The sequence below is a fragment of the Rhodococcus sp. FG69 genome (assembly GCF_057808915.1).
Genome location: NZ_JBMDIX010000005.1, coordinates 114,015 through 169,109, shown reverse-complemented (window position 1 = coordinate 169,109; position 55,095 = coordinate 114,015). Strand labels below are relative to the sequence as shown.

Genomic DNA, 55,095 nt, shown 5'->3' with positions numbered 1-55,095 from the left:
GCTCACACCGGTTCCTGGCAGCCGATCAAACCCGCGCGGACTCCAGTGGATGCCGTGCCGTGGCCTCGGTCGAGGTAGGCGGTGCAGTGAAGGTGTTCTCCCGCAACACCAATGACGTTACCGCCTCGTACCCGGAAACGGTAGAGGCCTTGGGCGTCGCGGCGGCGGGTCGGTCGCTGCTCGTCGACGGCGAGCTCGTGGCATTGAACGCGGCGGGGCAACCTGATTTCGGGTTGCTGCAACGCCGTATGCATGTGGCGCGGCCATCCGCTGCGTTGCTGCGCTCGACGCCGGTGGCGTATTTCGTGTTCGACGTCCTCGACGTCGACGGCGAATCGGTACGACATCTCCCCTATTTCGAGCGTCGCCGCATTCTCGACGATCTCGCTCTTGCAGACGGGACGCGTGTGCAGGTGCCGCCGAACATGACCGGTATCGACGGCGCGGCATTGATGGCGATAGCGGCCGAGCACGGTATCGAGGGCATCGTCGCCAAACGCGCCGATTCGATATACCGGCCTGGTGTTCGTTCGAAATCATGGATCAAGACACCGATAAGACATAGTCGAGACGGAATCATCTGCGGCTTCGTTCCCTCCGGCGGCCGCGCCGGTGGACCGCTGGCAGCGCTGCTGCTCGGAGCAAACGACGACCAAGGCGAACTGGTCTATATCGGCAGCGTGGGAACAGGTTTCACCGAACGCGTACGCCGCGAACTACGCCAGAGGTTGACAGCGATTGCTCGTCCGGACAACCCATTCGCGGGAGCAGTTCCGCCTAGCGAGACCGCCGGGGTGACGTGGGTCGACCCGGTAGTGGTGGCAATTGTGGAGTATCGCGAACAATCGGCATCCGGACGGCTACGGCATTCGTCGTTCAAAGGCATCCGAGCCGATATGAACAGTACGCAAGTCCGGACATGAGTCGGTCCGCACTGTCGATATTGCCGCTGGTTACGCTGCACAGAGAACTCATCCGATCCCATTAGGAACGAAAGGCAGCGATTTCAGCCGTGGCGAAACAAACGTATGTGCAATTGGTCGACGATATCGACGGGTCGGTCATCGACGACGACTCCGGCGAAGCGATCGAATTCTCGGTCTCCGGTGTCGACTACGTCATCGACCTGAAAGCGAAGAACGCGACCGAGTTTCACCGCAAACTCGACTACTACATCGAGCACGCCACCCGCGTCGGTGGCCGCAAACGCAAAGCAGCGATCGCCGCACCGAAACCAGCTGCGCCGACATCGGAAGCGACCCAGACAAAGCGTGATCCGGAGCAGACCCGCGCTATCCGCCAGTGGGCCGCCGACGAGGGATACGAGGTCAACGATCGCGGCCGTATCCCCGCCAGCATCGTCGAAGCATTCGAGGCAGCGCACTAGCTCCTGAAGGTGAGACGCCGGCGCTCCCTGACGGGACAGCGGATCGTCGCGTTCGGCGGGGGAGCTCGAGGCGGGCGGCAGCCCCCTCGACCGGTGCCGGGAACGACACAAGGGGCGAGGGAACCTGTGATGGTCTCCCCCGCCCCTTGTCGTGCGGTTACTCGGTCTCGCTTGCCGTCTGTGGCTCGCTGGGTTGTGCGCTGTCCCCGGTGCGTGTGGTGAGGGCGTCGTAGCCCTGCTGCGGGGTCAGCTCGCCGGTGGCGACGTTCTCCACCGGGGCCAGGGAGTGCCCGTGCTGATCGAGGAATCCCAGGTAGTTGTCCTGGTTGCCGAAGCCTGAGCGCTTCCACCAGTCCTTGCCGGTCCCGCTCATACGTGCTTCGTAGGCGGCCAACACCTGCGCGAGCGCGATGACTTGGGCTCGCGCTTCGGATGCTTTGTCGATGATCGGGGCGATCGCGGCGCGTGCGGCGCGGTCCTCGGTTCCGGGGTAACCGACGGTCGGGCCGGTCACCGCAGGAACACTCACGCCGAGCAGCTTCGCGAAGTACTGCGGTGCCTTGTTCTGGGTGAGCAGACCGGGCTCGTCGACGAGGGTGTCGGTGATCCACTTTCCCGCGCCCTTGGGCAAGGTCTTGCGGGTCAGGAACTTCGTCAGCCATTCGATGCGGACTTCGGTGGCGATCACCGATGCCTTGTTCAGCTCCTTGGTGCGGCGCAGCGCGGCCCGCTGCGCCTCCTTGTGGGCGGCTTCTGCGGCGAGACGCTTCTGCTCCCGCGCTCGGGCGACGGCTTCGGCGTCGTCCGGATCGACCTCGGCTGCCTCGTCGTCGGCTTCGGCCAGCGCTGCGGCGAGGATCGGGCCGGGTGCCACACCGGCTGCGGCGGGGTCGGTGGTGAAGTACTCCGCCTCCCACACCTGTTCGGTCGTGATGTCCTTGTGGTGGTGGTAGCCCTCGGCGGCGACCACATCGGGCTCGTCCTCGGTGCCCCAATCGATGCTGTTCTCGCTGATGACCTCCTCGGTTGCGGTGAGGGTGAACTTCTCGCCCTTGCTCAGCCACACCGACCATGCGGTGGGGTTGGCCTCGATCACCTCGGCAGTGACCTCGGCGCGCCCGGTGTCGTCGGTGGCGGGGACGATGAGGTCGTCGGCGCGCAGCTGTCCGTCGCCGTATTCGGGTTCGGTGTCCAAGATGGTGAAGCCTCGTTCGGCGTAGGGCTGCGCGGCGGTGGCGCGTTCCTTGCGTTCGGCGCGGTCCGCGAGCAGCCGCTTGGCGGTGCGCTCGAAGGCGTAGCGGTGCACCTCGAGCAGTTCGCAGACTGCGTCGTGGTCGCCGTCGGCGTCGAAGGTTGCGAGCACTGCCGCCTGTTCGAGGTCGAGCTGGCCGCCGTCGAGGGCGTCGAGGGCGGTCTGCGACCGTCCTGCTGCGGCGGCGGTTTTCACCTGATCGCGGGGCATCTGCACCGCTTTGCTGATCTTGGTTGCCGATACTCCGAGTTCGAGCATGCCGGTCACGGCTTTGACGCGCTGACCTCGAGTGAGGTCGATCCGGCGATCGTTGGCGACGACCTGCTGCGACAGGCGGGCGATTTCACGTGCCTTCGCGTTACCGGTGACGCTCCGGATCACCACCGGCACCGACTCCGCCTGCGCTTCGATGCTCGCAAGGACCCGTTGCTGGCCATCGATGACGACGACACGATCACCGTCGCGGATCGCGGAGATTGCTTGTAGCACTCCGTGTTCGGTGATGCTGTCGACCAGTGCACGAAACTCGGGCGTCTCGGTGTCGACCTCGTCGCGGACGTTCGGGCCGACCTCGAGCGTGCTGGGTGCGAGGCGGGCGAACTCCTCGCCCGCCCCCGCCGTCGACGTGGTGTCGGCGGCGGGGGCATCAGTGGCGGCGACGGTCGTTTCGGTGTTCTGAGCGGTCATGATGTGGTGTCTCTTTCCTGGTAGATTCTTAGATCGGAGACACCGGGCAGGTTCGAGCTGTCCGGTGTTTTCTTGTTTCTGCGGGTGTTGCGGCGAGCGGTGGTCAGGCTGCGGTCGGGGCGGGGTGTTGTCCTTCCTGGTAGGCGGTGGTGATCTGTGCCCATTTCTCGGCCTGCTCCCGGTGCACTGCTTCGGTGCTGGTGTTCGGGTCGACGGCGGCGCGGTCGGCCTGTGCGGTGTAGGCGGTGACCTGGCCGAGTGCGTGGACGCACGTGGGTGGGGACGGTTGCGATCGCGGCCATGATCGCCTTCTCCCCCGGTGTCGCCTTCCTGCTGGTGGTGTCGTGCATGGTGAGCTTCCCTTCTCTGCTGGTGACCTGGCCCTTGTGCCCTGCCACGTTTTTTCGCCGGTTGTTGGCGTGAGAAGAGGCAGCAGCGCACGCGGGCGACGGTGCAGACCACCGAGCCGAGAAGTTTTCGAGCGAGCGCAGCGAGTACGGGATCGAAAAGTTTTCGGACCCCGCAGGGGCCGGAGCGCAGCGGAGGTCGTGTGGTTGCGGCGGCGAACGTGGGTGATGCAGACTCGCCGGCGCCAGCACCCGCCGAAAAAACGATGATCTTTTGGCTCCTTTGAGTGCGGAGCGCAGCGGAGCTCCATTCGGGTGGACACCGCAGGTGGCCCGGTCCGCCCCACCCCACCGCTCGGGCGGAGCCGGACGAAGCAGGCCGGTCCCCTACGCGGCGCTGCCGCTCTCTTCGGCCGTGTCGGCTTCCTGGTCCGCATCGTGCGCGTCGAGGGCGTCTGCGAGCTCGTGAACGGCTTTCAGGACCGTGTGCGCGGTGTCGGTGATCGTCTCGGTGTCACCGTCTGACCATCCGGCGATGTAGCCGACGGAGTAGGCGCTGGTATCGAGTCCCTGTAGTCCTGCGAGGACGTAGGCGACGGCTTCGGCTTCTACTTCCATTCGGCCGCGGTGCAGGTCTTTGCGGGCGTCGGGGTCGGTGATCTGCGGGGCGTGAATGTGGGCGTGACCGGCTTCGTGCAGCATCGTTTTAGCGGCCGCGGCGGGTTCGAGATCGGCGTCGACGACGATGCGGCGGCTCCCGTCGGTGGTGGTGTAGCCGTTCGCGGATCCTGCGACCGGCTCGCGGGTGACGGCCCAGCCGCGTGCGGTCATCACGGCGGCGGTGCGGTCGTAGATGTTGCCCGGGTCAGCGCCGGTGAGCAACTGTGCGATCTCCTCGGGCTGCGGGTGTCCCTCGATCGGGTCGGTTTGCGAGATGTCGAATACCGACAGGATCGGGAAGGTGGGGACTTTGCGGTCCTGTTCGTCGCCGGTGGCGGGGTCGGTTTCGGTGACGGTGCGGGAGCTGTAGCCGTAGATCCGGATCGCTTTCTCACCTTTGCGGACCTGCCGCCCACGTCCTTGCCAGGACCGGAAACCCGCGACGCGTGTCGCTTCGGGCCTCTGAGCCAGGATCAGCAGAATATTGCGGAAACTGTACTCGTGGAACGACATTGCCGCATCGAGGTAGGCGCGCCAGGCGTCGGAGTCGGTGAGTGCGTCGACTTTCTCGGTGATCGTAGCGTGCAACGTCTCGGCGAGCTGGCGCCGCGCTTCGGCTTTGTCCGTCGCGCTGGTGGTGGTGCGTGCTCCCATGATGGTTCCTCCCGTGCCCGGCCGGTCCCCCGGCCTCTCGCTCTGACAATTTCTTGTCGCCGTCATCTGGCGTAGGGAGAGGGAGCGGCGCACGGGGACGACGAAGCAACCCCTGAGCCGAGACAGTTTTCACCTGGGAGCGCAGCGAGCACGGGTAGGTGAAAAGTGTTCGGCGCCGGCGGCCGGAGCGAATGCGGAGTCAGGGGTTGCTGCGGCGGTCACGGGTGACGCACACTCGCCAGGAGCCAGATGCACGACAAGAAAAATGCTTTTTCGGCGCGTAGCGCAGCGGAGCTCGATATGGGTGGACACCGAAGGTGGCCCGGCGGCCTTGTGGGGTCCGTCTGGCGTCGATGCAGCAAGTCCCGCCCTTCCTGTGAAGGTGGGGCGGGACTTAGCGGGTGTTCGGTTCGTTGCCGCGTGTCGCGGCAGGTGCTTACTGGTACTGGTCTTTCGGGACGGGCACGTCTTTACCTGCGGCAATGTCGCGTAGCCACTGCGGGACGGGCTTGTCGTCGTACTCGCGGAGCGCGATCGAGGCACGGGCCGCTGCGGAGCGGACTTTCATCGACCGCCCGCGTCGGGGTGTGCGGTTCTCGGTGGTGGTCATCGCGGGCCCTCCGTCTCTGTCTTGGATTCATTGTCGCCGGTGTTGTCGGTTTCCGCCAGGTCGCCGTCGGATTCTGTGACGATGTGATCGGCGATGGCTTGCAGCGTGTCGCGATCGGTGCGTGCGATGAACGGTGTCGTGGCCACTGTGCGGAACACAGTCCAACCGAGAGCCGCTTCGTCGTCGTTGTCGCTGACGGTGCGTTCCAGAGACCAGGTGATGCGCTGCCAACTCTGAGCCCTGTTGTCTGCGCGGGTGCGTTGGCTGACGGTAGCCATGACCCCGGCGACGGCCAGAACGCCGACAATCAGGGTGATCCATGCTTGTGCGGGCATGACGGTGGGTGCGCTCCTTCTTCGGTGGCGTGGGTGCGGGGTGAGGCGGTAGGGGCTCACTTGATCCCCCACCGGCCTCGGTTAGAGCTGGTCAGTGTGCGCCGGTGTCGGCGGTCTCGGACAGGATCGGGGTGTCGCGGCCGATCGCCCACGCTGCATCCTCCCACCCGGGGAGCTTGGCGATGGTGTCGCTTTCCAATGCGGCGCAGAAGTGGAAGGCTTCGCAGTCTTCCCAGTTCTTGGTTTCGTTCGCTTGGTAGCGGTAGCAGCTGATTGCTTTCAGGATCTCGACGGGGCGGCGGTGGATGCTGCGGGGCCGCTGATGGGTGTAGATCGCGAGGTCGTCGTCGGCGGCGGTGTTGACGCTGGCGATGTTCTGATCGAGGAGCATCTGCCCGACCGCATCAACGCTGACGGTGGTGAGCTGACGTGCTTGGGAGTTCGGTCTCCAGCTCCCTGTGATGCCGTTGGTGGCAGTCCAGGGGATCGGTAGCTGTCCGGTCGGGGTGGGGACGTCCCAGGTGAGCGGCCGGGCAGTGTGTGGGTTGTACAGCCCTGCGTGGACGAGTACGGCGATGTGTTCGCTCGAGACGGTGAATGCGCTCATGGTGGGTTCCTCTCCCCTGCTGGCCGACCCGATAAGCCCGGTCTCTGCCACGTTGTTTTCGCCGGAAGGTGTTCTGGCGTGAGGAGAGCCAGCAGCGCACGGGCACGCTGTCCTGCCCCGTCAGACGGAAAGTTTTCAGCCGGAGGCGCTGTGAAAAGTTTTCGGAGCCCGAAGGGCCGGAGCGAACGCGTAGTGCGGGGTGGGTAAGGCGGGTACGGGTGATGCAGGATCACCGGGAGCCAGAACACGGGCCGAAAACAACTGCTCTTCAATAGGTTCAGTGCGCCGCGGAGCGGCGTTCGGTTCGGGGGACGCCCGGAGGGTGGCCGGCCCGCCGGCAGGCGGATGCATCACCGTGCGGGTCTGTCGTCGACGTGCCACCTCGGCGCCGTGGACTGCTGTCGGTGATTGTGCGGGAGCTGCGCAGATCAGCCACGTTGGTGTCGCGGTAGCTCTATGAAACGTCTCCGTTGTGCGGGAGAGTGCAGTTCAATGGGGCTTGTCGTTTGGTTCGTTGTTGTCGTTGTAAAGGGGTTGTCTGGTTGTGAAGGCTTTCGCGGAGAAGTTGGTGGTTCCGTTCGAGGAGGATGCTTGGCCGAGTATCGAATGTCCAGTGTGCGGGAATGGGCATCTGACGATTGCGCCTAAGGCCGATGGGTCGAGGAAAGCAGATTGGCGCATCACGAAGGTGACAAGTTCGTGGTCGGATTGGGGGGATCCGACCGATATCAAAGGGACGTTTAGCGCGGATCTGTTGTGTAGCAATACATCTGATTGTGGTGATTCAATCCATGTTTCGGGTGATGTGGCGGTCGACTACTCGGATCGGTACCGGCACACCAGCGACGAGGAACCGTTCGAAACGCTGTTGACGGTCGAGTGGTTTCACCCGTCGTTGCGAATCGTTGATGTTCCAGATGATGTACCGGGTTCGGTTTCGGTCGAGCTCGACAACGTGGGGGCATTGATCTGGTCGAATCCTGACGCGGCTCTGTGGTCCTTGAGGAAGGCCGTCGAGATGTTGCTGAGCGAACAGGGTATCGACAGGTTGAAGCCTGACGGTTACCCGTTCTCACTCAACAAGCGGCTGGAAATGTTCGGTGCCGCGCATCCTCAGTTCTCTGATGTCGTGGAGATGTTGCAGGCTGTGCGGTGGGTGGGCAACGAAGGAACTCATGCGAGCGGTCATAGCGGCAAGGGCGTTCTACACGTCATCAAGTTCGTTGAGTTGGCCTTGGAGAGTTTGTATTCGGAGTCTGGCCGTGATGCTGCGCTCGCTCACGCTCGGAAGATCAACGCGGCCGAAGGGTATGTCGCGCCCGATTAACCGATGCCGAGGGGGCGACATGGCCGTAGGGAATGGCCACCGTGGGTGGCGCTGCGTTGCCGTCGTGAGCTATCGGCTACTTCACTTGGCTGCTGAGATGACGATAGAGAGTAGCTCGGCCAATGCCGAGGACTGAGGCGATTTCGGTTTTGGGTGTGCCGTCCTCGAGCATTCGTCGGATGTGACGGGCTTTGTCGGCGTCGATTTTGGGTGGTTGTCCGCCGACGCGGCCGCGAGCTCGTGCGGCGGCGAGGCCGGCCATGGTGCGCTCTTTGACGAGGTCTCGTTCGAATTCGGCCAGGGAGCCGAAGATGTTGTATGTCAGTCGTCCTCCGATGGTGGAGGTGTCGATTCCTTCGGTGATGCTGCGCAGTGTTGCCCCTTTGGTTTCGATGAGGTTGACGGTTTCGATGAGGTGGCTCAGTGAGCGGCCGAGTCGATCGAGTCGCCACACGGCGACGACGTCACCTGCGCGCACGCTCTCAAGGAGCAGCTGCAACTGAGGTCGATCCTTGTCCGCTCCGGACGCGACCTCTTCCCAGACCCGGAAACAGCCGGCGGCCGTCAGTGCGTCTCTCTGTAGATCCAGCGATTGATCGGTGGTCGAAACCCGCATGTATCCCAAAGTGGCGCTCACGAGGATGACTGTCTCAGAAACGTCCGACGAGGCACAGGCAACGCGTCAGAGTATGAGACAGGTTTCTGAGACACATCACGTTTCGGTCTCAAATGTCTCTGTCAGTTTCAGAAGACGAGTGCAGTCCCAGTTCGGACCGGTGGCAGCGGGCGCCGATCGCAGAGCTCGTTCGGACCGCTTCGGTGTCTCACGGATCGGTGCCCCAGAAACGTTCGTTTCTGAGGCATAAGCAGCTGGAACCTTCGCTCACACTGTGGGCAGCTCGGCAAGCGCACTCTCAACCTCGTGGGCGTTTCACACAGAACGCTAATTCGGTTGTGAACGTCAGCATCCGATCGGAGAGACTAATGTATGCAGTCCGCACCTAATTACGACATCTACACGCTGGCCGTGGGACCTTGTGCGAGCGTCGACGAGCTCTTGAGCGAGCTGTCGAACCACGTAGGTACGTTCGTTGTGGAGGCTACGGTTTCCGGTGGACGCGTGTCTTCGGTATCGCACTCCGTGTTTGAGCTGTCGGGAGAGTTGCACGCGTCCGCTCTGATCACGATCGAGACGGACCTCTGACAGCACTCACCCAAACGTCGGTTCAGAAAGACGGACTGCACGACTTCAGAAGTGGACAACTGCTTCCGGCGATCTATCCGCCAGCAGAGACCGACGAGAGCCATCAGTGCCGTCTGATCTGTCTCACCGGGAACTTGTCTCATCAACGGTCGTATCTGGGACGCTGTTTCGTCGATGCGTGTGCGGGGTTTCCGGCCCAGTCTGCACCGACCCGGCCGAGGCTGCGGTGGTAGCCGCCGCAGCCGTCAACTTGGGTGCGCGCGATAGAAGTCATCGAGTGTGCGTCGATCCGAGTCGATCGTGACTTTGAAATTTTTGATCACCCTGCCGCGACGGTTCATAGCGCTCGCGGTCATCGTCACTTCGAGCTCGTCCGACGCATTGACTGTCGGCACGATTGTCACAGCTCTCGTCGGAGCAATTTCCCTTGGGCGGAGGTCCCCTACGTTCCACGTGTGTTTGTAGACGTTGCCGTCGTTCTCGGCAATTCCGTCCTGGTCGAGATGCAGAGGCCTTCTAGCGAAGCTACCGGGGTCTATCGCGTATCTACCGATACTGTCCCTGATGCGATCGGGCCATTTCGGTAGCGGCGGCAGATCGGAAAGGTACGGCGCTGAGTCGTAGACGACGAGGTTTGCGTCGGGCGAGCCTTGGCCACGTCGCTGAGGTCTGCTGCAAACAGATGGCAACAAGTGGGGGGGCTATAGATAGCGCGACGAAGCTACTCGCCGCCATTCCAACCGGGCGTCCGTCTACTTCTGCTGCGATTGCGACTACACCAGTCGGGAAGTGGCTATACGCCTCGCGAAGCGTGGATTGATCGAGGTTGGTGTTGGCGAGCGTCATGGCCAAAGTTCTCTCTTCCACTGTGATGGTCCTTACGGCGCGGGAACATCCCGGATACGGCCAGGGTCGAAACCTTCGCCATTCCGCGTTCGATGGCGGCGACGAGTTGCGGGCGCAGTTCGGCGGCGGGGACGATGTGGTGCACCGATCCGACGTTCTGCGCACGCTGGATGTTGTGGATGGCCTCGAATTCGGCGGCCACTTCACCCAGTTTGGCGTTGCGGGCGTTCGCTCGCACGGTGGCCAGCTCGACACGCAGGGCCGAGCGGGTGGCGTCGTCCTCGGCGGTGTTGAGTCGTGTCTCGAGTTCCTTGACGGTCGGGTCCGCTGCGGTGCGGGCGTTGACGTCGCGGGTGAACACCACTGCTGCGGCGGGGGCACCGCCGAGCACGGAGGCGAAGGAGCCCTCCACAGCGAGGACCTCCATGTTGTCGTTGAGCGCTCCGGAGAACACCACGAACGCGCCGCCGTGGTAGCGCGATACGACACAGAACACGACCGGTCCGTCGAAGTTGACGATGGCTCGGCCGATCTCGGCACCGTATTCGAGCTGGATGTTGCGCAGCGATTCGGGTGATCCGTCGAAGCCGGAGAGGTTGGCCAGCACCACGATCGGCCGGCTTCCGCTGGCTGCGTTGATGGCGCGAGCGGTCTTCTTCGACGAGTTCGGGAACAGGGTGCCCGAGGTCCACTGATCGGGGCCGTCGGACGGGAACCAGCCCTTGCGGGGGATGGCTCGCGATTCGATACCGATGACCGACACCGGGATTCCGGCGAGGTGGGCGTCGAACACCACGGAGGTGTCGGCGTCGGCCATGTCGGCCCAACGCTCGAGTACCGAGTGGTCCTGGTCCACCACGGCGCGCATCACGGTGCGAATGTCGAACGGCTTCTTGCGGTCGGGGTTGGTGACCGAGGAGAAGATGTCGCCGACGGTGGTGAAGTCGCTCGACGGGTGCACGTGCGGGTAGGTGCGCACGTCGCGCTCGGTCGGGTCCGCGGTGGCTGCCCGGCGTGGGAAGCGTTCTCCCGGTGCGGCGTACGCGTGATCGTAGTGAGCGAACAGGATGTCGCATGCGGCCCGCAGGTTCGGTGCCCAGTACTGCGCCTGGCCGTTGGGGCCCATGACGCGGTCGTAACCGCCGATGCCGAAGTTGTCCTCGGCCGAGACGCCGCCGGAGTAGTCCAGGGACTGCTTTCCGGTGAGCACCATCGCACTGTCGGGGGTCATCACCAGGATGCCCTTGGTGTGGAGGAGCATGGTGGCTTCGGCGTTCCAGTACGGCTGTGCGCCGACGTTGATGCCTGCGACCACGATGTTGATCTCACCGCCGGCCTGGGTGAAGGTGATGATGCGACGCAGTCCGCGCGAGACCCAGTCCATGTTCTCGGTGCCCGATTCCATGGAAATCGTTGCACCGGAGGACAATGCGAACCATTCGACGGGCGCGCCGAGTTGTTCGGCGAGGTCGATGGCCGCGACGATTCGCGAGCACTCGGCCTCGGCGACGGTGCCCAGTGCCTTGGTCGGGTCACCGAACAGCGCGACGCGGGTGATGCCCTCGGGGTACTTGGCGGTCGGGGTGGTCGCGACACCGACGATGACGCCTGCGGAGTTGCGACCGTAGGGGCGATCGACGGGAGCGAGCACGCCGTCGGCGTCGAAGTCGTACTCGGTGAACGTGCCGCCGTTGCTGCTGAGCAACGGAATCAGCTCGTACGGGTACACGGTGCCGCGGGCCTGCGACCGCTGAACCTTCTGGGTGTACTCGTCGAGGGGACGCATCGGCTCGGTCGGCGGCGGGGTTACCTTGGCGACGATTCCCGCGCCGGAACGGTACGACAGGCGCAACGCGACCTCGCGTGGCGTCGCTCCCGGTGTTTCGGCCAGTCGGGCGATGAGGGTGATCTCCTCGAGCCCTGCACCAATGGTCAGTGGCGCGATGTGCCTGGCGATGGTGGCGATGCGGTCGGCGGGAACGTTGAGTACCGGCCAGACGTAGAGCACGACGCGGTTGGCGTCGAGGCGCTTCTTGCCGCGTCCGGCCTGAGCGCGGCGGATGCCGTCGAGGCAGGCCGCCACGGTCCGCTCGATCTCCGGTACCGCGACGATGTTGCCTGCATCGTCCAACTGTGTGGTGACGCCGCGGATCTCGGCCAGGGCGACCAGTCGCTCGTCGGAGGGGTTGGCCTTCGACGTCAGGTGGAACAGGTACGTTCCGGCGCTGGCGGGCAACCGAACTCCGTCGAAGTTCTTCAGTCGCCACAGGTCCAGTCGTTGACCGGTCAGCGGGTGCATGTCCCGGATGATCGTGTCCTCGGAAAGATTTCCGTCCCGATCCGGTCTCAGGGTGATCTGGCGCGGCGATCCGGAACCGAACACTGTGACGGTGATTCGACGCCATGGTCCCGCATGCGCTTTTTGTCCTACGAGTTGCCGAATTTCGGCGCTGAGTTCGTCCCCGCTCAGCGGTGCATCGGGCCATGAGAGGTAGACATCGACGACCCGATGTTCCGGTGTGAGCTCCGCGACGGCCTTGATAGATGACAGAGCAGAAGGCAACGTGGATCGGTCGGTGCGTGTTGCAATGACATGCACCTCGATTGCATTGAGCACGAACGTCCCGGTGACGAACCTACAATTGCCGCGATCGAAAGTATTGACGTGTCGGAAGTGATGGATCCCATAGGTTTGACGAGTGATGGCTTCGAGCAGTGCATCGAGATCCACGTCGTCGAGAAGGTCGATGAGAGGTTCATCCACATCGACGATTTGCTTCATGCGGGCGGAGTAGTCGGCGGCGTCGGGGTTCTCGGCCAGGTACTGCAGGCTGCCACGGACGCCGTCGTAGATCTTCTCGCGTGCACTGCGGATCTGTGGCTCGTCGAACAGTCGGAAGCGCAGGTTGCGGGCGACGTCGCCGATGACGGGGTAGCGGGCCTGGGTGGCACCGATGAGGCGCTCGAGTACCTCGGCCATGGCCGGGGTGGCCTCGGGCTGCGTCGAGCAGTCGCTGAGCCAGTGGCCGAGCAGGGCCGCGATGACCGGAACCTGGTTCTCCATGCGCTGCAGGGCCAGGAAGACGCGGTAGACGGCCTCTTCGAGTTCGGGGGTGCGTCCCTCGTCGATGGCGGCGTCGTAGTGCGCGAGGGCGCGAGTGAGCTTGGCGCGGAACGAATCCGGAAGCCCCTGAACGTCCGCGTCCAGCGAGTGCAGGAACGAGTGGAAGTGCTCACGGGGGGAGTGGACGCGTTCGTCGGTGCTCTCCTCGTCCATCGTCGGCCGGTTCCGGGAGAGCTCGCAGATATCGGCGAACGTGCCCAGCAGAGCCAGCTCGGCGAAGACCAGCCCTGCGTCGTTGCGCGGCACATCCGCACGCAGAGTCTCATAGGTGGACAACAGGTTTCGAGCGCGTGCTCCGCTGACGTCGAAGCCGGTGATGAGGGCGGCCAGTTCGTCGAGCCGGTCCAGAGCGCGACGCTGCGGCGAGCGCTGCTCGGCGTCGTCGACACCGCGGAACTGCACGCGCGGTGCCTGCTCGGAGACCTTCTGCTCACCGGCCTGATCCACGCGAAGCAGTGCCGCTCCGGCGTCGACCTGTCCGTTGACCGAGGCCAGTACCTCACGCACGGTGCCCGCGTAGGGAGACCGGACGGCGGTTTCCATTTTCATCGATTCGAGGACGACCAGGGTCTGTCCCGCTTCGACCTCGTCGCCGACGGCGACCGGGACGGCAACGACCACGGCGGGAGCCGATGCGCGGACCAACCCGGCCTCGTCCTGCGAGATCTGGTGACTGATGCCGTCGACCTCGACGAGGAAGTGTGCGGCTCCGGCGACGGTGACCACCTGGTAACGGCGGTCGCCGATGACCAGACGACTCTCGTACTTGCCGAGGCGTTCGACGTCGACCTGAAGCTCGCCGATGCCGTCACCGTCGATGCTGTAGCGGTGCGTCCCGGTCTGGCCTACCTCAAGCTTGTAGGCCTGCCCCTGATAGTTCAATTCGACGGTGCGGCCGATGGCGTGGGTGGCGCGCGGGCGACCACCGCGTGCGGAGTTCAGGAACGCGGTGCGTTCGCGGCCTTCCTCGGCGTCGTAGGCGTCGATGGCGGCGGCGACAATGGCGATGTCGGCAACGGCCGTCGGGCCCACCTGGGAGCCGGCTTCGGTGCGGTCGAGCCAGCCGGTGTCGGCGGAGGCGGAGATGACTTCCTCGCGGTCGAGCAGGCTCAGCAGGAAGGACTTGGTGGTCGTTCCGCCGTCGATGACGACGGTGGTCTCACGCAGTGCATTGCGCAACCTCGCCAAGGCTTCGCTGCGGTCGCGGCCCCAGGCGATGACCTTGGCGACCATCGAGTCGTAATCGGGCGGGATGACGTCGCCCTGGGCGATGCCGGTGTCGACGCGGATGCCGGTGCCGAGGGGGAACTTGAGCAGCTCGACCGTGCCGGGAGCCGGTGCGAAGCCGTTGTCGGCGTCCTCGGCGTTCAGGCGAGCCTCGACGGCGTGGCCGAATTCGGGCGGGCATTCGCCGGGCAGTGCCTGGCCGTCGGCGACGAGGATCTGCAGCTTCACCAGGTCGATGCCGGTGGTGTATTCGGTGATGGGGTGCTCGACCTGCAGGCGGGTGTTGACCTCGAGGAAGGTGAAGATCTTCTGCTCGGGCTGGTACAGGTATTCGACGGTGCCTGCGCCCTGGTAGCCGGCGGCCTTGACGAGCTCGGCCGAGGCGGTGCGCAGCTGGTCGGCCTGCTCCTTGGTGAGCAGCGGTGAGCTCGATTCCTCGATGACCTTCTGGTTGCGGCGCTGGATGGAGCAGTCGCGCACGCCCGGGGCCCAGACGTTGCCGTGGCTGTCGGCGATGACCTGAACCTCGACGTGCCGGGCGTCGGTGACGAGCCGTTCGAGGAAGACGACGGGGTCGCCGAACGAGCGCTCGGCCTCACCCTGGGTACGTTCGAGAGAGAGTTCGAGTTCGTCCTCGTGGAAGACCTTGCGGATACCGCGGCCACCGCCGCCCGAGCGGGCCTTGATGATCAGCGGGTAGCCGATCGCCGCTGCGTGACGCCTGGCGTCGGCGCGAGTCTCGACGGGGCCGCCGGACCACGGTGCGACGGGGACGCCGACCTTCTCGGCGAGGATCTTCGCCTCGACCTTGTCGCCGAGCAGACGCATCGCGTCGGCCGACGGGCCGATGAAGGTGATGTTCAGACGGGCGACGAGGTCCGCGAACGTCGGGTCCTCGGCGACAAAGCCCCAGCCGACCCACACCGCGTCGGCACCGGACTCGACCAGCGCGGCCTCGAGGACGCCGTAGTCGAGGTAGGCCGATCCTGTCGCGGGCTTGCGCAGCGTGACCGCTTCGTCGGCCTGGCGGACGAACATCGCGCGCTTCTCCGCCTCGGTGTGCAGCGCTACGGTGCGGATGCCGTAATCGTGTTCGGCGTTGAGCTCTCGGACGGCTCGGATCAGGCGTACTGCTGCCTCGCCTCGGTTGACTACTGCAATCCGCTTGAACAAAACAACTCCAATCGATCTTTCAACGAGATGAAGGAGTGAAATCGAACTAGCCGACTACTCCGACATGAAATAGAAGAATATTTGGATCGAATCACACAAAGACCCGAACGCGTAGCCGCCACTGAACGCTACAAAATATTCAGCAGCCGTACATGATCGAAAGCGCACTCTCTTGAGAATCACCTTCTCACCAAACTTGTCACCAGAGTCAAGGACGAGGCGGCTTTAACGCCGTTATGTCTAGAGTGAAACAGTGTTGCGAGCTAAATCGGTAAATACCTGTCCACCCTCGGTAACCGACGGCACTTGATCCAGTTGAGGCCAGAATTATCGCGAAGTGAGCGCGCGTAGAACGAAGAGAGATCTAACCGTCGATAACATGGGCTACGCCTCGCACATCCGGGCGAGACGCCAGTCCGAACAGGCCAGGTGACGACGAACGTAGCAAGCACGGGCCAGGCTTCGGCGAACTGGGCGGTACTGAGGGATCGCCGCAACGTTCGGAAAGAAGCGAGAACGTCAAGCTCCAGCGCGACGCCCAAAGCATGAGCATTGCCTGACGTACACAAATGAACGCCGTCTCGGAATTCGACAACACCAGGCCGCAGAAGAATTCCTGTACATGCAGGGTAACCACGGACCATAAGGAGACAGAATGACTTCTCAGAACACGGACATTGATGATCTCAGCAACCTCATACTCACCGACGATCCGGAAGTGCAGAATGCGGTTTTCTTAACGGCCTTCAATTCTGGTGTAGGCGCAATTTTCGACAGCCTCTACCGCGAGGACGCCATCTCGAATTTGACCGGTGCGCCCCTCACCGGTAGTGCCCGGACTGCGGGTATCACCGAACTATTGGCCACCAATCCCAAGCTCGACTCGGTGGTCAAATATTCACACACCACGGGTGACACTTCTCTGATCGTAGTTGAGTTCAAACTTCAACTGACTGATGAGCACGGCCAGACTACCCAGCACAATGGCATCTGCACCGACGTCCTGGTACGAGAATCAGACGGCACCTGGTCGATGGCAATCGATCGGCCAATCATCTTGGAGTCGGTGGCAGTCAGCTAAAGGAAAGCGGAACCGTGCGACGGTCCGCGCCGCTCCCCCAAGGTAACGGAGTCGACTCCTACTGCGCAGAGTCGACTCCGTTACCTTGTGGCATCAGACAGTCGAGTGACGCAGTATGGAGTACTCGCACCTGAAGAAGATGAATTTCATTTAGCACGCTGCTGTCTGACCTGTGGTCAACGCCAGGTCAACATGCAACATCCTCTTGAGTCGAAGGGACTGACGACAGGTCGTTGCCCGCGACCACAGCTGACTCACTCGGTGCGGAATCTGGTTGCTGTTCGCTGTCCCAATCTGGCGCAGCTGTCATCAAGTCACGCATCAGACGGCGCGTGTCCTTATTCTGCTCAGGTTCTGCCAGCAGGGCTGTAGCTACTGACCTCATCGCGCGAGTCAACGAGCGATTACGTCTGGACCGCGGAACCTGCAGCATGCGCTCGACACCGGCGTCGGACAGGGGGGAGAGCGTAATCGTGGTTCCCCCCGTTTGATGTCCACCCCGGTCTCGCTGCACGAACAGCGCCGGTTGCGCTGCGGTGACGATCAGAATTGGCACTGCGCGAGCAGAGGCTTCGAGTTCTGCCAAGGCCTGCTGCACCGCCCCATGAGCCAGATGCAGGTCATCTACAACCAGGACGACCGGCTCACGGGCCGCCGCATCTGCCAGCAGGAGTCGCCACGCGAGCATGATCTCAGCCGTGAAAGGCAGGTGTCGGCTATCGCAAGGAGGGTCAACGAAAGGCCGGAGCCAGTGTCCTAGCCATTTCCGCTCGTCCCGTTGCGCAACAATCGAAACGAGGAGACTGTTGAGCTTGTTCAGTGCTTCAGTACGGCTGTCCGACTCGATGATTCCGCACAGAGAGGCAACTACACGGCGAGGGAGGTCCAGTGGCCCCTCCGCCGCGCGCGCAGCCGTCTGTAATACTCTGACGGGCTTACGTAACAACCCATCGGTAAACTCTGCGAGAAGCCTTGTCTTGCCTATGGATTGGCCGCCACGAACAGTCACAGAGTGAAGGCAAGATCGGTGTCGAACAAGTTCGAGCAAACCGTTCAGCACACTCATTTCGTGTTCGCGGTCGATGAAGGGTAGTTCGTCACTCTCGCTTGCCGAAACATCTACAATGTCACCGTGGCTCGGCGACAGTTTTATCTCTCCGTCCGGCACTGAGTCCAACAACCGATGAGCGTCCTCTATCAAACCCGCGGATACCACAGGCGCGTCTCCGTCTCCGGGGTCGTGTACGTACGATTCTCTCGTGATCACTGCGATTGCCACCCGCATTTCGGCGGTCGGATCTGCTGTAGCACCGAGCGTCGCATGCAGCTCCCTAGCCGCCTGAACAGCCAACTCAGTGCTTGACTGAAGGTCGAACAGGACGGCGGTAGTTGATCCGAGTGTCGCAAGGTTGACACCACCGTTCACACTCACCAGTTGTTGAACCCTGGCGGCGACAGTGTCGGAGCGAACATCGATCGAAGGCGACCCGGTCGCGAAGGCAGGAACAGCGCGAATGAGCAATACCGACACCATGCGGGGGCTTGAGGACGGGACCGTTGTTACGCACGTGAGCGAATCACGTGCGGCCGGCCTCGGCGCTTCCATCGATCCTGCAGTCGCCACACCAGTCGTTTCTACTGATAGTCGGGCAGCGACTTCGCCGTCGCGGCCTACGCTATCCAGCATGGTGGCGGGAAGATCGCTTGCGCGCCCAGCCACTGACTCGGCCATCGTGTGCGACCTTGCGTTCACCGACAAATCGGAGCAAGCCTGATCGACAACTTCGATTCGATTGGGTGAGTTCAAGGCGGGCGAGTGGTTCAAGATTGCTTGCTGCAGGTCGCGCAGCCGCAGGCCAGGTTCAAGACCGAGGTCATTCAGAGTTTCTCTGATCGTTGTGTACGTATTCAGTGCGTCAGCTTGTCGTCCGCAGCGGTACATCGCCAGCATCAGCTGTTCACAAGCACGCTCACTAAACGTCTCCGTCTCAACAAGTGCTTGGAGTTCGCCGAGTATCGATTCATGTCGACCACAGGCCAGCTCGGCCTCGAACAATGATTCCAATGTACCCAACCGGGAACGCTGTAGGGCTGATAACTCCGGCCACATTATTCCGGTTTCACTTAGGTCGGCCAAAGCGGGGCCTTTCCACAATGAAAGCGCTTCGCGCAGCAGCAACACTGCCTCAGCTGGTGCACTGGCGACTTTGCTACGGCCAAGCTCCGCCTGCTGGAGGAACCTGGCGTTGTCGATCTGCTCGGGGTCAACCCGAATCATGTAGCCAGGCGGGCAGGTGATCAGCGCGGGCGGATTCGAGCACCGAAATTGCGAATTGAACAGTGTTCGAAGACTCCACACGGAGTTTTGCAGAATCTTGCGAGACGACGCCGGCACGTCATCCGTCGGCCACAGGGCCCGCAACAATTTGCTTGTAGGCACAACTAGATTTGGTTGCAGCAGCAGTACACCCAGCGTTGCCCGCTGGCGAGTGCCACCCAACGGAATTTGATGCTCTCCGTCAAGCACGGTCAGTGGGCCCAAAACTTTGAACATCATGACTGCGTAGATCCCCCAGTCGTCGAATTGCAGCGACCCGCCCAGGGCACCAATGCCCCGGAATCCTCCAGAAGCGGCGGACTGTCAGGCCTGCGGCACGGGTTTACAACCGGCGGAAGCACTCGGCACCCGCCGTCTCGTGAGCAGTTGGGCGTCCAATCGCAACTCAAGAAGAGACTGGGTAGTACATTACGCGAGCTATTTTTGAGAACAAGAGCTTACTTTTTGGTAAGTAACGTCTCGTGAGCATCGCCAACTCATAGGCCGCACTCCGCCGTATAACGAGACGCTGCACTCCCGAGGGTGCAGGTGTCCTCCAGATTGCGCGGGAACTCGGTGTTTTATAGATGACTAAGTGCAGCCTAAGGGGCCAGGACATCGCTAGGGATCGAAGCTCTGCCTGGCCATCACTCGCTCGATGAACAAAGCGGCCGCGTGAACTGCAGGTGGCCCAAGGTGCCGATTTGCTGGTAGACGCAAGGGTCAGTTCGGCAGGAGTTCGGCCCCCTTCTCCTCTCTGACCAGTGCGCACAGTCCTCGCAAGGCTCGACCGGCTTCGGCCACCGCACTATCACTCAGGCCAATTGACGGCTCTGCTCTCAGCGTGTGTGGCGCACTCGCGGTGGGAAAGACCCGAATTGAGTACCTCCGTAGCAGGTGACCTGCGAAAACGTACCCGATCAACCCCTGGCGGGCATTCTCGGCTAGCACAGGGTCGGCTGAGTGACTCAGGTCAGCAAATTCGATACCCAACATCAGTCCAAGCCCTCGAACGTCCGAGATGACGTCGGGATAGTCCTCTTGCACGGACTTCAACTCCACCCGCAACGCCGCGCCGCGTTCTGTGGCTTGGCTGTATGCCGCACCATCGTCAGCCTCCAGCATTTGCAGCACCGTAATCCCCAGCCCGATGGAGAAGGCGTCTTTTGCGAACGTCGAACTGTGCACGAGTTCGAAATCACCGCGATATCTAGATGTGCGAATCATCGCAACCGACGATTTTGCAATTCCGCCACCGATACCTTTGGCCAACAGAATGTAGTCACCCACCAACCCAATATGTGCGGCCGCAAAGAATTTTCCGGTGCGCCCCATACCGCTTTGGATCTCATCGACGATAACGGGGAAGCCGTCCGCGTCCGCAGCATCGCGAATCTCGGTTGCCAACGCTTCGTCGATCACCCTTATGCCACCCTCCCCCTGCACCGGTTCCACAAAGAACCCTGCAATTACCGGCACTTTCTCCCGTCTCAATTGCAAGACTCCGTCCTCGATCATCGGCAGCAGAATTTCCGCCTGTTCCGAGAAGACAGCGTCATCAACAGCACCTGGCCGGGTAGCGACGAATCGTGCCTGAGCAGCCAACCCCTTGAACGGCGTTCGGTAACCAGGGTTGTGCGTCAGCTGGACGCTGCCAGTCAGCTTACCGTGGAAGCCGCCTTCGAGGGCGAGGAAGACAGGCCCTCGGGTGAACGCAGCCTCGTTCAACCGCTCCGCCGCTCGAGCTACCTGAACGATGTCCGCAGAGATGGGAGTTCCCAAGTGGTTGCTGGCCGCGGTCGAGACTTTCGGCGAACTCTCTGTAGCAGCGGTCCACAGTGCTGTTGCCATCGATCTCAGCTCGCTGACGCGGAGCACGCGATCAAGCTCGGCGTGCTTCATCGCGATCTCAACTGCCTCGGCTCCGCTGTTCCCGAAGAGAGCCGTATACGGCTCTTGGACGTTCAGTTCACGCTTGAGTACGGCATTCAGCGTATTTGCCAAATCATTGGCGTACGGGTGGTAGGAGAATTGAGCGTGAACAGGAACATTCGCGGCGAGCATTTCTTGCGCTTTTCCGACAAGTGTTGGATGGTTGTGCCCAAACACCAAGGACCCGTATCCACCGACCAGGTCCAGTACCGGGACTTCCTCTCCGTCTGCATTTCGGTAGAAGAGGGTATCTCCGGTGCCGCGCAGGTACTCGACATCCAGGCCGATGCTCTTTAGCATGCCACGCATGTGTGGCTCTGAGAGTTCGAGTCCTACATCAGATGCTGTCACTTCGACTCCATTTCGTCGGCGATTAGTTCTGTGGACGTTTACGCTTCACCGAACGGGTTGTCCACGACGTAGCGCCAGCGACCGTCGTCGCTTTTTCTGAGTACATCCAGGCCCAGCCCGGTGTGGTGTTCCGCTGGTAGTCCGCCGCCTTCGGGGATATCAATCTGCCAGTCCACGACAAGCAACGCGACGTCGTTGGTCACGTGTGATTCGCGTACCTTCGCCTGCATCACAGGTCCGCGCTCGAGATGCGCTCGAACCACTGCTTCGTGGTCGGTCCCAGTGACAGGGTTTCCTGGTTCCCACACCGAGACAGCGTCGTCGGCGTAGAGACTCATTACGCCGTCGATATCGCCGGCGTTGCTGCCTCGCACGTACGTGTCGGTCATTGTCAAAGGGTCGGTGACAGGTCCGACGGGACGGTCAGTCGTGTCCGTGTCTGTAGTCGTCATTTCCTCATCCGCTCGCCGTGTAGTGCGGCTGTCCCGCTCCACTGCGCTCAACGTAAACCCGCAGATTCTGGATGGGTTCATCCAGCGGTAACGGAGTCAGCGGTGGACAGCTTAGAACTGTCCAGAACCCAAAAGTGACCACACGGTCGGTACAAAAAGGAGGCCCAATAGTTCGATTTCGTTCGCCGCAAGAAAGCAGTCGAGTGCCATGACGAAGAGCCAGGCTGACACTACTTCGACCTACCCGACCGAACCGGTCGCAGTAGTCGGTATCGCATGCAGATTACCGAGCGCTCCGAATCCTGCTGCGTTCTGGAGACTGCTGCGCGATGGAGTGGATGCCGTCGGGCACACCCCTGCCGACCGGTGGGTCAGCGTCTCAGGTTTGTCGGACCCTTCGGGTCCAACAGAACACGGAGCGTATCTGGACTCGGTTGCGGACTTCGATGCCGCGTTCTTCGGCATATCACCACGCGAAGCGGGCGCGATCGATCCGCAGCAGCGGCTGACGCTCGAGCTCGTGTGGGAGGCACTCGAAGACTCAAAAATCGTGCCGGCTGATCTGTACGAAACAGAGGCATCCGTGTATGTCGGGGCGATGCGGGACGATTACGCCGAACTGGTCCACGCCGCTGGTAAATGGGCAATCGGTCAACACAGCAACGCTGGTCTGCACCGCGGCGTCATAGCCAATCGCGTCTCTTATGTATTAGGTCTTCGCGGTGCCAGTGTCGTAATCGACACCGCCCAGTCTTCATCATTGGTAGCGGTCCATATGGCCGCCGAAGCCGTATCCGCCGGTCAGACACCTCTGGCGATCGTTGCTGGTGTCAATCTCAATTTGCTTGCCGAAAGTGCCCTTGCCGCAGAGAACTTCGGGGGACTCTCCCCAGACGGTCGATGCCGCACCTTCGATGCTCATGCGAACGGGTTCGTTCGCGGAGAAGGTGGCGCGGTCGTTGTACTCAAACCGCTCTCGGCAGCTTTGGCCGATGGCCAAGACATCTACGCCGTTATCCGTGGCAGTGCGATCAACAACGACGGTGCAACTGACGCACTTACTGTGCCGAGCAGAGTTGCCCAAGAACTTGTCATCCGCGCAGCACACGGGCGGGCGGGTGTACGGCCGAACGACGTGCAATACGTCGAACTCCACGGAACTGGCACACCGGTGGGCGACCCCATTGAAGCTGCCGCACTCGGCTCAGCTATCGGCTCGGCGCGGACCGACACTTTGCCGGTCGGTTCGGTCAAGACCAACATCGGCCATCTGGAATCCGCTGCCGGCATTGCAAGCTTGCTCAAGGTCGTTTTGGCTATCCACCATCGAGCGCTCCCCCGAACCTTGCACTTCGAGACGCCGAGTCCAAACATTCCTCTGACGGAATTGAACCTGACCGTTCAGGCTGAATACACCGATTGGCCGGATCCAACTGCCCCACTCATCGCCGGAATCAGTTCATTCGGGATGGGTGGAACCAACTGTCATCTCGTTGTCTCAGAACCACCGTCAATTGCACATGTCGATCGCCACCCCGTCGAACGCAGCTCGGATCTGGTCGCCATTCCAGTATCTGCTCGCACCGTCAGTGCCTTACGTGAGCAGGCCGCGTCACTTCACGACTACACATCCGACTTCCTGAAGTTGGGGTATGCAGCAGCCGTCACCCGTACCCACTTCGAGCATAGAGCCGTGATCGTTGCATCAGAACAGTCCACCGTTCTCGACGGGCTCTCAGCGCTGGCCAGAGGAGTTCCACACCCTGCCGTAGTCGTCGACACAGTTCAACCGGCGGGGGTAGGTCTGCTCTTCACCGGGCAGGGAGCGCAACGGGTCGGCATGGGATCGGAGCTCAGCGAGCACTATCCCGTATTTGCCGACACATTTCGGCGCTTAGTCGCAAGTTTTGCGGGTTTGGAAGAAGCGATTTCCACCGGTACGCACCTGAATCAGACCGAATTCGCTCAACCGGCCTTGTTTGCATTCGAGGTCGCTGCCTTTGCACTTGTATCTTCCTGGGGCATAAACGCTGAAGTCTTGGTAGGGCATTCGGTCGGAGAGATTGCCGCTGCCCACGTCTCAGGTGTTCTTTCTGAGGAAGATGCCTGTGCTCTGGTGGCCGCTCGCGGCAGATTGATGGGGATGTTGCCGCACGGTGGCGCGATGGTGGCTGTCGCTGCGTCCGAGGACGATGTTATCGATGTACTTGGAGACGGCGTCGTCGTCGCAGCAGTCAACGGACCCAACTCGGTCGTACTTTCTGGACCCGAAGATGCGACTCTGGCGGCCGCCCAGACAATGCGCGATCGAGGTGCGCTCGTGAAACGTCTGAGCGTGAGTCACGCCTTCCATTCGTCGATGATGGATCCGATGCTGAGCGCGTTCGCTGAAGTCGTCGATGGTTTGACTTTGAATCCGCCTAGGATACCAATCGTTTCGACGGTCACCGGCGACGCGGTGACGCACGAAATGAGCTCCCCGGAGTACTGGGTGCGGCAGGTACGCGAGCCCGTTCGCTTTTTGGACGCCATCTCGGGGCTGACTGTCGCCACCTTGATAGAAGTTGGCCCTGATGCGGCGCTTGCGGGCTTGGTTGCTGATTGCCTGCCGGAAAACGTGGATATCCACGCACTTGCCCTCCAACGCACTGACCGGTCCGAATCTAAAACCGCAGTGACTGCTCTAGCCCGAGCCCACGCGAGAGGGGCTGACATCGACTGGAATGCATTCTACGGGGATGTCGATTCACGGCCGATTGCACTGCCCACCTACAGTTTTCAGCGGAATCACTATTGGATCACCCAAGCGCCGGCCTCTCAAGCGAACGCATCATCTGCGAAGGATATTCCACGCGGCGCCAAGTCCGAACTCGCTGCCGATATCAGCGCTTCGGTGGTTGACGCAGCCATTGTGGGTGCCCACGTCGCAGCCGTACTCGGTGTCACCGATCCGACTTCGGTTCCGCCAAACACCCCGCTCAGGGACCTTGGCTTCAGTTCGCTGATGCTGACGGAGTTGCGAGATGCATTGTCCGACGCAGTCGGCCGTCGATTGCCGGCCACCGTTCTGTTCGACTATCCAAGCATTGCAGCTCTGACCGAACATCTTGCTGGAATCCAGGAGAGCAGCGATTCCGACGGCCACCGTCGGATGCCATCGAACGACCCGATTGCCATTGTCGGCATGGCATGCCGCTACCCAGGCGGGGTGGCCTCACCCAATGATCTTTGGAAACTGGTTTTCGACGGAGTCGACGCTGTCGGACCGTTCCCCACTGACCGCGGATGGCCAACTGACCTATACGACCCCGACGCAGAGGCATCCGGTAAGAGCACCGTGAACGAGGGCGGCTTCCTCGACGACGTCGCCAATTTCGATGCTGCCTTCTTCGGCATTTCTCCGCGCGAAGCTACAGCAATGGACCCCCAGCAACGCTTGTTGCTGGAAGTCTCCTGGGAGTCCCTCGAACGATCCGGTATCGAGCCTGAAAGCCTTCGTGGTTCGCGTACAGGAGTGTTCGTGGGCGCAACAGTCAGCGACTACGGGTCGCGAATGCACGAAGCGCAACCTGAATCCGAAGGCCACATTTTGACGGGGCTCGCACCGAGTGTGCTCTCCGGCCGTATCGCTTACCAGCTCGGCCTCTCTGGACCTGCACTGACAGTCGACACTGCTTGTTCTTCATCGTTGGTTGCGCTACACCTGGCTGTGCAGTCACTCCGCTCCGGCGAAGTGGACGCCGCGCTGGCCGGCGGTGTGGCGGTCATGGCTGCACCGGGTATGTTCTTGGAGTTTTCTAGGCAACACGGTCTCTCAGCAGATGCACGATGCAAGTCTTTTGCGGACGGGGCCGACGGCACCGTGTGGGCAGAGGGTGCCGGAATGTTGACATTGATGCGGGAGTCCGATGCGCGCCGCGAAGGTAGAACGGTTCTCGCCGTCATACGCGGTTCGGCAATTAACAACGACGGTGCCACCAACGGTCTCACAGCTCCCAGTGGGGCAGCTCAACAGCGGGTCATTCGTCGCGCGTTGGCAGACGCCGGACTAACCTCGGCTGACATCGACGCTGTCGAAGCACACGGTACCGGCACTCCGCTTGGCGATCCGATCGAAGCAGAAGCGTTGGCTGCCGCTTACGGACGAGAGCGTAACGCTCCCTTGCTATTAGGCTCACTGAAGTCCAATACAGGCCATACCCAAGCCGCCGCTGGAGTGGGCGGCGTGATCAAGATGGTCGAATCCTTGCGCCGGGGAATAGTACCGGCAACACTTCATGCGGAGACCCCCAGTTCTCAAATCGATTGGGCATCAGGTGCGCTGGAGTTGGTGACGGACAATCGTCCGTGGCCTCAGACCGAACGCACACGTCGCGTTGCTGTCTCGTCGTTCGGGATCAGCGGAACGAATGCTCACCTGATTCTCGAGCAGGCGAGCACCGTTACGGTTGAGTACACGTCGGAGACCCACCCCGCTCCTTGGGTGTTGAGCGCCAAAACCCCGACCGCACTCCAGGCAATGGCGCACATCTTGGCTATCGACACCGACCCCGAAGCAGACCCGAATTCAATCGCCGCAGCACTTGCAGTGCGTCCACGCTTCGTCCATCGCGCCGCGATCGTTGGTAGCTCCCAAGAAGAACGGCTGGCGGGACTAACGGCACTGGCACAGGGCGAGAAGTCCGCAGCGGTGGTTCGTGGATCAGCGAATCCGTCACCTCGACTCGCCTTCCTCTTTACCGGTCAGGGCGCGCAGCGCGTGGGTATGGGCGTTGAGCTCGCCGAGGCTTTCCCGGTTTTCGCTACGGTGTTCGCCGATGCTATCGCCGCCCTCGACCCACATCTCGACCGACCATTACGCGATGTGATAGCCAACGGCCCCCCTGAAATGCTGGCGCGCACGGAGTACGCGCAACCAGCGCTGTTCGCATACGAAGTAGCCCAGGCGCGGCTGCTCGCAGCGTACGGGCTCGTTCCAGACTTCGTGGTTGGCCACTCTGTGGGCGAATACGCCGCTGCGTACACAGCCGGCCTGTTCGACCTTGAAGACGCTGCCAAACTTGTCGCAACCCGCGGGCGATTGATGCAGTCCGCGCGGGCCGACGGTTCGATGATTGCTGTCACCGCATCCGAGGACGAGATCACCCCTACCCTCGCGTCATTCAACGGACGCGTATCGATTGCGGCAGTGAACGGCCCGAATGCTGTGGTGCTCGCGGGGGACACAGCAGCAGTGCGATCTGCGGCCGAACAGTGGGCAGCAAGAGGTCGGCGAGTCCACGAACTGCGCGTGAGCCACGCTTTTCATTCACCGCACATGGACGGTGTGCTCGACGAGTTTCGTTCAGCGGTGGCCGACGTGAGGTTCTCGACGCCGACTGTGCCCATCATCTCCACCGTTACCGGAACGGTTACCGACCTCACGACGGCGGACTACTGGGCGGGCCAGATCCGCGCGGGTGTGCGCTTTCACGACGCTCTTCTCACGCTTGCGGAATCTGGTGCAACCGTTCACGTCGAAGTCGGTCCAGACGCGATTCTCACGCCTCTCGCCACAGCTTCGCTTCCCGACGGTGCCGCAGTTTTCGCAACAGGACGCAAAGGGCGTTCAGAATCTGAAGTCACCATGCGCGGCATCGCTGACGCATACACCAGGGGCGCTTCGTTCGCGCTGCCCGCTGGCCCGGCCGTCAGCTTGCCGACCTACCCCTTCCAACGAGAACGCTTCTGGCTCCCTCCGCGCAGACGGGACATCACCGGACAGGGGATCGACACGGTACAAAACCCCTTGCTGACAAGCGTTACCGAATTGGCTGAGAGCAAGGCCATGGTCTTCTCTGCCAGCCTCTCCGTCGCCGAGCACCCCTGGCTGGCAGATCACACCATCGGGGAGAACCTCGTTGTACCTGGTACGGCGTTGCTCGAGTTGGCGGCCGGTGCGGGACGACATATCGGTACGACCGCCATCGAGGAACTCACACTGGAAGTGCCCCTTGTACTGAGTATGGACTCGTCCGTTCGCATGCAAGTCACAGTTTCCGACGAACTCGCAATCGCGATTTACTCGCGACAGGAAGATAGTTGGGTACGACACGCCTCCGGAGTGTTGGGCGCGGGTTCGGCGAGTACGGGAACGTTGACAGAGTGGCCGCCGCCTGGAGACCAACAGTCAGTCGAGGCGATCTACGAACGATTGGCTGATCTGGGCTACAACTACGGTCCCGCGTTCCGCGGCTTGACAGCACTGTGGCGCGATGGAAACGACTCTTACGCGGAAGTTCGCCTCCCTGAAACCCTGAACGGCGGCGAATTCGAAGCGCACCCGGCCATCCTCGATTCCGTCCTACACCCGTTGGTCCATGCCGCTGCCGACCATCCGGGCCGAATCAAACTGCCATTCGCATGGTCGGGCGTGAGGTTCGACCGATCCGGCTTGTCGGCGTATCGAGTAAAGATAAGCACCACCGGTACCGACAAGGCCACGATAGTTATAGCTGACGACGCAGGTGCCCCTGCCGGTGCCGTCGAGACTGTGGTGATACGTGCGGTCGAAAAATCGGCGATGGTGGGGTTCCGGGATAGTTTGTTCGAGCTGACGTGGATACCGGTTCCTGCGACCGCGCGCTCGAACGCGCCATTACATCTGCTCGACGTAGACGGACACACCCCACTAGCTACGGCGGCCTCGACCTTGGCCGGGGCGACAGCCTGGCTGGCAGCAGACCACTCGCCGGAAGAGCGTCTGATAGTGCGGACACGAAGGGCTGCTGCGGATAGCACCGCCGTCGACCTGGCTGGTGCCGCGGTGTGGGGCCTGATCCGGTCGCTACAAAGCGAGCACCCTGATCGGTTTGTCATTCTCGACACGGACAGCGATGGTGACAACCTTCGCGAAGCCGTAGCCACCGGAGAACCGCAATTGGTCTCACGAAACGGTGTTTTGCACGTACCTCGTCTCACGAAAGCGCCCCCCGCCGGCGAATCACCCGACTTCAGTTCCGGCACTATTCTCATAACGGGTGGCACAGGCGGACTGGGTGCACTCCTAGCACGACATTTGGTCACCGCGCATGGTGCGACAGACCTAGTACTCGTCAGCAGGCGGGGAATTGACGCTCCGGGAGCATCCAAACTCGTCGCGGAGTTGACCGTACTCGGAGCAGCCGTCCGCGCCGTGGCGATTGACGTGACCGACAGAGTATCCCTGACTGGACTCGTTCACGGCATTGACGATCTTGTTGCAGTCATCCACACAGCGGGCGTTCTCGCCGATGGTGCTGCCACCTCGCTCACAGATAAGCAGCTTGCGGACGTGCTCGCGCCGAAGGCCGATGCCGCACTCCTGCTTCACGAACTGACACTCGACCGCCAATTGGTGGCGTTCGTTCTTTACTCGTCGGTGTCTGGGCTAGTGGGTACTCCAGGTCAAGCCAACTATGCTGCAGCCAACACGGTTCTTGACTCGCTGGCGGCACACCGCCGCGCCGCCGGACAGCCGGGAACTTCCTTGGCATGGGGTCTGTGGGACAACACAGCCGGAATGGGGTCTGCGCTCAAGCCCTCAGACCTGGCTCGCTGGGGGCGATCTGGGTTCGCCCCGTTGACTGCCGCGCGAGGACTTGAATTGTTCGACGCTGCGCTATGCATCGACGCTGCCGTAATCGCACCAGTCGAGTGGTCGCCCGCCGGAGTCGGCCGTTCCGACGTTCCGGCTGTCTTGCGGGATCTCGTTTCACCCCCCCGCAAGAAGGACCAGTTGCACGAACAACCCTCGTGGGTGACCGACGTTGCAGCACTAAACGAATCGGCGCGGGTAGAGGCGGTACGTAGTCTCATACGTGAACAGACCGCGACAGCACTTGGATTTCAGACGGCGTCAGCAGTTGATCTGTCGACTGCGTTCAGAGAACAGGGATTTGATTCACTCGCTGCTGTGGACCTGCGTAATCGACTGTCTACGATCACCGGACTACGGCTGAATGCCACGACTGTTTTCGACTATCCCTCGCCGGAGAAGCTTGCTGACCACCTCGTTTCGCTTCTCACCCCTGCTACGCCCACAGTTCGAGAGTCGGTTCAACGCGCGAGCTCGCCAGCCGACCCGATAGTCGTCGTGGGGATGGCATGTCGCTACCCAGGCGGAGTCCGCTCTCCAGAAGAGTTGTGGCAGCTGGTTTCGGATGGTGTCGACGCGACCTCCGAATTTCCCGACAACAGGGGGTGGAATGTCGATGCGCTCTACGACCCGGACCCGGATCACGCCGGGACCAGCTATACGCGACATGGTGGGTTCTTACATGATGCCGACTTGTTCGATGCCGAATTCTTCGGGTTGTCCCCGCGTGAGGCGACTGCGACCGACCCTCAGCAGAGACTGTTGTTGGAAACCGCCTGGGAGACTTTCGAGGATGCGGGTATTGATCCGAACGCCCTACGCGGCACCCGCACCGGCGTGTACACCGGCGTCATGTACGACGACTACGCATCGCGCTTGCATTCTGCGCCAGCGGAGTACGAAGGTTTTCTGCTGGCCGGCAACACATCCAGTGTTATTTCGGGTCGCCTGGCCTACAACTATGGGTTGGAAGGGCCGGCGATCACGGTCGATACCGCGTGCTCTTCATCCCTGGTCGCACTCCATCTCGCGGCGCAAGCTCTGCGGAACGGGGAATGCGACCTAGCGTTGGCTGGTGGGGTAACGGTGATGTCCGGACCGACTACCTTCGTCGAGTTCTCGCGCCAGCGAGGACTTTCGGCCGACGGCAGGTGCAAGTCATTTTCCGATTCAGCCGATGGAACAGGGTGGTCTGAGGGTGTCGGTCTGCTGCTAGTCGAGCGGTTGTCGGATGCAGTCGCGCGCGGACATCGGATCCACGGCATTGTGCGCGGTTCAGCGGTCAATTCTGACGGTGCATCGAATGGTCTGACTGCCCCGAACGGACCGTCACAGGAACGGGTTATTCGCGATGCACTGGCGGCGGCGGGGCTCGACACCGAGGACGTCGATGCAGTTGAAGCGCACGGCACTGGCACCAAGCTCGGGGATCCGATAGAAGCCCAGGCCATCATGGCAACCTATGGCGCTGACCGTGATGCCATGCGTCCTCTCCTGCTGGGTTCGCTGAAGTCGAACATCGGACACACTCAGGCGGCAGCGGGGGTCGGCGGAGTGATCAAGATGCTGATGGCCATGCGGCACGGAGAGCTACCGCGCACGTTGCATGTCGATACTCCATCGAAGCAAATCGACTGGGACGCCGGCGCAGTCGAACTTCTGACCGCTGCTCGACCATGGACTGCCGACCGTCCGCTTCGCGCGGGGGTGTCGTCGTTCGGTATCAGCGGAACGAACGCTCACGTTATTTTGGAAGCTCCGGATCGGCCCGCGTTACGAGAGCCTCGATTGCGTCAACCGACGCGAGACATCATTCCATGGGTTCTCACCGCACGCGACGCCGATGGACTGGCGGAGCAAGCAAGCAAACTACGAGCATTCGTAGAGGATCGTCCTCATCTGGATCCGGTCGACGTCAGCTTTTCGTTGGCGACTACCCGAGCGAAGCTGGATCACTCGGCAGTGATCCTCGGTGCGGATCGGAATCAGCTGATTGATGGGCTCGAAACAGTTGCTGCCGGCGGTGTTTCGGCATCGGTATTCATCGGTAGGCGTGCGGGCTTAGGTAAAGTAGCTTTTCTGTTCACCGGGCAGGGCGCTCAGCGACTGGGCATGGGACGCGAATTATACAATTTGTCAACAGTATTCGCGGACTCGCTGGACGAAACGATGGATCACCTGGACCGCCGGTCCGGGATCGCTCTACGGTCCGTCCTGTTTGCAGCGGACGGTGACGGTGGAGATTCCGCTCAGCTGGATCAGACGATGTTCACTCAATTGGCCACTTTCGCAATAGAGATCGCGCTGTACCGATTCATCGAACACTACGGTGTGCGGCCAGATGCACTTATGGGCCATTCGGTCGGCGAAATCGCGGCGGCACATGTGGCTGGCGTCCTCGACCTCGCAGACGCGTGCACCCTCATCGCCGCACGCGCCCGCGCGATGCAGAGTGCACGCAACGACGGTGCGATGGCGTCTCTGGAAGCCGACGAAGACCAAGTCCGTGCAGCCCTGCATGACGTGACCGGTGTCGACATCGCTGCTTTCAACACACCGACGTCCACCGTCATCTCGGGTGACGCAGCATCGGTCGATGCCGTCGCTGACGGCTTCCGGGAACGGGGCAAGCGGGCTACATCCCTTCGCGTCAGCCATGCTTTTCACTCCTTGCATATGGATGAGATTCTCGAAGATTTCCGCGCGGACATCAACGACATCACATTCCATGAACAAACAATTCCTGTTGTCTCTAATGTGACCGGTCGCGTGGCCGAACCGGGCCTACTGCAGGACGTGAACTATTGGATAGGACATGTGCGGAGACCGGTCAGGTTTGTCGATGGTGTGAGAGCACTAGAGAGCGAAGGCGTCACCGAGTTCGTCGAGCTCGGCCCCGATGCAGTTTTGACAGCACTTGTCCAGAAATCCAGTACGAGAACTCCGGGTTCTGCAGTGTCTTTGCTTCGGGCAAACAGGTCAGAGGCAACTTCCGCGCTCGCTGCGTTGGCGACTGTCCACGCAAATGGCGTGCATGTCGATTGGACAGTCAACCTCCCGCAAGCAGACTCGATATCACTGCCCACTTACGCATTTCGCTCGAAGAGGTACTGGCTACCCGAAGCAGGTGTGTCTTACGGTGACGCGTCACTTGGCCTAGGCGGCAGTACCCATCCTTTGGTCGGTGCTGTAGTCCAGCTGGCAGAGGGTGGCTCGGTCGTTCTGATAGGTCGCATGTCGATTAAGCAACTTCCGTGGCTCGCTGACCATCGGATTCAGGGCAACACTGTTGTGCCGGGCTCGATGCTGATCGAGCTGGTGCTACAGGCTGGGGAAGAAATCGGACTTCTCAGCGTGGGGGATCTGACGATAGCAACGCCGATCGTGCTGTCCCTGGACGATTCGATCGAAGTTCAAGTTGCCGCGTCTCCGGACGACGGAAGAGTGACAGTCCGTTCACGTAGCGAAGACGGCACCTGGACGCTTCATGCAGAGGGCACGCTCGTTAACGAGTTGCAGCCGACTCTCTCTTCGGCGGTTGCCGGCCAAGAAGTCGAGGTCGATTACGCACACCTGGCTGAACACGGCTACGAGTACGGCCCGGCTTTCAGGGGTCTTCGGTCACTCCATCGTAAGGGGTCCGAGGTGTTGGCTGAAGTAGTCCTCCCCGAGTCATTGCGCGTGGATGCCGCCTCGTATGCCCTACACCCGGCGTTGTTGGACGCAGCCCTACATCCGCTGCTGCTTCTCGACGACAACCCAGCAGCACTCCCATTCTCGTTCTCTGGCGTCACTGTGCATGTCTCGGGAGCCACGGCTGTCACGGCCATAATCTCGACTTCGGGCGATGTCAATAGTTCACTCTCAGCATCGATTTCCTTCCTAGGACCAGACGGCGTCTCGGTCGCAACGATCGAGGAACTAGTGCTTCGACCGACTTCCGGGATCGGCATCCCCGCGCGCGGTCTACATCGGTTGACATGGCGAGAGCTAACGACATCTTCATCCACGTCGCTACCGTCACCAGTCGTGGTTGAGCCGGGTGCTCTATCGGACGTCGCGGGCTCGCCCGTATACGTCGCCTTGAGCGTTACCGGTGATGCGCATGCGTCAGTGCACAGCACGTTGGGTTCGATTCGAGAGTGGCTATCCAGTAGCCGTTTTGAGAAGTCCACCCTGGCCGTCGTCACACAGGGAGCCCAGGTCGAGTCAGCTGATCCGGCCACAGCAGGTGTGTGGGGCTTGGTACGCACTGCGATGTCGGAAAACCCCGAGCGGTTCGTGCTGGTGGATCTGGATCGGGCTGACAATATTGCTGGATTGCAGATTGCACTGGCGTCCGGGGAGCCGGAGGTTGCCGTGCGCAGCAATCGTCTGCTGGTCCCCAGACTCTCCGCTGTCGTCCCTCAGCCTGTGAAAGTAGGTTGGCTACAGGACCCTGTGCTTGTCACCGGCGCCACAGGTGCTCTAGGTTCCGTCGTAGCTCGTCATCTTGTAGCACGCCACGGTGTCAAGGAATTGATCCTGTTGTCCCGGCGTGGAATTGAAGCTCCGGGGGCCGCTGGTCTTGTCGCCGAGCTGACCGAATTGGGCGCGTCAGTGACATTACTTGCGTGCGACGCCTCCGACCGCGACGCGCTCGCCGGTGCGCTCCACGGACATGCCATCGGCTCGGTTGTTCACACCGCTGGGGTATTGACTGATGGTCTGGTCACGACTCTGACCGCCGAGCAGGTCGATCGCGTATTGGCTCCGAAGATCGCCGCAGCCTGGAACCTGCACGAGTTGACCTTGGATCGGAAGTTATCCGCGTTCGTTCTCTATTCCTCGATTGCGGGCCTATTCGGGACGCCCGGACAGGGCAACTACGCCGCTGGCAACTCATATCTTGACGCGCTAGCCGAGTATCGCCGCGGGCTTGGCTTACCTGGAATTTCACTTGCCTGGGGCCTGTGGGCGGATGCGTCGGGTATGGCTGGGGACTTGACGGAGACCGACCTACGGCGCCTCGCCAGGGCCGGTCTACCACCGTTGTCGAACGACGAAGCGTTGTCGCTGTTCGATTTGGCCGTCAGTGGCGAAGACGCGATCGTCTCGATCACCAATTTCAACCTTCCGGTGCTGCGCGCCCAGAGCGGACCGAGTCCCGCTGTCATGAGAGATCTCGTCCACGGTCGCGCTGTGCGACCTAGGGCAACAACAGGATTCGCAGTACCGAATACGGCGCAAAGCGGGAAATCCTTACTGGCCGAGCTGTCCGGTGCTGATCGCACATCGGCTCTGATTGATCTGGTGGTTGCTGAAACTGCCGGCGTCCTCGGCTATGAGACCAGCGCCAAGGTCGACTCGAGCCGAGGATTCTCCGAACTGGGTTTCGACTCGTTGACTTCAGTGGAGCTGCGCAACAGATTGATGTCGGCCACAGGCCTAAAACTCCCGTCGACGATGGTATTCGACCATCCCAGCCCGGAAGCGATCGCATCGTATCTGGACAAGCTCATAGGTCAGCCCAGCGGACCATCGCTGACAGACGAGCTCGATCGCCTTGCCGCTCTGATCACAGCGAGCGGCGAAATCGACGAGCCGGCAGTAATCCGCCTCCGCGAGTTGGCGGTACTGGCCGAAGCAGCGTCAACGGCGGCGCAGAAGGTCTCCCGCGCATCGCTAGAAGCGGCTTCCGACGATGATCTCGATTCGGCCAGCGATGAGGAGCTCTTCGCGATGCTCGGCGACCTTGACTGACCAACGTCCGCGTTCGATTCTTCCCTCCGATCACCCCCATTAACAGGAGAACACAGTGGCCGATGATCAAGAGCTCCGCACATATTTGAAACGTGCCATTGCGGACGCGCGAGATGCAAAACGAAAGTTACGCGAAGCCGAAGAACGCGTACACGAACCTATTGCAATTGTCGGGATGGCATGTCGTTACCCAGGGGGTGTCGCTTCCCCGGAACAGTTGTGGGACTTGGTATCAGGCGGGGGTGACGCAATCGGCCCATTCCCGAACGACCGTGGCTGGCCGTCGGATCTACACGATCCGGATCCCGACCGGGTCGGCAAGGTCTACGCGATGGGTGGCGGATTTCTGTCCGATGCAGCAGGCTTCGACGCGAACTTCTTCGGCATGTCGCCGCGAGAAGCCGTCGCCGTCGATCCGCAGCAGCGCCTTCTTCTCGAAACCACTTGGGAAGCTGCTGAGCGGGCAGGTATTGATCCGACCGAACTGCGCGGCAGTCGCACCGGTGTGTTCATGGGCGTCATGTACAACGATTATGGATCTCGTTCGGGGCTGCCACCTGAGGAGCAAGGCTACTTGTTCAGTGGGAGCGCGGGCAGCATAGCTTCGGGTCGGCTGTCGTACACTTTCGGATTCGAGGGACCCACAGTCACCGTCGACACGGCATGCTCTTCGTCACTGGTTTCGTTGCATTTGGCTGCTGCATCGTTGCGAAACAACGAATGCACGTTGGCCATGGCCGGCGGAGTAACAGTCATGTCGACTCCAACGGCATTCGTTGAATTCTCACGATTGCGGGGTTTGTCCGCCGATGGTCGATGCAAGTCTTTCTCTGATACCGCTGACGGGACAGGCTGGTCCGAAGGAGTAGGCGTACTTGTCCTCGAGAAACTCTCGGACGCGACCGCAAATGGACACCGCGTCCTGGCCGTCGTTCGTGGGTCTGCAGTCAACTCGGATGGTGCGTCCAACGGACTCACGGCACCGAGCGCTCCCGCCCAGGAGCGGGTGATACTGCAAGCGCTCGCCGCAGCCCGCCTGCAACCAAAAGACGTCGACGTGATCGAAGCTCACGGCACCGGAACAACTCTCGGCGACCCAATTGAGGCTCGCGCGGTGCTCGCTACCTACGGCCAGAATCGCGCCGACGCAGCCCCCATCCTGCTCGGCTCTCTCAAGTCCAACATCGGTCATACGCAAGCTGCAGCCGGGGTCGGTGGCATCATCAAACTAGTCCAAGCCATGCACCACGGCATAGTGCCGAAGACTCTGCATATCGACACTCCCTCCACGCACGTCGACTGGGAGTCAGGGAAGCTCGAGCTAGTCACCGAAACACGTGCCTGGCCAGCTGTCGATCGGCCAAGACGAGCTGCTGTGTCTTCGTTCGGTTTTGGCGGCACCAATGCTCACGTGATCATCGAGGCACCTCATTCGACTACGGACCGGTCAGAACCCGACAAACCTCGCGAAGGCGAGATATGGGGTTCCCCCGCGGCGGCCGCACAGCAATCAAACATCCCTGTGCCATGGGTCTTATCCGCCCGCACCACCACTGCCCTAGAGGAGAACGTACAGAAATTGGCGAACTGGGCTGAGACCTCCTCAGCATCCGACGTCGATATCGCCGCAGCCCTGACCCAGCACAGAGCGGCGTTGCCGTTCCGAACAGCCGTGACAGGAACCGATCGAAAATCGTTGGTCGCCGCCCTGCGGAGCGGGCAAACCAGCGTCGAAGCGGCCCCAAAGGGAAAGACCGCCTTCGTGTTCAGTGGACAAGGCAGCCAGCGGGCTCTGATGGGTCAAGAGCTAGCTTTGAGGTTCCCAGTGTTCGCTCAGTCGTTCGATGCTTCGTGCAACGCACTCGATCCGCTCCTGGATCGCCCTCTTCGTGAATTGATTTCCGAGACTGATCTCGAACGAACGGCATATGCCCAACCAGCTCTCTTTGCCTTTGAAGTTGCGTTGTTCCGATTGTTCGAGTCCTGGGGGTTGCAACCCGACGTGCTGGTGGGCCATTCGATTGGCGAGTTGGCCGCAGCGCATGTAGCCGGGGCCCTCTCGTTGCACGATGCTGCGATGATCGTGTCCTTACGCAGTCGACTGATGGGTGCGCTTCCAACCGGCGGAGCCATGCTCGCAGTTGGGGCGTCGGAGGCAGAAATAGGTCCACTTCTGACCGCAGGAATTGGACTTGCCGCGGTCAATGGATCCAACTCGGTTGTGGTGTCAGGTCTCGAAAGCGAAGTGCTCGCTCTGGAGAGGGCACTCGTCGGTATACAGACATCCAGACTCGCAGTCAGTCACGCGTTTCACTCCCACTTGATGGAGCCTATGCTTGCCGAATTTCGCAGCGCTTTGATTCGATCCGGAGTCACGAGCACATCACCGACGATCCCTGTAGTCGCCACCGCCAAGGTGAACGCGGAATGGGGATCACTGGAGTACTGGGTGCAGCAGGTTCGCGAACCGGTTCGCTTTCATGCCGCGGTGGGCGTTCTGATCGAACGAGGCGTTAGCACTGTCTTGGAGCTTGGACCCAAACCAGCGCTGTCCGGGTTGATCGACGCCGGCACAATCGGGGCCATTCCCGCGCTCCGAAACGGCCGGGGCGAAGTCGAGTCCGTTGTAGATGCCCTCGGCCGGCTCCACTGCAGGGGCGTCAGCGTCGACTGGACGAGTCTTTTCGGACGTGGCCCTCTGGTGGACCTCCCCACCTACTCGTTCCAACGCAGAAGGTACTGGCTCGATCGGACAAACTCACGAGCAAACGATGGCCCCGTTGGATTCGAGCACGGCCAACACCCTCTGGTCGGCCGAGAAGTTCCCCTGGCAGACGAGTCTGCGAGCGTCTTTCTTTGTCATGTCAGTATCGACGACTACCCGTGGATGGCTGATCACCGTATACACGGCACACTCTTGTTGCCGGCAACTGCACTGCTGGAAATAGCTGCACACATTGGGTCGGTGACCGACACTCCGTTCATTGCAGATCTGACGATGGCGGATCCAATCGAGCTGCCCGAGAATGGATTTCTCGATATCCAGATAATGGTCGACGGGCCGACCGCCGACGGCTCCCGGCTCTTCAAGGTTTACACGCGACGCGACGACGAAGCCTGGACTGCTCGCGCTTCCGGTTTGCTGACAGTGACCGGCGTCACTCCATCCGCAACGATCGATGTCTGGCCCCCGAGTGAGTCGGTCGAGGTGAGTGTCGAGCATCTTTACGATCGGGTAGCGGACCAAGGTTACGAATACGGTTCGTCGTTCCGTGGTCTGACGCGCGCTTGGACCAAAGCAGACGAGATCTTCGTCGAAATCGCCCTTCCCGACGAGCTAACCGCCGAAGCACTTACATACGGGATGCACCCGGCTTTACTCGACGCAGCCCTTCATATCTTGCTTCCGGGTGCCATCGATGAACGGACCCATGTACTTCCATTCCGCTGGACGGGCGTCTCCGCCGGTGCGCGCTTAGGATCCTCCGCCCGAGTCCGGCTGGTACGAAACGAACAGGACACAGTTGCAATCACCGTCATGGACGGAGCCGGAACACCGGTAGCCGAAGTAGACACGCTGGTCCTACGTCCAGCAAACATGGCGGCATCCGCAGCACCGATCTTGGCCCTCCGCTGGGAGCAGGTGGTCCGCGCTGACGCACTTCCAGATGGCATGGCGGTACTGGGTGAGATCCCAGAACTACCGGGGTACCCGACTTTGGAGTCGGTAGCCGAAGCTGCACCGCCGGTCGTCGTGATTCCCTTCTACCCAGACGGTGTGCGACCCGATACAGCGCGGACTGCAGTTCTGGATGCGCTGACCCTCGTCCGATCGTTCCTCGCCGAGCCCCGTCTATCCAATTCCAAGATCCTGGCTCTCACCCATGGGGCCGACGGTCCGGACGCGCCCACCGACCTAGCGGGAGCCGCCGTACTCGGCCTTCTACGCTCCGCCGCAGCGGAGAACCCAGGCCGGTTGATCATGGTGGACGGCCCCGCAACGGCGAACGACCTGGCCGCAGCGGTTGGCCTGGGGACCAGCCGAATCGCACTTCGTGATGGCGAACTGCTGATTCCACGCTTCGTGAAGGTCTCCTCTCCTACCGAACCGAAGAGGTGGGATCGAGGTACTGTGCTCGTCACCGGAGCGGGAGGAGCTCTAGGTGGCCTAGTTGCTCGCTGGCTCGTCGCAGAACACGGTGCCAAGCGGCTGCTCCTCGTAGGACGATCCGGCATCGTTCCGCCCGACCTCCTGACTGACCTGAACAACATCGACGTTGTCGTCGCGGCTTGTGATGTCGCCGATCGCGATTCTTTGTCAGCTCTTCTCGCCGACATACCCTCCGATTTGCCGTTGACTGCTGTCGTACACGCGGCAGGCGTCGTCGACGACGGGATTTTCGCAAGCCTGACGGCCGATCAAGTGGATTCGGTACTTCGGCCGAAGGTAGACGCCGCTTGGAATTTGCATGAGATGACACAAGGGTTGGATCTCGATGCTTTCGTTCTTTTTTCCTCCATCGCCGGCGTACTGGGGACTGTCGGTCAGAGTAACTACAGCGCCGCCAACGCATACCTTGACGCGCTCGCACACTATCGGCTCGCGCAAGGGCTTCCCGCGACCTCGTTGGGCTGGGGACTCTGGTCAACATCGAGTGCAATGTCCGAGAGCTTGGGGCAAACCGACCACCGCCGAGTGGCTGATATGGGCCTTCGCCCCTTGGAGACAAGCGCAGCCCTGACGGCTTTCGACCGAGCCGACGGCGTCGTGTCCATAACCGGCTTGAGCAATGCAGTGCTACGTTCGGGTGGTCCTCGGATACCAGAGCTTCTGCGCCACTTGGTTCATACGCCCAAATCGACCGAAACTGGCCCGCAAGAACTGACCGCAACAAGCTCGCTGGAGCTCGTTCGCCGTCAGGCCGCCGATGTACTCGGACACACGGATCTGAGCGAGATCCCCGCCGATCGAGTGTTCTCCGAACTTGGTTTCGACTCTCTGACATCGGTCGAACTGCGAAATCGACTCAGTGCGGCAACGGGATTGGCTTTGTCATCTGGGCTTGTATTCGATTACCCGAGCCCCGTTGCTCTTGCGGCACATCTGTTGAAACGCCAGACCGAGACAACGCCCGGTCCTGAACCGCTCGAAGCCACCTCGCGAAGCACCGACCCCGACGACCCGATCGTAATCGTGGGCATGGCGTGTCGTTTTCCTGGTGGTGTCAGGACACCAGAAGACCTGTGGGAGCTTGTCATCGATGGACGCGACGCGATAACCGACTTCCCCGAAAACCGGGGCTGGAAGACCGACACACTCTACGATGCCGATCCAGACAGGACAGGGAAGACATACAGCACAAAAGGCGGATTTCTCCACGACGCCGATGAGTTCGATGCCCCATTCTTTGGGCTTTCACCACGCGAAGCACTGGCAACCGATCCACAGCAGCGGCTCCTGTTGGAGACCGCATGGGAGGCAATCGAGGACGCAGGCGTCGATCCATCATCGCTGCGTGGAACCCGCACGGGAGTATTCGCAGGAGTGATGTATCACGACTACGGGCAGAACGCAGCTGCGGAAGTAGAAGGTCACCTCGCGGTAGGAACTCTCGGAAGTGTCGCGTCCGGCCGCATCTCCTACACACTGGGGCTCGAAGGGCCGGCCTTGACTGTCGACACTGCATGCTCGTCGTCGCTGGTTGCCCTTCACCTCGCAGCCCAGTCACTGCGGAGCCGGGAATGCGACCTCGCCCTGGCAGGTGGAGTAGCTGTAATGTCCACCCCCACTGCATTTATCGAGTTTTCTCGGCAACGTGGTCTGTCACCCGACGGTCGCTGCAAGTCATTCTCCGCGGATGCCGACGGCACCGGCTGGTCCGAAGGTGCCGGCCTATTACTGATGGAGCGCCAATCCGACGCCAAGGCAAAAGGTCACCACATTTTGGCAGTCGTTCGCGGCACTGCCGTCAACCAGGACGGTGCTTCCAACGGCTTGACAGCCCCGAACGGGGCATCGCAGCAACGCGTTCTACGGGCAGCTCTCAACGATGCGGGTCTCGAACCTTCGGACATCGATGTGATCGAAGCGCACGGTACTGGCACGAAGCTCGGAGACCCCATTGAGGCCGATGCACTCATCTCTGTCTACGGCACACCGCGTAAGTACCCGTTGGCCCTCGGATCGCTGAAATCGAATATCGGTCACACTCAAGCCGCAGCCGGAGTCGGCGGCGTGATCAAAATGATCAAGGCAATACAACACGGCGTCCTCCCCCGCACTCTGCACGTAGACACTCCTTCACCGCATGTCGACTGGAGCATGGGAGCGGTCGAATTGCTGACTGAGTCCAGGAGTTGGCCTAAAGGCCAGTTGCGACGCGCCGGAGTGTCGTCCTTCGGTATCAGCGGAACGAACGCACATGTAGTTCTCGAGCAGCCGGACGCACCCGACCAGCTTTTCGAAAGTAAGGCAACCGTGGTTCCGCTCATCGTGTCCGCTAGAACCGACAAGTCTTTGAGGGATCAGCTTGTACGGCTTGGCAATTGCATGTCCGGGGGTGACATCGATGTTGCTTCTGCCGCGAGAGACCTGGCGACGCGTTCTCGGTTCGACCATGCTGCTGTCGTCGCTGTGGCCGAGGGAGCCGATATCGCAATCAAGTTGCGCGATGCGACTCCGCTCCCCCAAGCGGAGCCTGGCAAACTTGCGTTTGCGTTCACCGGCCAGGGAAGCCAGCGAACCGGAATGGGCCGCAGCCTGTATCTGAGTTACCCCATCTACGCAGCAGCGTTCGACGACGTTTGTACGGCATTCGACGCGCACCTCGACCGATCGCTACACGATGTTGTGTTCGGCGACGAGCCGGGTCTAGACCGCACGGAGTATACGCAACCCGCCTTGTTTGCCGTAGAAGTAGCGATAGTCCAGCTATTGGGGTCTTGGGGAATCACTGCCGACGTCCTGCTGGGACACTCGATCGGCGAGATAGTGGCTGCCTACGTTGCAGGCGTTATGACACTGACCGACGCCGTCACGTTGGTCGCGGCACGCGGCCGGCTGATGCAGGCTCTCCCCGAAGGCGGCCTGATGGTTGCTGTTGCCGCCGGCGAAGACGAAGTGCTCCCATTGCTCGCCGAGCACGTCGACCGTTGTGCGCTCGCAGCAGTCAACTCACCTCGCTCGGTTGTGGTGTCGGGTGCCTCGGATGCTGTACGTGCGGTCACGGAACAGCTTGACGGTCGAGGCAGGCGCACGACCATACTTGCCACCAGTCATGCATTCCACTCCCCTCTCATGGAACCAATTCTGAGCGAATTCGGTTCAGTAGCAGAATCTCTCAGCTACTCCGAGCCGACCATTGACGTACTGTCCACCGTGCCGGGGGGATACGCTCTGACCGAGCCCCAACATTGGGTCGATCACGCTCGGGAGGCAGTCCGGTTCGCAGATGCGGCGTCCGAACTGGTCACTCTCGGAGCTACCACCGTTCTGGAAATCGGTCCCTCCGCAGTTCTGAGTGGACTTCTTTCAGATCAGCTTCCTGTGGGAAGCATGGCTCTGGCCTCCATGCGCAAGGACCAAGACGAATCAACGACCTTGGCAACGACCGTCGGCATCTTGCACGCTCGCGGAATTAAAGTGAACTGGGACGCCCTTCTTGGACATCGTCGGCGAATGGCACTGCCGCCATACGCTTTTCAACGTGAGAGCTTCTGGCTTGAGCCGACCACAGTGTATCCACTTGGAGCGGCAGCCACCGGACTGACCGTACTCGAGCACCCCGTACTCGGTGCCATAGTGCCGTTGGCAGACAGTGGCGAGACGCTGCTCTACGGTGCGATTTCCGAGCGGTCACTACCCTGGTTGAAGGGACACATCGTGGTGAACAAACCGATCGTCCCGCCGGCAGTCCTCGTCGAGATGGCCGTCAGCGCTGGTACACATGTCGGCTGCAAGGGCCTACGTTCGCTGAGCATCGAAAAACCGATCATCGTCCACGGAGAGGTTCGACTGCAGGTTCGCTTGGGGACTCCAAACTCTGAAGGGACCCGCGAGGTTACGATCTACGGTTCCACAGATGACAATTACGCGGCGTGGGTAAGACACGCTCACGGTCACGCCGTAGTCGATGTCGGAGTACCCGCGACGGGTGCAGTTCAAGTCGAGGCTGCTCCGAGACTTGACAACCGCAGCTGTGTTTTCGACCCACAAGCGCTCGACGCCGCGATCCCTGCAAGCATCGAAGACACACATTGGCGAGGTCCGGTCGAATGGCGCAACGTGCAAGTAAGAGGCGGTCTAGTTCACGTCGACGAGATTGTTTATGCCGAGGTTTCTCTGCGTGAGTTCGCCACGGAACCTTCGCCCTACTCGTGTGTGAACTGGACAAGGATTGAGCCAAATGTAACTACAAACAATGTTTCACTGCCGTTCGCGGTATTGGGAGAGCACCAGCGTGGCGCGACATATGCGTTTGGAAATGTGTCTGACGTTGTGGATGCAAAGACCAGTGGCGCGGAATTTGCCATGGTCGCGTTGTTCTCGCAAGAGACCGTTACTGATGCCCAGATAGTAGATGAATGGCTCGCTGAGAAGAAACTTGCCGATGTCCCACTCCTACTCGTGTCTGTTCGTGGTGTACGGGTCGATAGTGACGACCTGGCTGACCCAGGACAAGCTTCTGCGTGGGGGTTTGCCGCAGCGACGTGCTCAGCAAATCCAAGTCGTGTGTCTTCTATCGACATCGATGGTGACCTCGTAATCACAGAAACAATTGCTTCGAGATCCAACCCACTGATTGCGATTCGCAAAGGGGTCGTGCTGGTTCCACGTCGGGTCGAAGCCGAGGCCGGAGCACCTACGATCACTCTTGAGGACGGTCCTGTGGCCTTATCATCCGAGTTTGAGCTGCCATCCGACCTGGCCAACCGGGAGATCGTCGCCGTGGGAGAACCCGCCGCTCTCACCATCGTGGTCGCGCATGACGTGACGGAAGTGTTGACCGCTAACGAGGTTGTGCCCGCAGAAGGAATGCTGATCTTCGCCGTTCCGTTGGCCGGCAGTCAAGACCGTGCAGGTGCCAGTGTCGCAGCTTGTGCAGAAGCAGTGGCGGCCATGCGACGCGCCCAGGGTCGGCGGGCTGTCGCGGTCACAGTCCTCCCCGGAGAGGACCTCGCTATCGCGGTCGCCACTGCCCAGGGACCCACCACGTCTGCACTTGCCGAGCTGGTCCCGTCACCGCACGTGGACATGGACGGGTCGATGTCAGGACCTACCAAACTCGATCTCAACGGTCTCACTGAAATGCAAGCGGAGAGAGCCGTCTTGGATCGCGTCCGTACCGAAATCGCGCTTGTACTCGGCCATCACGACGTGGGTATCGTCACCACCGATCCGGCCTTCAGCGATCTCGGGTTTGACTCGATGATGGCGGTCGAGTTGCGCAACCGACTGGTTTTGGCGACCGGGATAGATCTACCTGCAACTCTTGTCTTCGACTATCCAAGTCCGACGTCTCTGGCGAGGGCACTCACCGACGACCTGACTCGAATTTCCGAGCAGCCCGATCCACTCTATGCCGAGATCGATCGCTTGGAGAAGGCGTTGACGGCCGCCGGCGACTCGACCAATCGAACCGCGGTAGCCCGACGTCTCCAAGCTCTGCTCAGCCATTGGTCAGGTTCATCACCCGACACCTCGACTGACGTCGAGGGCGACTCGTTCAGTGACGCGACTTCAGAGGAATTGTTTGCCTTCATCGACACGCAACTGGGCCGTACCTCAGATTAACCAATCCGGTAGCCATAACTAGCGCCATCCACGACTGAATTTTGACCGCAAAGGTGAATTCGAATGACAGATGAAAAGAAGCTCTTAGAGTACCTGAAGCGGGTCACCGCAGACTTGCAGAAGGCGAACCGACGCGTGGCTGAACTCGAGTCCACCGAACCGGAGCCGGTCGCTGTCGTCTCGATGGCGTGCCGCTACCCCGGTGGGATAACGAGTCCTGAGGACCTGTGGCGCACGGTCGAACAGGGCATCGATGGCACTGGGGAATGGCCTACCGATCGCGGTTGGGACGCCGAACGCTTGTACGATCCGGAACCTGGCATGGCTGGGAAGTCCTATACGAACAGAGGCGGCTTCTTAGAACACGCAACGCAGTTCGATGCAGGGTTCTTCAGCATCTCTCCGCGTGAAGCCGCAGCTATGGACCCCCAGCAACGGATGTTGTTGGAGGTCTCCTGGGAGTTATTCGAGCGGGCGGGCATAGTGCCCGCCGATCTGCGCGGCACCCGAACAGCCGTCTTCGCGGGGGTCGGCGAGCAGTCTTACATCGGCCTGACCGGACCCCAGGAGCTAGAGGGCTTCCTGATGACAGGCAAGCTGTCCAGTGTTGCTTCTGGACGTATCTCGTATACATACGGACTCGAAGGTCCTGCGATTACGGTAGACACCGCATGCTCGTCTTCATTGGTCGCGCTGCATCTGGCAATCCGGTCGCTGCGAAGCGGTGAATCGACACTTGCATTGGCCGGCGGAGCAACTGTGTACGGTTCGCCGAGCGGGTTCGTTGAATTTTCGCAACAGCGCGGATTGTCCGCTGACGGCCGCGCGAAATCATTTGCGGCATCCGCCGACGGAACTGCCTGGGCCGAGGGTGCAGGCTTGCTACTTCTCGAACGCCTGTCGGACGCCCGGCGCAACGGCCATCCCGTCTTGGCGATCCTGCGCGGTTCAGCGGTCAACTCCGACGGTGCTTCCAACGGGCTCACCGCACCAAGCGGTCGAGCACAGGAGAAGGTCATCCGGGATGCACTCGCAGATGCGAGGCTCACCCCCGCCGATGTTGACATAGTTGAGGCGCACGGCACTGGAACGCGGCTCGGCGATCCCATCGAGGCCAATGCTCTGATATCCACTTACGGTAAAGATCGTAACGAACCACTGTGGTTGGGTTCCTTCAAATCAAACATCGGGCACAGTGTCGCTGCTGCGGGAGTGGGCGGCGTAATTAAAGTAATACAGGCAATTCGACACGGTGTTTTGCCGAAGACTCTCCACGTAGATTCACCGAGTACCGTTGTGGACTGGTCAGCGGGTTCAGTTCGGCTGCTGACGGAAGCACGTCCATGGCACGCCAACGGGAGACCCAGGCGTGGTGCTGTTTCGGCTTTCGGGGTAAGTGGTACCAATGCGCACTTGATCGTGGAGCAAGCGGGTTCTTCTTCCGCAATTGAACAAATAGGAAATGGCCACGACGGCAATCCGTGGCCTTTCATTTTGTCAGGAAAAGGAATTCGGGGGTTTCGCGCCCAGGTTGCTGCATTTACTGAGCACGTGAAGGAACATCCCGAAATATCGATACCCGACCTCGCCTACTCTCTCGCGACCCAACGCACAAGGTTTGATCAACGGGGCGCGGTGGTAGCAGCTGACCACAACCAATTACTTGATGCTTTACAGAAGGTCGGGGACGGAAGCACTGCCTCCGCAGGGCGTGCTGCATTCCTGTTCAGCGGGCAAGGGTCTCAGAGGCCGGGAATGGGTGCAGAACTGTATTCCCGTTTCCCTGTTTTCGCTGAGGCTTACCGTGAGGTCTCTGACATCATCGACCCCATTCTGGGTCGTAAGCTGAGCGAAGTCGTAGATTCCGATTTGGTGCACCGCACCGAATTCACCCAACCTTCCCTTTTTGCTTATCAAGTTGCTTTGCATCGACTGTTGGAGTCGTGGAACGTACGACCTGAGTTCGTAGCGGGTCACTCTCTGGGCGAGTTAACCGCTGCGTACGTGGCTGGAGTATTCTCGCTACCGGACGCAGCCCTGCTGGTAACAGCACGTGGCCGTTTGCTCGGTGGTCTACCCAGCGGTGGAATTATGATTGCCGCCGCAATTGCGGAAAATGAGCTGCACCCCTTGCCTGCCGGTGTCGAAATCGCCGCAATCAATGGTCCAGACTCTGTAGTCCTTTCCGGGCCACAACAGGCACTGCACGACTTCGTGGAGACGCTCAGAGCCGGCGGCGTTCGAACGAAGACGCTGGAAGTAAGCCATGCCTTTCATTCTTCTTTGGTCGAACCGATGCTCGAAGACTTCCGAAGAATTGCAGAAGGTGTTTCCTACCACCAGCCGAAGATTCAGATTGTGTCAAACGTAGATGGAAGACTAGGAAGTTCTGCAGACTTCGGTTCCGACCATTGGGTTCGACACGTACGCGCGGCAGTACGGTTCGCGGACTGCATCGACACTCTGGTCGCCGAAGGGATCGACACGTTCATCGAGATTGGGCCATCCGCTGCACTCACGCCGATGATCCTCGCAGACCGGGAAGGAGCTATCGGTCTTCAGAAGGGCGACCGCGAAGTCGTCGACTTGCTCGATGGTCTCGCCACGGCAGACAACCGAGGGGTGCATGTCTCGTGGGATGCATTCTTCAGAGGCCATGACGGCAAACCGACGAACCTACATACATACCCGTTCCAGCGCGAACGTCACTGGGTTGTCGACAGTCCGAGCGGGAGCCGGTCAAGCTCCGACGCTCACCCGATCCTCGATGCGCCACTTACGGTTGCAGGACGGGACGAGCTTCTTCTTACCGGGACAATCACTGCTCACAGTCATCCGTGGGCCTCTCAAGCAGCGGCCATGGCCGCTGCTTTGGTCGACATCGCGATCAGCGCAGGAGACCGTACAGGCACACCGCGGATTGAACATTTAGCAGTACGTACGCCACTCGTGCTGCCTACGAAGGGAGGTCTCCAGCTTCAGGTCCGCGTTGACGCACCATCCCAAGGCCGGCGAGCCTTCGCAATTCACTCTCGGGTTCAAACCCAGCAATCGTGGACTCTGCACGCAGACGGCTTCTTGACACCATCGAATCACCCTTCTACAGAAATCGGGCATTGGCCCGAGCAATCTGCAGGGACCGCGGGCATCAACAATAGGCAAACCCGTGTCGTCGCGGAGATCCAAGATCCCATCGACGGATTCTCTCTGCATCCAGAACTTTTGGCGGGAGTTCTGGGATTGGCACGGCCTGGATGGACACCTACACTTTGGCGCGGTGTGGAGGTCGCAGCCCAGGGTGCCACCCATGTCCGTGCGCTGATCAATGCCACGGATACCGACAGAGTTTCACTTGTGCTCGCGGCCCCCTCCGGGGCGACCGTTGCCGTTGCCGACGAAGTCCAACTGACCCAGTACACGGACGAAGCCATGTCCTCTGCTCGACTACGTCCGTCAGACACGCTCCTACGACCGAGCTGGATGCCCTTGTCCGCCCCAACCAATATTTCTGGGAGCGAAGTCGAGATCGTAAGTCACTCATCAGAGTTGGATCTCCATGAACGCGTCCTGGCCACGCTCGAATCCGTTCAACGTTGGATTCTTCAAGGTAGACAAGCCAAATTGGTCGTAGTGACCCACGGCGCATTCTCTGTATCCGGTGAGCCTGTCCGCGACCTATGCGGTTCTGGTGTTTGGGGACTGGTTCGATCAGCTCAATCCGAGCATCCAGATAAATTCGTACTGGTAGACGCCGACACAAGCCCCTCCAACGATGCCATCGCCCGTGCTGTTGCCTCGAACGAGCCACAAGTCGCCATGCGCAACGGTCAGCTCTGGGTTCCACGACTCACACGGGGCCTGCCCACCACCACGGCCCCTTCCGGGCGTTGGCATGGAACCGTGTTGATTACTGGGGGTACAGGCACCCTAGGAAGAATTCTCGCACGCCACTTGGTCACCGAACACGGGATACAGAAGCTCGTACTGAGCAGCCGCAGCGGTATATCTGCGGACGGCGCACAAGCACTGGTCGACGAGCTCCAGGGACTCGGAGCGGCGGCATCTGTAGTCGCCTGCGACATATCCGACCGAGACGATGTGGCGCAGTTATTGGCGACACAGCCGATCAACGGCGTCATACACGCCGCGGGCGTCACAAACGACGCACTCATCGAAAACCTCACCTCAGCCGACCTTCACTCTGTCCTTGCGGCAAAGGCAGATGGTGCACGTCACCTGAATGATCTTGTCGGAGAGGTTGATGCCTTCGTTATGTTTTCTTCCCTCGCCGCGACGATCGGCGGTGCGGGCCAGGCCAACTACGCAGCTGCGAACGCATATCTCGATGGAATCGCTGCGGTGCGAGCCGCCCAAGGCAAGCCGGCCACGTCTATAGCGTGGGGCCTGTGGGACTTGAACAGCAGCGTTACCCGACACCTCAAGCCTAGTGACCGCCGCCGGATAGAACGTGCTGGTTATCTTTCGATCGGTCCTGCCCTCGGCATGGCAGCCCTAGACGCCTCGGTTCGAGACGGAGCAGCGGTAATCGTATCTACTCCGCTCGACGAGGCGGCCATGAGCAGCCGCCCAGATCAGATCCCAGCAGTTTTCCGAGAGATAGTTCGTACACCGCTGCGGCCCAGCTTGACCGAAATGACCGATTCGGAGCCTTGGGGCGAGCGTATAAGCCTGCTCGACGATCAGGAACGCACAACAGTAGTGCTCGCCGAAGTGCTCGCGGCAGTGAGCGACGTGCTGGGCCAGTCAGACAGTGACTCGATCCCCGTGAGATCCGCTTTCCCAGAACTTGGCTTCGACTCACTTCTGTCGGTCGAGCTTCGCAACCGCCTCGCCGCTGCATCCGGGCTGGCCTTGCCTCTCACCACACTCTTCGACCATCCCACTCCCGTTGCATTGGCCGATTACCTCGCAAGCCAGTTCACGTCGGGCGGCAATTCTGATCAGGACAATGTGCACTGGAACCTAGAAATAACACTTCCTGAAGACGTGGTGCCCGCTGACGTACGCCTTTCTGAAAACGAACACCTTGAGAAGGTGTTGCTCACCGGTGCAACAGGTTTCCTTGGTGCCTTTCTCCTGCGCGAGCTGCTGCAATCGACGCAAGCCCGAATATTCTGTCTCATACGCGCCACGAACTCAGAGGACGCCTGGCGTAAATTGCGGGAAAACTTGGCCTGGTATCGAATCGAAGCAGACCTGTCCCGCGTCGAGGTCATCGTGGGCGACCTCGGCTCTGTTTTGCTCGGTCTGACACCCGAAACCTTCGATCGGCTTGCATCGACGATAGACGTCGTCTACCACGCAGGAGCCCAGGTCAACTGGCTACAACCCTATGGAGCTCTCAAGCCTGTCAATGTCAATGGAACAGTCGAGTTGTTGCGTCTTGCTGCTCTGTACCGAACAGTTCCGCTGCATCATGTATCGACTACGGGCGTGTACGCGGGACCCGTAAAACCGGGTGTCCCTCTCCGTGTCAGTGACCCGGCTGGCCCCGGCGACGCACTGCCCAGCGGCTACACCCAAAGCAAGTGGGTGGCGGAAGAGATCATTGGGCTGGCACGAAAGAGAGGGCTTCCGGTAACGATATATCGCGTGGACCTGATTTCGGGCGATCGCGTGACCGGAGCATGCCAAAAAAGAGATTATGTGTGGATGTCGCTCAAAGGGCTGATTCAGGCAGGTTCTTATCCACAAGCGCTGCATGCCCCCTTGCACATGGTTCCAGTGGACTATGCAGCCAACGCAATTCGACGTCTATCGGGGATGGCAACAAGCGAGGGCCGCGTTTTCCATATCGACACCCCCAATTCGATCGACTTCGCGGACATGATCGCCCACCTAACGGACTTCGGATACACACTCACCGAACTGCCATACGAGCTGTGGAGAGCCGATATCACAGCCCAACGCGACAACGCGATCCTCCCTCTTCTGGACGCATTCGACATGATGCTGGCAGACAGCGCCACGTTCTACCCCGATATTGATACCTTCGATACAGACGTCGCTCTCGGCGGGCAATGCCCACCCTTGACGGGAGAAATAGTACGAAATTATGTGGACTTCTTCACTACTTCAGGCTGGCTTCCCGAACCGGGGGTCCCGCACACCGCGGACTACATGGTTTCTCAACACCCGTGACACCCCGGCGAACCCGATTCGCTTTCATTACCGATAAGGTCAACCGCACCGAAAACCTAGAAGGCAGTACAACTGCATATAAATCCAGTGCAGCTAGTTCGAGAAGACGAGGACGCGCGAAATTATATGAGCAATAATCGTTATCTCAGAGAATTTCATTCCAATCTAGATACAAACGAGAGGATCGTAATTTTTCCACACGCGGGCGGTTCCGCTAGTTACTATTTTCAACTTTCCCGAGTTTTGAAAAAAGAACTATCCCCATCCGTTGTGCAATACCCGAAACGCGCAGAAAGGCTACGCGACATAGGCGTGGAGACGCTTCAAAAGTTGGCGACCGAAGTAGTAGACGAGCTCGTCGCAGACGATAGGCCCCTACATGTGCTCGGCCACAGTATGGGCGCGCTTGTTGCGTGGGAGGTAGCTCAGATTCTGGATCGACACCCTGGCACCGAGTTGAAAACGCTCTTCGTATCCGGCTGTGCATCACCCCACAGGGTGTCATTTGAGTCTGTCAACGCCGAAGATGACATAAGTCTGGTTGAGGAGATCAGTAGGCTGAGCGGCACAGACTCGTCTTTGTTGTCCGATCCCGCCGTGCTCGAGATGGTTCTACCTGCACTGAGGCACGACTACGCGCTACTGTCCGCTTACATCCCGAGCGCGACCGAACGGATTTCGAGCCGAATCGTGGCATACAGCGGTGACAACGACCCACTTGCACCACCCGCTGCCGTTCAACACTGGCACGCTCTCACTCGTAATTCCTTCGAAATGAGAGTATTCCCTGGAACGCACTTCTATCTGCGCGAACACAACGCCGCGGTCGGCGAAGACATTCTCGCCCGTTCAGCAGGAGCCCAATAACGCCCTAAGCCGGTAGGGACGTCTAGACCGCCGGCCGAGCATCGTCAGTGCGCGCTTCGATGATGTCGTCCATGTACTCCGAACCCCAGTCTCCAAGGGGCATCAACGCTTCGTTCAAAGTTACGCCCAGACGCGCAAGTGAGTACTGCACCTTCGGGGGAATCTCAGCGAAAACCTCACGGTGGACGAGGCCATCAGCTTCCATCTCCCGTAGCTGCTGAGCAAGCATCTTCTCACTGATGCCTGTCAGGTACCTGCGCAGCTCACCGAACCTCATCGGCGATTCGGACAGCGCCCACAGGATCAACGGCTTCCACTTCCCACCGACAACGGACACAGCGGCGTCGAGACCGCATGAGAACTGGGGTAGGCGGCTGGTCATGTTTCTAGCGTATCCCGACGCGACCTAGGGCTTCAAACGACACGAGACGGTCCATGACCAGACGCATACCGCCGGGGCCCGCACCATGACCATCGAGAGACCACTGGACGGCAACGACGCCATAGCGTCGACACAGCCGGTGGCAGTTGCAGCCGGACGTGACAACGTTTGAAGGAAGCAAATGTCGCGAGACAGCACATACCCAAAAATCGACCTGACCGGTGCAGACATCCACGCTGAGGGTGAAGCACTCCGTTCGCGTGGAAAAGCTGTTCTGGCGGAACTCCCGGACGGTGTCCTGGTCTGGTGGGTGACCGACTTCGGTCTGGCGAAGAAGCTACTGCTCGACGAGCGAGTCTCCAGGGATACATATCAGCACTGGCCAGCTTGGGGCAACGGTGAATCCGAACTCGCCAAGACTTGGCCACTAGCTATCTGGGTATCGGACCGAAACATGATCACCGCCTACGGCGGCGAACACCAGCGACTCCGACGCGTAATAGCAGGCGCTTTCACCGCCAGACGCACCGCTGAGATGCGTCCGTATGTTCAGAGCGTTGTCGAGAACCTCCTCGACAAGATCGAGTCGAGGTACGCCGACTCATCCACCTTCGATATTCGAGGCGCATACGCTTACCCGATCCCGGTAGAAGTCATATCGAAACTTCTGGGAATAACAGGAGATCTGAAAGAGGAGATCCTATCCGGGATTGCATCTTTCATGGACACAGACGCATCTCAGGAGACCGCCGAGGAAAATATAGCCCAGCTATACAACGCCCTCGAACGTCTTGTCGCCTCGAAAGAACGACATCCAGGCGACGACATTGTTTCAGCACTAGTGCAATCCGGCAGCCAAGAAAACGAAGGGGGCCTGAGCGAACGAGAAATAATTGACACCATACTCCTGATTTATACCGCGGGTCACGAGACGACCGTCAACCTCCTCGATCATGCGATCGCCCGAGTGTTAGCAAACCCCGATGTTCGGCACAAGTTGGAAACTAAGCAAGTATCTTGGTCCAGCATAATCGAGGAAACTCTGCGCGTCGAGGCTCCGTTCACAAACCTTCCCATGCGTTATGCAATCGAAGACATTCACTACCCTCAAGAAGAGATAGTAATCAAAAAAGGTGACCCTATCATTATCGCCTTTGCGGCCGCCGGCCGGGATCCGCTTATACATGGAAGCGATGCAGACCAATTCAACCCGGAACGCGAAACCCTCTCTCAACATATCGCCTTCGGTCACGGCGTACACCGCTGCATAGGTGCGCCACTTGCGCGACTCGAGGCATCAATTGCACTACCTGCACTTTTTCGTCGATTCCCTGGACTAAAAATAGCAACACCGTTCGACGAACTACAGCCTCTGGGATCCTTCATCTCGAATGGACACTCCCAGCTTCCCGTTTCAATCTGACATACCAAGAGGAGACATGATGACCATCAACAGCGTAAAAAATGATACGGACCTCATCCGACGACTGCGGGATCGAGGACCGGAAGTCGACAGGGCCGGCTGGATCGGCGAAGAGAACATCGAGATGATCAAGGACGAGGGAATCCTCCGGAACGGAGTGCCCGCTCGATTCTCGGGGCTGGAACGGCCAATCGGAGAACAAGTCGATGCCCTACGGGAACTAGGCAGAGGTTGTGGATCTACTGCCTGGGTCTCGATGGTCTGGATGTCGAACTCAGGCCTGCTGAGCCTGTATCCAGACAAGGCCTTAGACGACGTCTACGCCTCCACCCCAGATGTCAAGATTTCGGGTGGGTTCACGCCGTCCGGGGAACTTCTAGCTGTCGACGGCGGATATCGACTGTCCGGCACGTGGCGCTTCAACACCGGATGCAAAGGTGCTGACTGGAACATGGCCGCAGCAAGTCGAGTTCAGGCCGATGGCACCCAAGATGAAGCAATCGCTCTCGTCCCGATGTCTGAATTCGAGATCGCGGACGACTGGGATGTTTTCGGTGCCAGAGGAACTGGAAGCGCGTCGACCTCGGCATCGGACGTGTTTGTACCGGAACATCGAGTAGTTTCTTTCGAGCATGCTCTATCGGACACTACCCCCGACCGGCATCACATCCGCTCGGACCGAGCGTACGGCCTCTTTCCCCTGGTCATAACCGAATGCGCGGCCGTTTGTCTCGGCATAGCGGAAGGTGCCCTCGACCTACTCCTGAAGAGGATGGCGAGCGGCCGGGCGATCACGTACACGAAGTGGGAAGACCAGCGCGAATTTCCCGTCACCCAGATCAATGTTGCCCATGTGCACAACATGCTGTCCGCGGCTGCCGCGCTACTGCATGAGGAAATCGTATTGCTACAACATACCGTCGATGCTGGGGAGCAGCTTTCAATGGAGGAGCGCGCAGAGCTCCGCGGGCGATGCGCGTACATAATCGAGCTGTCCCGCAATGCGGTCGAGAAGATCTATCGCGAGAGTGGAGCTTCGGTCCTGAACCACAGTCAGCCGATTCAACGGTTCTACCGGGACATAATGGGCTTCAGCCAGCACGCCCTTCTAAACTTCGCCACAAATATGGAAGTTCATGGCCGCGTACTGCAGGGCCTGGACCCCGAATCGTTCTATCTTTGATCGTCGAACCGAACTGAAACGGATTGGCCGGTAGATTCTGATGGATTACTCAAATAGTAGAATTACGCGTCGATCATTTATCGGCGGTGTCGCCGCGGCGACTGCTCTGGCCGTTTCTACCGGACGAGTGGCGCACGCCAGTCCCACCCCAACCTCAATTCGCGACGTAGTCATCGTCGGCGCTGGTTTTGCCGGCATTACGGCTGCGCGAGAGCTTCGTCGAGCAGGTCTGGCACCAACTATAATCGAAGCGCGTGGGCGAATTGGCGGTAGAGTTTTCACTAGAGATTTTGGAGGGGAACAGATTGAGTTGGGAGCGCAGTGGATTGCACCTACGCAGCTGTACGCCACTGCA

20 protein-coding genes and 3 pseudogenes (1 of these 23 cut by a window edge) are annotated in these 55,095 nt (G+C 60.6%); 11 read left to right on the top strand and 12 right to left on the bottom strand.

What is annotated here, in order from left to right:
- Positions 1-923: non-homologous end-joining DNA ligase (gene ligD, locus ACODSO_RS06665; RefSeq protein ID WP_489035968.1), on the top strand; the 923-nt coding region annotated here is incomplete at its 5' end.
- Positions 924-1,012: 89 nt separating this feature from the next.
- Positions 1,013-1,387, top strand: a complete 375-nt coding sequence (locus ACODSO_RS06660; protein ID WP_489035966.1) for a histone-like nucleoid-structuring protein Lsr2 — start codon at positions 1,013-1,015, stop codon at positions 1,385-1,387.
- Positions 1,388-1,544: 157 nt separating this feature from the next.
- Here the strand turns inward: ACODSO_RS06660 and ACODSO_RS06655 are convergent, their stop codons facing one another.
- The 5 genes from ACODSO_RS06655 to ACODSO_RS06635 form a co-directional block, all read right to left on the bottom strand.
- A complete protein-coding gene (locus ACODSO_RS06655) occupies positions 1,545-3,326 on the bottom strand; it encodes a ParB/RepB/Spo0J family partition protein (protein ID WP_489035964.1) in 1,782 nt (593 codons plus the stop codon).
- Positions 3,327-4,060: 734 nt separating this feature from the next.
- Positions 4,061-4,987 carry an ArdC-like ssDNA-binding domain-containing protein gene (locus ACODSO_RS06650; protein WP_489035963.1) on the bottom strand — a complete coding sequence of 309 codons (927 nt, stop codon included), beginning with the start codon at positions 4,985-4,987 and terminating at the stop codon, positions 4,061-4,063.
- Positions 4,988-5,423: 436 nt separating this feature from the next.
- The gene (locus ACODSO_RS06645; RefSeq protein ID WP_489035961.1) at positions 5,424-5,597 is read right to left on the bottom strand and encodes a hypothetical protein; all 174 of its coding nucleotides are present in this window, start codon (positions 5,595-5,597) and stop codon (positions 5,424-5,426) included.
- Positions 5,594-5,932, bottom strand: coding sequence for a hypothetical protein (locus ACODSO_RS06640; protein ID WP_489035960.1), 339 nt, complete (start codon positions 5,930-5,932; stop codon positions 5,594-5,596). Before ACODSO_RS06640 ends, ACODSO_RS06645 begins: the two co-directional genes overlap by 4 nt.
- A 91-nt stretch (positions 5,933-6,023) precedes the next feature.
- Positions 6,024-6,539 (bottom strand): hypothetical protein, encoded by a 516-nt coding sequence (locus ACODSO_RS06635; protein ID WP_489035958.1) that lies wholly within the window; start codon positions 6,537-6,539, stop codon positions 6,024-6,026.
- Positions 6,540-7,083: 544 nt separating this feature from the next.
- Between ACODSO_RS06635 and ACODSO_RS06630 the strand changes: the two genes are divergently transcribed.
- Positions 7,084-7,866 (top strand): DUF4145 domain-containing protein, encoded by a 783-nt coding sequence (locus ACODSO_RS06630; RefSeq protein WP_489035956.1) that lies wholly within the window; start codon positions 7,084-7,086, stop codon positions 7,864-7,866.
- A gap of 76 nt (positions 7,867-7,942) precedes the next feature.
- Here ACODSO_RS06630 and ACODSO_RS06625 read toward each other — a convergent pair whose 3' ends face one another.
- From ACODSO_RS06625 to ACODSO_RS06615, 3 genes and pseudogenes are all read right to left on the bottom strand, one after another.
- Positions 7,943-8,503 (bottom strand): recombinase family protein, encoded by a 561-nt coding sequence (locus tag ACODSO_RS06625; protein ID WP_489035955.1) that lies wholly within the window; start codon positions 8,501-8,503, stop codon positions 7,943-7,945.
- 1,194 nt (positions 8,504-9,697) lie between these two features.
- Positions 9,698-9,916 (bottom strand): annotated as a pseudogene (locus ACODSO_RS06620) (flavin reductase family protein); the annotation flags it as partial.
- Positions 9,917-9,989: 73 nt separating this feature from the next.
- A pseudogene (locus ACODSO_RS06615) lies at positions 9,990-15,440 on the bottom strand (ATP-binding protein); the annotation flags it as partial.
- A 655-nt stretch (positions 15,441-16,095) separates the two neighbouring features.
- Here ACODSO_RS06615 and ACODSO_RS06610 point away from each other — a divergent pair.
- Positions 16,096-16,521: a YybH family protein gene (locus tag ACODSO_RS06610; RefSeq protein ID WP_489035953.1), complete on the top strand. Its 426-nt coding sequence runs from the start codon at positions 16,096-16,098 to the stop codon at positions 16,519-16,521.
- A 187-nt stretch (positions 16,522-16,708) separates the two neighbouring features.
- Here ACODSO_RS06610 and ACODSO_RS06605 read toward each other — a convergent pair whose 3' ends face one another.
- The 3 genes from ACODSO_RS06605 to ACODSO_RS06595 all read right to left on the bottom strand — a co-directional run bounded on the left by ACODSO_RS06605 (position 16,709) and on the right by ACODSO_RS06595 (position 21,510).
- Positions 16,709-19,078, bottom strand: coding sequence for an ATP-binding protein (locus tag ACODSO_RS06605; RefSeq protein ID WP_489035952.1), 2,370 nt, complete (start codon positions 19,076-19,078; stop codon positions 16,709-16,711).
- A gap of 483 nt (positions 19,079-19,561) precedes the next feature.
- The gene (locus ACODSO_RS06600; RefSeq protein ID WP_489035950.1) at positions 19,562-21,121 is read right to left on the bottom strand and encodes an aspartate aminotransferase family protein; all 1,560 of its coding nucleotides are present in this window, start codon (positions 21,119-21,121) and stop codon (positions 19,562-19,564) included.
- A 38-nt stretch (positions 21,122-21,159) separates the two neighbouring features.
- Complete coding sequence (locus ACODSO_RS06595; protein WP_489035948.1) at positions 21,160-21,510, bottom strand: YybH family protein; 351 nt, start codon at positions 21,508-21,510, stop codon at positions 21,160-21,162.
- Positions 21,511-21,781: 271 nt separating this feature from the next.
- Between ACODSO_RS06595 and ACODSO_RS06590 the strand changes: the two genes are divergently transcribed.
- The 4 genes and pseudogenes from ACODSO_RS06590 (at position 21,782) to ACODSO_RS06575 (ending at position 51,752) form a co-directional block, all read left to right on the top strand.
- A complete protein-coding gene (locus ACODSO_RS06590) occupies positions 21,782-34,930 on the top strand; it encodes an SDR family NAD(P)-dependent oxidoreductase (RefSeq protein ID WP_489035947.1) in 13,149 nt (4,382 codons plus the stop codon).
- Between the two features lie 157 nt (positions 34,931-35,087).
- Positions 35,088-44,630 (top strand): annotated as a pseudogene (locus tag ACODSO_RS06585) (type I polyketide synthase); the annotation flags it as partial.
- A gap of 156 nt (positions 44,631-44,786) precedes the next feature.
- On the top strand, positions 44,787-50,885 hold the full coding sequence (locus tag ACODSO_RS06580) for a thioester reductase domain-containing protein (protein WP_489035946.1): 6,099 nt from the start codon (positions 44,787-44,789) through the stop codon (positions 50,883-50,885).
- 126 nt (positions 50,886-51,011) lie between these two features.
- Positions 51,012-51,752, top strand: coding sequence for a thioesterase II family protein (locus ACODSO_RS06575; protein WP_489035944.1), 741 nt, complete (start codon positions 51,012-51,014; stop codon positions 51,750-51,752).
- A 22-nt stretch (positions 51,753-51,774) separates the two neighbouring features.
- Here ACODSO_RS06575 and ACODSO_RS06570 read toward each other — a convergent pair whose 3' ends face one another.
- Positions 51,775-52,134 carry a winged helix-turn-helix transcriptional regulator gene (locus ACODSO_RS06570; RefSeq protein ID WP_489035942.1) on the bottom strand — a complete coding sequence of 120 codons (360 nt, stop codon included), beginning with the start codon at positions 52,132-52,134 and terminating at the stop codon, positions 51,775-51,777.
- Between the two features lie 181 nt (positions 52,135-52,315).
- Between ACODSO_RS06570 and ACODSO_RS06565 the strand changes: the two genes are divergently transcribed.
- The 3 genes in view from ACODSO_RS06565 to ACODSO_RS06555 are tightly spaced (at most 40 nt apart) and all read left to right on the top strand, a layout consistent with a single transcriptional unit that may run on beyond the window.
- The gene (locus ACODSO_RS06565) at positions 52,316-53,557 is read left to right on the top strand and encodes a cytochrome P450 family protein (RefSeq protein ID WP_489035940.1); all 1,242 of its coding nucleotides are present in this window, start codon (positions 52,316-52,318) and stop codon (positions 53,555-53,557) included.
- A gap of 19 nt (positions 53,558-53,576) precedes the next feature.
- Complete coding sequence (locus ACODSO_RS06560) at positions 53,577-54,740, top strand: acyl-CoA dehydrogenase family protein (protein ID WP_489035939.1); 1,164 nt, start codon at positions 53,577-53,579, stop codon at positions 54,738-54,740.
- A gap of 40 nt (positions 54,741-54,780) precedes the next feature.
- A protein-coding gene (locus ACODSO_RS06555) for a flavin monoamine oxidase family protein (RefSeq protein WP_489035937.1) crosses the window boundary here: on the top strand, positions 54,781-55,095 show its 5' end (the start). The gene runs 1,089 nt beyond the window's last position; the window shows 315 of its 1,404 coding nt (coding positions 1-315); it begins with the start codon at positions 54,781-54,783; the stop codon falls past the right edge of the window.

Excerpts from the sequence above, each read along its gene's own strand:
- ACODSO_RS06655 (WP_489035964.1), bottom strand. The coding sequence starts at position 3,326 with ATGACCGCTCAGAACACCGAAACGACCGTCGCCGCCACTGATGCCCCC.
- ACODSO_RS06650 (WP_489035963.1), bottom strand. The coding sequence starts at position 4,987 with ATGGGAGCACGCACCACCACCAGCGCGACGGACAAAGCCGAAGCGCGG.
- ACODSO_RS06645 (WP_489035961.1), bottom strand. The coding sequence starts at position 5,597 with ATGACCACCACCGAGAACCGCACACCCCGACGCGGGCGGTCGATGAAA.
- ACODSO_RS06640 (WP_489035960.1), bottom strand. The coding sequence starts at position 5,932 with ATGCCCGCACAAGCATGGATCACCCTGATTGTCGGCGTTCTGGCCGTC.
- ACODSO_RS06635 (WP_489035958.1), bottom strand. The coding sequence starts at position 6,539 with ATGAGCGCATTCACCGTCTCGAGCGAACACATCGCCGTACTCGTCCAC.
- ACODSO_RS06610 (WP_489035953.1), top strand. The coding sequence starts at position 16,096 with ATGACTTCTCAGAACACGGACATTGATGATCTCAGCAACCTCATACTC.
- ACODSO_RS06605 (WP_489035952.1), bottom strand. The coding sequence starts at position 19,078 with ATGATGTTCAAAGTTTTGGGCCCACTGACCGTGCTTGACGGAGAGCAT.
- ACODSO_RS06595 (WP_489035948.1), bottom strand. The coding sequence starts at position 21,510 with ATGACCGACACGTACGTGCGAGGCAGCAACGCCGGCGATATCGACGGC.
- ACODSO_RS06590 (WP_489035947.1), top strand. The coding sequence starts at position 21,782 with ATGACGAAGAGCCAGGCTGACACTACTTCGACCTACCCGACCGAACCG.
- ACODSO_RS06580 (WP_489035946.1), top strand. The coding sequence starts at position 44,787 with ATGACAGATGAAAAGAAGCTCTTAGAGTACCTGAAGCGGGTCACCGCA.
- ACODSO_RS06575 (WP_489035944.1), top strand. The coding sequence starts at position 51,012 with ATGAGCAATAATCGTTATCTCAGAGAATTTCATTCCAATCTAGATACA.
- ACODSO_RS06570 (WP_489035942.1), bottom strand. The coding sequence starts at position 52,134 with ATGACCAGCCGCCTACCCCAGTTCTCATGCGGTCTCGACGCCGCTGTG.
- ACODSO_RS06565 (WP_489035940.1), top strand. The coding sequence starts at position 52,316 with ATGTCGCGAGACAGCACATACCCAAAAATCGACCTGACCGGTGCAGAC.
- ACODSO_RS06560 (WP_489035939.1), top strand. The coding sequence starts at position 53,577 with ATGACCATCAACAGCGTAAAAAATGATACGGACCTCATCCGACGACTG.